Raw genomic sequence first — 57,076 nt, forward strand, 5'->3', positions numbered from 1 at the left:
TGATACGCCGCAACGCGACATTGCCGTCCAGTAACTCGATGTCCAGCTTGGCACAGTGTTGTTTGACGCGTTCAAGTGCGCGCTCACGCAGACCATGAGAATGCCACAGCCAGGCGCCGGCGGTGGCCAGCAGCATCAGGACGAAAATGTTGCCCAGGGTCAGCATGCAAGAGAGCTCCAACAGAAGGTGTTCAGCTTAACTGCGTCGGGTGATCGACAGCCATACTCCGAAAGCTTAATTTCGCTTCACTTCGTCCGGCATCGCTACTACTGTGCTTTCCCGGCCTCAGGAACCTGTCATGAAACGCTCGCCTCATCTTCTCGCCATCCAGTCCCACGTAGTGTTTGGCCACGCCGGCAACAGCGCTGCGGTGTTCCCTATGCAGCGTATCGGCATCAATGTCTGGCCGCTGAATACCGTTCAGTTCTCCAACCACACTCAGTATGGTCATTGGGCAGGCGAAGTGTTGGCGCCGCAGCAGATTCCTGCGCTGGTCGAAGGGATCGCCGCCATCGGTGAGTTGGGCAACTGCGACGCCGTGCTCTCCGGTTACCTGGGCAGCGCGGCGCAGGGACGGGCCATTCTCGACGCCGTTGCCCAGATCAAGCGTTCCAATCCTCGCGCGCTGTACTTGTGCGATCCCGTCATGGGACACCCGGAAAAAGGCTGCATCGTGCCTCAGGAGGTCAGCGATTTCCTGCTCGACGAGGCCGCTGCGGTCGCCGATTTTCTCTGCCCCAACCAGTTGGAACTGGACAGTTTTTCAGGTCGCAAGCCGAGCTCCCTGCTCGACTGCCTGAGCATGGCGCGTGCGTTGTTGGCCAGAGGCCCGAGGGCGATCGTGGTGAAACATCTGGATTACCCTGGCAAACCTGCCGATGGTTTCGAGATGCTTTTGGTCACGCAGCACGAGAGCTGGCATCTGCGCCGTCCGCTGCTTGCGTTTCCACGCCAGCCGGTGGGCGTGGGCGATCTGACGTCAGGGCTGTTCCTGTCCAGAGTGCTGTTGGGCGACGACCTGCGCACTGCCTTCGAGTACACCGCGTCTGCGGTGCATGAGGTGCTGCTGGAAACCCAGGCGTGCGGCAGTTACGAGCTTGAGCTGATCAGGGCGCAGGATCGTATCGCTCATCCGCGAGTGAAGTTTGAGGCGACTCGCCTGTAACTTCGCATGCAAGAGCGTGGCGTGCCCCGCGATCGAGGGGCACCTGCGGCAAAAAATCCGGCTCACGCGTTCGCTCGACGCCGCGTTTCTACAGTGAGCTCGCTCTGGATTTGAGTCTGACGATCAAACGCCGTCTTCTCTGATTTCGCGATAGCGCTTTTCCAGTTCCTGACGAATCTGACGACGCTGCTGCGCCTGGACGTAGCGACGCTTGTCTTCGCTGGTGGCGGGGGTCAGAGGCGGCACGCTGGCCGGTTTGCGTTGGTCATCCACGGCAACCATCGTGAAGAAGCAGCTGTTGGTGTGACGAACAGAGCGCTCGCGGATGTTCTCGGTCACAACCTTGATGCCCACTTCCATGGACGTGTTGCCGGTGTAGTTCACCGAGGCCAGGAAGGTCACCAGCTCACCTACATGGATCGGCTCACGAAAAATCACCTGATCCACCGACAGGGTCACGACGTAGCGACCGGCGTATCGGCTCGCGCATGCGTACGCAACCTCATCCAGGTACTTCAAAAGTGTGCCGCCGTGCACGTTGCCAGAGAAGTTGGCCATGTCCGGGGTCATCAATACAGTCATCGACAGCTGGGCGTTTCCGGGTTCCATAGCGTGCTCACGGTCATTTGAGTCAATTTGGCACCTCGTGTGGGTGCTCGGATGCAGATCGGGTTTATAACCGACGATATCGGGACGCCGTCAGCGGGTTCGCCGTCACGCCACTCGCCTATCTGTTTCCATATATTGCACCGGCTTTATCCGCTTTTGTGCAGTGTTAACCTGCGAAAACCCTTGGATTGGGTAATTCCTGCGCTTCTTCCGGAAATTTCTGACTTCGCTGATGATATTTCGTACAGCCGTAGTCGATCTTTCATGCAGAAGCGCGCATTTTCGCTGTCGTCACAAGGAGCCCGCGCCCATGCATGCCATCAGTTTCATTCAGGATCTGGCAGTCATCATGCTGGTCGCAGGCGTGGTGACAGTCGTCTTTCATCGGCTCAAGCAGCCCGTTGTCCTCGGTTACATCGTCGCCGGCTTCATCATCGGGCCGCATACCCCGCCGTTCGGCCTGATTCATGATGAAGACACCATCAAGACCCTCGCCGAACTCGGTGTGATTTTCCTGATGTTCTGTCTCGGACTGGAGTTCAGTCTGCGCAAGCTGTTCAAGGTCGGTGCGACAGCCTTCATCGCCGCTTTCCTCGAGATCATGCTGATGATCTGGATCGGCTACGAAATCGGCCAGTTCTTCGCGTGGAACACCATGGATTCACTGTTTCTGGGCGCGATCCTCGCCATTTCCTCGACCACGATCATCGTCAAGGCACTCAATGATCTGAAGATGAAAAACCAGCGTTTCGCGCAGCTGATTTTCGGTGTGCTGATCGTTGAGGACATTCTGGGTATCGGCATCATTGCGTTGCTGTCAGGCATCGCGGTCAGCGGTACGGTCAGCTCGGGCGAGGTGTTCTCCACCGTCGGCAAGCTTTCGCTGTTCATGATTGTGGCGCTGGTCATCGGCATTCTGGTGGTGCCACGACTCTTGGCGTATGTGGCGAAGTTCGAAAGCAACGAAATGCTGTTGGTCACGGTGCTGGGACTGTGTTTCGGTTTCTGCCTGCTCGTGGTCAAGCTTGAATACAGCATGGTGCTCGGGGCGTTCCTGATCGGCGCCATCATGGCCGAATCCAGGCAACTGGGAAAAATCGAGCATCTGGTCGAGCCGATTCGGGACATGTTCAGCGCGATCTTTTTCGTCGCCATCGGTTTGCTGATCGACCCGCAGATCCTGCTCGATTACGCCTGGCCGATCGCAGTCATCACGGTCGCGGTGGTGTTGGGCAAGATGCTGTCCTGCGGGCTCGGCGCATTTATCGCCGGTAACGATGGCAAAACCTCACTGCGCGTGGGGATGGGGCTGTCACAGATCGGCGAATTCTCTTTCATCATCGCCGCCCTGGGCATGACGCTCCAGGTCACCAGCGATTTCCTGTATCCGGTGGCGGTTGCAGTATCGGCGATCACAACTTTGCTCACGCCTTATCTGATCCGGTCCGCTGATCCGCTTTCCCACAAACTGGGCAGCATCGTGCCGACGAGAGTCGCCCGGGTTTTCGGCATGTACGGAGAGTGGCTGCGCAGCATCCAGCCACAGGGCGAGGGCGCGCTGCTGGCTTCGATGATCCGCAAAATCCTGCTGCAAGTCGGCGTGAATCTGGCACTGGTCGTGGCGATATTCTTCTGCGGGGCATTTTTTGCCGAGCGCATCGGCGAGTATTTCAGCGAGTGGGTCACCGAAATCGGACAGCAGAAAGCCTGGATCTGGGGAGCGTCATTGCTGCTGTCGTTGCCGTTTCTGATTGCGGCTTATCGCAAGCTCAAGGCGCTGTCGATGCTGCTGGCGGAGATGGGCGTGAAGCCCGAGATGGCTGGACGGCACACCGCACGGGTCAGGCGCGTGATCGCGGAGGTCATTCCACTGGTGTCGTTGCTGGTGATCTTCCTGCTGATCGCACTGCTGTCGGCGAGCATGCTGCCCACCAATGAATGGCTGCTGTTGATCGTAGTGGTGGCGGGGGTGGTGGCGGCCGTGTTGTGGCGCTGGTTCATCCGGGTGCACACGCGCATGCAGATCGCGCTGCTGGAAACACTGGGTAATCATCAGGAGCCTTCAGAGCGTTGAGCTCCGAAGGCTTGGCTGCTGCGGGACGGTTTCAGCTTTCGAGCCAGACGTCTCGCGCCCAGTGCCAGACCGATTCCCAGCTCTCTTCGGTGACGATTTCTTCCTCGCCCGACCACAGCACGACCGTGCCGTCTTCCTCGACGCAATAGTAATCTTCACCGTCCTGGCAGATCGGGATCAGCTCGCGCGGAACGCCGATGTCCCAGGCGTTCGCCGCCACATCCGGCAGATAGGTGTGCGATTGCGGGTCGGTGACGGTCACCGGCTCCAGGCTGCCGTACACCACGTCGCTGACGGTCAGGAGAAATTCTTTGAAGACAAAGGGGATGTTGATGAACAGCTGCTCTTCGATTTCGACGAGCTGATCTTCGTCCGGCAGTTCCAGCGGGACGGGAACTGGCTCATTGGCTTCACGGAGTTGTTCGATGACTTCTTCCACGACGTGGATCCTCTAACGATTTACGCGGGTTATACAGTAGCTCAAAGGCATCGCCAAATTAACCGCGGCCTCAGAAAAACAAAACCCCGAACAGTGTCGGGGTTCTGGATTAACCATGCCGCGAAGCGTTTCAGCCGTTCTGGCGGATACCGGCAACCAGCCAAGGCTGGTTCTCGCCCGGTGCGCGTTCCATGTTCCAGCTCTCGCTGAACACTTCACCCTGGTCGAAGCGGGAAGTTTTGGAGACACCCGAGAACGTCAGGGTCGCGATGGTCTTGTCAGCGCGATCATCCAGGCCGTCCAGCTGCACGGTCAGGTTGTCGATGTAGGTCGACTGGAAGCCGTCGCCCAGATCCGCACGTTCCTTTTTCAGGAACTGCAGCATTTGCGGGGTCACGAACTCGGCGATCTTGTCCATCTCGTTAGCATCCCAGTGCTGCTGCAGCGACTGGAAGTGCGTGCGAGCGGCTTCAAGGAAGCGTTCTTCGTTGAACCAGGCCGGCGCGTTGATCACAGGGCGAGCTGCCGCAGCAGGCGCAGCGCCACCGAAGATCGAAGTGTTCTGAGCCGGTTGCTCGAACGTTTCACGCTGGTAAGGCGCGCCAGCAGGTGCCATGTGCGGCTGTTGCTTGCGTCGACGTGCCGCAATGAAGCGGAAGATCACGAATGCGATGACCGCCATGATCAGGATGTCGAAGAATTGCATGCCCTGGAAACCACCGCCCATGAACATGGAGGCCAGCAGGCCACCGGCGGCGATACCGGCCAGTGGGCCCAGCCATTTGGAAGCACCGCCTGCAGCAGGCGCAGGACGACCGGCGGCATTAGGTGCGGCGGCAGGGGCAGAAGGAGCTGTCTGGCGCGCCTGGTGACTTGGCGCCGAGCCCATGCTCTTGCCACCACCGAAACGCGCGGCGTTGGCATCCAGGCTCATGGTGAGACCGATGACCAGCGCCAAAGCGATGCTTAGAAAACGTTGCATATTGGGAATTCCCGTTTGTGGATTGCACGCGCGCCATGTTGCACAGGACAAATGTGTCTGACCAGCAGCCATATGTTTCTGGCTTTTGCGTGGATCTCAACAGCGCCCGTACTACTTGGGTTGTGGGGCGATGGAGAAAGTTCTGTAGGAAAGATGGGGGCCCAATGTAGGAATGCAAGAGCGCAGGGGTTAAGGCTATTGGTTCTCCACCGTATGCAGCGGCCTCTTCCCGGCTAAAGCCGGTCCTACAACGCCGCGAGCTCTCCCCTTCCTGCTGAATCCGGCCCTACCGACGCTGCAAGCTTTTCTTCCCGGCTGAAGCCGGTCCTACAAACGCTGCGAGTTTTCCTTTTCCTGCTGAAGCCGGCCCTACAGACGCTGCGAGCTTTTCTTCCCGGCTAAAGCCGGTCCTACAGACGCTGCGAGCTTTTCGTAGGACCGGCTTTAGCCGGGAAGGCGTCGAGTGTTGCGACGTTGATCGACAGGGGCAGCCAGACAGTCTGCTCACACCTGCAACGTACCGGTCAGGATCAGACTGGTTCCAGCTTCGCGTAGCCCAGCATCAGCCATTTGCTGCCTTCGGCAAAATTCACCTGAACCCGGGCCTGTGCGCCTGAGCCCTCGAAATTGAGGATCACGCCCTCACCAAAAACCGCGTGCTGCACGCGCTGGCCCAGCGAGAACTGGCTTTGCGGGATACCTTCACCGTCGAACAGGCGGCTTGGCGCCATCGTTTTGGAGCCACCGAAAGGACGCGTCACGCTGTTAGAGAGACGCACTTCCTGAATCAGATTCGGTGGGACCTCACGTACGAATCGTGAAACCTTGTTGTAGGTTTCGCTGCCGTACAGGCGCCGGGTTTCGGCGTAGGTCAGCACCAGATGCTGCATCGCACGCGTGATGCCCACGTAGGCCAAGCGTCGCTCCTCCTCAAGACGACCCGGTTCTTCCAGGCTCATCTTGTGCGGGAACAGGCCTTCTTCCATGCCCACGAGGAACACGTACGGGAACTCAAGGCCTTTGGCGCTGTGCAGCGTCATCAGTTGAATGCTGTCTTCGTGCTCGTCCGCCTGCGTGTCGCCCGCTTCAAGCGACGCGTGACCGAGGAAAGCGGCTAATGGCGTCAGGTCTTCCTCTTCTTCGCTGTTTTCGAAGGCGCGGGCGGCGCTGACCAGTTCCTCAAGGTTTTCCACCCGTGCCTGGCCCTTCTCACCTTTTTCTTCCTGGTGATAGGTGATCAGCCCGGATTGCTCGATGACGGTCTGCGTCATCAAGTGCAGCGGCATCTCCATGACTTTGGCAGAAAGGTTTTCGATCAGCTCGATGAACGCGCCCAGCGCACTGGCGGCTCGTCCGGTGAGACCTTTGTTCGCAACCAGCTGACGCATGGCTTCCCACATCGAGACATCGGCGTGGCGGGCATGCTCGCGGATTGCCTCAACAGTTTTCTCGCCGATGCCACGGGCTGGCACGTTGATGACCCGTTCAAGCGCGGAGTCGTTGCCGCGCCCGTCGAGCAGGCGCAGGTAAGCCATGGCGTTCTTGATTTCGGCGCGTTCGAAGAATCGCTGACCGCCATAGATGCGGTACGGAATCCGCTCACGCAGCAAAGCCTCTTCCAGTACCCGCGACTGGGCGTTTGACCGATAGAGAATTGCGATATCGCTGCGCGACAGGCCTGTCTTGATGGCGCTTTCGATGGTTTCGACCACATAGCGTGCTTCATCGTGCTCGTTGAAGGCCGCGTACAGGCTGATCAATTCGCCGTCGCCGACATCGGTCCACAGCTCTTTGCCCAAGCGGCCGCTGTTATTGACGATCAGGCCGTTGGCCGCTTTGAGAATGCTCGCCGTGGAGCGGTAGTTCTGCTCCAGACGGATGACCTCGGTGTCCGGGAAGTCATCGGAATACTGATGAATGTTCTCGATCTTGGCGCCGCGCCAGCCATAAATCGACTGATCGTCATCGCCCACCACCATCAGGCTGTCGCCGCCCTTGGCCAGTAGACGCAGCCAGGCGTACTGCACGGCGTTGGTGTCCTGAAATTCGTCCACCAGCACGTGGCGGAAACGCCGCTGGTAGTGTTGCAGCAGGCCCGGATGGTCCCGCCACAAATCAAGCGCGCGCAGCAGCAGTTCGGAGAAGTCGATAACGCCGGCGCGCTGGCAGGCCGCTTCGTAGGCTTCGTAAATGCTGCGCATGGTTGCCAGGAACAGATCGCCACTGGCCTGAATGTGTTGTGGGCGAAGCCCTTCATCCTTCTGGCCGTTGATGAACCACTGCGCCTGACGCGCTGGCCAGCGCTGCTCATCCAGACCCAACTCGCGGATCACGCGTTTGACCAGACGCTGCTGATCATCGCTGTCGAGGATCTGGAAGCTCTGACTCAGTCCCGCTTCCTGCCAGTGCGCGCGCAACAGGCGATGCGCCAGACCGTGGAAGGTGCCGACCCACATTCCGGCCGGGTTGATACCCATTAACTGCTCGATGCGGTGGCGCATCTCGGCAGCGGCCTTGTTGGTGAACGTCACCGACAGGATCGAGTGCGGCGAGGCATTTTCGACCTGGATCAGCCAGGCGATACGGTGCACAAGCACGCGGGTTTTGCCGGAACCAGCGCCGGCCAGGACCAACTGACGACCCAGTGAGGCAGCTACGGCCTGACGTTGGGCATCGTTGAGGGAATTAAGCAGAAGGGAGAGATCATCGCGCATCGGCGCATTCTAGGGTGCCGGGGTGGAGTGGGCAAACTCTTACGCCGGTCGGTCGCAAAGTCAGGCCGTCACTCACACTGGAAGCGGTCTCAATCGCGGATTTGTCGCTCGAAAAAAAGGCGCGATGCGACCGTCCATACAATTTATTTTTCTGACTGTTTGGTCTCTTTGGTGGCTTGTGTATGCTCCGCTGACGCTCAAGGCCCTAATTATAAGAACTGCCATGATCTCCAGCTCCGAAGCCCCGGCCGACTCTGTGGCGACACGACGTGTCATCCGCAGACAGTTTGCTACTCAGCTTGCAGTCGAGCGCACACGCCTTCTTTACCAAGGGTCGCTGCTGCCGACTCTTTTCATGTTCATCAATGGTCTGCTGTGCGCCTGGTTGCTCTGGAGCCCGGAACGCTACGTGCTGGTCAGCGTCTGGATGGGCTGGCTGTCGGCGCTGATCTGTCTGCGGGTGTTGCAGGTGGCGGCGTTTCGCGCGGCTTCGCCGGAGCGTCAGGCACATCCGGTCTGGAAGCGCATGTTTCTGGCCGGCGCCTGCGTCAGCGGGCTTACGTTGTCGAGCGCGGCGCTGGCGCTGGTGCCTGTGGAAAACTTCATTCAGCAAGCGTGGGTGTTCGGCCTGATCGGCGCCGCGACGCTGTCTGCCAGCGTGGCATACGCTGTGAGCATCCCGGCGTTTCTGACCTTTGCCGTGCCTTGTCTGCTGCCTCCGATCATCTATCTGTTCTGGGGCGCAGAGGTACCGATGCGGGGCTGGGGCTGGCTGGGCCTTATCCTTCTGCTGGCGCTCATCGTCGTGGCCATTCAGGTCAACAGGCTGATTCAGCGCGGCCTCATCCGCCGTTTCCAAAACCTGGCGCTGATCGAGCACCTGCAGCAGGCACAGGCGAAAAGTGATGAGCTCAATCGCGAGCTGGCGCGACAGTACGAAGAGCGCACGCGATTTCTCACGCACTACGATGAACTCACCGGGTTGGCCAATCGCGCGCTGTTCAACGAGCGTCTGCGCGAGGCTAACCAGCGTGTGCGGCAGGGCGGTAAAAACCTGGCTCTGCTGCACATCAATCTTGATCGCTTCAAATTGCTCAACGACAGCCTGGGTCATGACATCGCCGATCAACTACTGCGCCTGGTCGCTCGCCGCTTGAGCGCGGAGTTGGCTGGCGCCGACACCGTCGCCCGGCTGTCTGCCGATGAATTCGCGGTGATCCTCGACAGCCACGCAAACCTGACCACGCTGGCGCGGCTGACCACACGACTGCTCAGCAAAATGCGCTCGCCGATCACGGTTTCCGGACATGATCTGGTGATCAGTGCGTCGATCGGGATCGCGCTGCTGCCTGACTCGGCACGTGACCTGGCGGCTTTGGTCAGTCAGGCGAATATGGCGATGCAATACGCCAAGCACCTGGGTGGCAACAACGTCCAGTTCTACACGGAAAGTCTTCAGGCGCGCACGCTTGAGCGTTTGCAACTGGAAATTCAGCTGCGTCGCGCGATCGAAGACGGCCAGCTCGAAGTGTTCTATCAGCCCAAGCTGGAACTGATCACTGGGCGAATGAACTCGGCTGAGGCTTTGGTGCGCTGGCGCCATCCTGCGCGCGGTATGGTGCCGCCCGGAGAGTTCATCGGGTTGGCGGAAGAAACAGGACTGATCGCCGATATCGGCGAATTCGTGCTGCGTCAGGCTTGTCGCCAGGCGTGTGAGTGGGTGCGTGACGGAATTGCGCCGATCCGGGTGTCGGTCAATCTTTCCGTGCATCAGTTGCGGCAGGGCAAGCTCGTCAGCCTTGTGCGTCAGGTGCTGGACGAAACCGGGCTGCTGCCCGAATACCTGGAGCTTGAGCTGACCGAGAGTCAGTTGCTCGACAGCGTCGAGCACATCATCACGACCTTCCAACAGTTGCGTGAGCTGGGCGTAAAACTTGCGATCGACGATTTCGGCACGGGTTATTCATCGCTGAGTTACCTCAAGCGTTTCCCGGTCGATTACGTGAAGATCGATCAGTCATTCATTCGCGGCCTGGGCGAGGGCACGGAAGACGCGGCGATCACCCGGGCAATCATCGCGATGGCACATAGTCTGGAGCTCAAAGTAGTGGCCGAGGGCGTAGAGGACTGCACCCAGCTGGACTTCCTGAAGTCCCACGGCTGCGATGAAGTGCAGGGTTATCTGATCAGTCGTCCTGTCGAAGCGGACGCGATGGGCGAGGTGTTGCGTAATCGGGTGGGCGAGGCCTGGAGTCCCGTGTAAAAAGTCCTACACTGCAAGGCGACCTGTCATTCAGGTGTGATCGGTTGCCAACGGCGAGCTCGTTTAGCTGTGCGGTTTGCAGGTCATGTAGTATAACTACAAAAAAGCTACAGCCCGGCCCATCCTTCTATTGAGTCCTGTCCTTTGAATCTGTTGCAGCACATCGCCCAGTCACGCCATCTCTTACGCAAGTCGGAGCTGAAAGTAGCAGACCATGTGCTGCTCGATCCGGCGGCCGTGATGCACAGCTCCATGGCCGATCTGGCCCACAGCGTCGGCATCAGCGAGCCCACCATCGTGCGGTTTTGCCGCGCCATAGGTTGCACCGGTTTTCAGGATCTGAAACTCAAGCTGGCCCAGAGCCTGGCCGCAGGCGCGAGCTTCGGTCAGTTCGCGATCCATGAAGATGACTCGGTTGCCGACTACAGCCTGAAGATTTTCGACACCACGCTGCACACGCTGATGGAAGTGCGTGAAAAGCTCGATCCCCATGCGTTGCAGGCTGCCGTCACGGTCATGGCGGCAGCGCATCGCGTGGAGTTCTATGGATTCGGCGCGTCGGGCGCGGTCGCTGCCGACGCTCAGCACAAGTTTTTCCGATTGCTGCTGACGGCGGCTTCCTACTCTGATCCGCACATGCAGGCGATGTCCGCAGTGACGCTCAAACCGACCGACGTTGCCGTGTGTATCTCGCAGTCGGGTCGCTCGAAGGACCTGCTGATCACGGCCAATCTGGTGCGTGAGAGTGGCGCCAACCTGATCACCCTGTGCCCGAGTCAGACACCGTTGGCCGAATTGTCGACAGTCAACCTGGCAATCGATGTGCATGAGGACACCGAAATCTACACCCCGTTGACCTCACGCATTGCCCACCTGGTGGTCATCGATGTACTGGCGATGGGCGTTGCGATGGCGCGCGGCCCGAGTCTGGTCAATCATCTCAAGAGCGTGAAGCGCAGCTTGCGCAGCCTGCGGTTGTCGCCGAAGTCGATCAAGTCCGCTGAGGATTGAGCGACCTGTTCAGCAACGATTCTGTGGGAACGAGCTTGCTCACGAAGACGCAGAGGCGAGCGCTGAAGGTGTAAATTTTCAGGCATCTTCGCAAGCAAGGTCGTTCCCACAGGCTATGGATCAATTGGCCGGTCTTCAGCGTTCACCAACTTGTCACCCGCGCGCCACCTGATCGTCACGGCTCAGGGCCACTCTGTACTCCCGCACACGCAATGGGAGACAGGATATGCCTCGGCACTACGATGACTCGCAGCAGCACAGCACCTCCAGCGCCAAGACCCGCCGTCAGCAGGAAGACCAACGCCGCATGGCGTTTCGTCGCGCGATCGAAACCTACTCCGAAGAACGCCGCTTGAATCAGGAGCTCTCTGACTACCTCGATGCCGCGTCGGCCAATTTCTGGCAGAGCGCTAGCGTTTCGGAAGGTGGCCATCAAAGCGCGCGACCAACTCGCTGATCTGCGCCCGCTCGGTGCGAATGAACGCAAGGAATGCGTGAGCCACCGGCGACAACCGCTTCTCTCGTGCCTGGACCACGCACCAGCTCCGATACAGAGGCAACTCGGCCACTGGCAACTCTTTGAGCATGCCCGTGGCCAGTTCCAGGCTCAGCGCATGCCGGGTCAGCAGCGCAATACCCAATCCCGCCACCACACACTCACGCTGCGCCTCGGCTGAGGACACCTCCAGCGAGTGTTCAAAGTGGATGCGCTTCTCCTTGAAATACTCCTCGCACGCCTTTCGCGTCCCCGAACCCGATTCGCGGATAACCAGCGTGTGACCTTCCAGGTTCTTCAACGAAGGGTTGTCCAGCTGTGCCAGCGGATGATCGGGTCTTGCGACCGCAACGATCGGGTTGTTCAGAAAAGGCAGGAATTCCAGATTCATGTCCTGTGGGACCATCGACATCACCACTAAATCATCCCGGTTATCGGACAGCCGACGGATCACTTGCGCTCGGTTGACGACTGTCAGATTGAGCATGACTTCGGGATACTGGCGCTTAAAAGCGGCGAACAGGTGGGGAACGAAGTATTTTGCACTGGACTCGATCGCCAGCTTCAGTTGGCCCTGCAATGAGCCCTGCATGTCTGAAAGCTGCATGTCGAGGTTTTCCAGCCGGCCAAAAATGTCACGGCTTGCCGTCTGCAGCGCGTCAGCGGCCTCAGTCAGGTAGAGCTTTTTACCGACGTATTCGAAAAGCGGCTGGCCGATCAATTCTTCCAGCTGCCGAATCTGCAAGCTGACGGCAGGCTGCGTCAGCGACATTTCCTCGGCGGCGCGGCTGTAGGAGCGCAAATCGCAGACTTCATTAAAGATCCGCAATTGACGCAACGTCATACGCATCAATGACTTACGCATGATTCACTCCCTCCTGCATCCTCTCGAACAGGAACTATAAGGTTTTACTTATGTTTAACCCAATTTTTACTCATTTTTATTAATTGCTGATTGGTCTTAGGGTGACTTCATCGCAGCGACGCAATATGCAGTGACGGTTGTCGCCACGAAGTGACCGGTTTCCGGTCCGTCTGCTCATCGGTCGAGGAAATGCCAGTGATAACAAAAATCCTGATCGCCAACCGCGGAGAAATTGCTGTCCGGATCGTGCGCGCTTGCGCCGAAATGGGCATCCGCTCGGTGGCGATCTATTCCGACGCGGACCGCCACGCGCTTCATGTAAAGCGCGCGGATGAGGCTTACGGCATCGGCGCTGAGCCGCTGGAGGGCTATCTCAACCCGCGCAAGCTGGTGAATCTGGCTGTCGAAACCGGCTGTGATGCGCTGCACCCGGGGTATGGTTTTCTTTCGGAAAACGCCGAACTGGCGGAGATCTGCGCCGAACGCGGGATCAAGTTCATCGGCCCCTCCGCTGAAGTGATCCGCCGCATGGGTGACAAGACCGAAGCGCGCCGCAGCATGATTAAGGCTGGCGTACCGGTCACACCCGGCACCGAAGGCAATGTGGCGGACGTCGCCGAAGCGTTGGTCGAAGGGGACCGCATCGGTTACCCGGTGATGCTCAAGGCCACTTCTGGCGGCGGTGGGCGCGGTATTCGGCGCTGCAACAGCCGCGATGAGCTCGAGCAGGCGTTCCCCAGGGTCATTTCCGAGGCGACCAAGGCATTCGGCAAAGCGGAAGTCTTCCTCGAAAAATGCATCGTCAATCCCAAGCACATCGAGGCGCAGATTCTTGGCGACAGCTTCGGCAATGTCGTGCACCTGTTCGAGCGCGACTGCTCGATTCAGCGCCGCAACCAGAAGCTCATCGAAATCGCGCCAAGCCCGCAACTGACCCCGGAGCAGCGCGCCTATATCGGCGATCTGTCGGTGCGCGCAGCCAAGGCGGTGGGCTACGAGAACGCCGGCACCGTGGAGTTTCTGCTCGCCGAGGGCGAGGTGTACTTCATGGAGATGAACACCCGCGTGCAGGTTGAGCACACGATCACCGAAGAAATCACCGGGATCGACATCGTTCGCGAACAGATCCGTATCGCCTCGGGGCTTCCACTGTCGGTCAAGCAGGAAGACATCATTCATCGCGGCTTCGCGTTGCAGTTCCGCATCAACGCTGAGGACCCCAAGAACAACTTCCTGCCCAGCTTCGGCAAGATTACCCGTTACTACGCGCCCGGCGGACCTGGCGTGCGGACCGACACGGCGATTTACACCGGCTACACGATTCCGCCGTTCTACGACTCGATGTGCCTGAAGCTGATCGTCTGGGCGTTGACCTGGGAGGAGGCGATGGACCGTGGCTTGCGTGCGCTGGATGACATGCGCCTGCAAGGCGTGAAGACCACCGCCGCCTATTACCAGGAAATCCTGCGTAACCCGGAATTTCGCAGCGGCCAGTTCAATACCAGCTTCGTCGAAAGCCACCCTGAACTGACCAATTATTCGATCAAGCGCAAACCCGAAGAGCTGGCCCTGGCCATCGCTGCCGCCATTGCCGCCCATGCAGGCCTGTGAGGAACACGTAAATGTCCAAGAAGATCTTCGTTACTGACACCATCCTGCGCGACGCCCACCAATCGCTGCTGGCCACCCGCATGCGCACCGAGGACATGCTGCCGATCTGCGAGAAGCTCGACAAAGTCGGCTACTGGTCGCTGGAGGTCTGGGGCGGCGCGACATTCGATGCGTGCGTACGTTTTCTGAAGGAAGACCCTTGGGAGCGCCTGCGTCAGCTGCGCGCCGCGCTGCCGAATACACGCCTGCAGATGCTGCTGCGGGGTCAGAACCTTTTGGGATATCGCCATTACAGCGACGATGTGGTGAAGGCGTTCGTCGCCAAGGCTGCGGTCAACGGCATCGATGTGTTCCGCATCTTCGACGCCATGAACGACGTGCGTAACTTGCGCGTCGCCATTGAGGCGGTGAAAGCGGCCGGCAAGCACGCTCAAGGCACCATCGCTTACACGACAAGCCCGGTGCATACCATCGAGGCCTTCGTTGCGCAGGCCCGGCAGATGGAAGCCATGGGCTGCGACTCCGTCGCGATCAAGGACATGGCCGGTCTGCTGACCCCCTATGCCACAGGCGAGCTGGTCAAGGCGCTGAAAGCCGAGCAGTCGCTTCCGGTCTTCATTCACTCTCACGACACGGCCGGTCTGGCTGCGATGTGCCAGCTGAAGGCTGTAGAAAACGGCGCCGACCACATTGATACAGCGATCTCCAGCTTTGCGTGGGGCACCAGCCATCCAGGCACTGAGTCGATGGTCGCCGCTCTCAAGGGCAGCGAGTTCGACACGGGGCTGGACCTGGAACTGCTGCAGGAAATCGGTCTGTATTTCTACGCCGTGCGTAAGAAATATCATCAGTTCGAAAGCGAGTTCACCGCCGTCGACACGCGCGTGCAGGTCAATCAGGTGCCGGGCGGGATGATTTCCAACCTCGCCAACCAGCTAAAAGAACAGGGCGCACTCAACCGGATGGGCGAAGTGCTGGCTGAAATCCCGCGCGTGCGCAAAGACCTCGGCTATCCGCCTCTGGTGACGCCGACTTCGCAGATCGTCGGCACCCAGGCGTTCTTCAACGTGCTTGCGGGCGAGCGTTACAAGACCATCACCAATGAAGTGAAGCTTTACCTCACCGGCGGCTACGGCAAGGCGCCGGGTCAGGTGGACGAGAAGCTGCGTCGTCAGGCCATCGGTAATGAAGAGCTGATCGACGTCCGTCCAGCGGACCTGCTGAAACCGGAAATGACCAAGTTGCGCGGCGAAATCGGCGCGCTGGCAAAATCCGAGGAAGACGTGCTGACTTATGCCATGTTCCCGGACATTGGGCGCAAGTTCCTCGAAGAGCGCGCTGCGGGCACTTTGGCGCCAGAACCGCTGTTGCCGATCCCTGAGCCTGGCACAGTCGCCAAGGCGGGCGGCGAGGGCGTGCCGACCGAGTTCGTGATTGACGTTCACGGCGAAAGCTATCGCGTCGACATCACAGGGGTGGGCGTCAAGGCCGAAGGCAAGCGTCATTTCTACCTTTCCATCGATGGCATGCCGGAAGAAGTAGTGTTCGAGCCGCTCAACGAATTTGTCGGCGGTGGCATCGGCAAGCGTGCCCAGGCAAGCAAACCGGGCCATGTCAGCACCACCATGCCTGGCAACATCGTCGAGGTGCTGGTCAAGGAAGGCGACACCGTCAGAGCAGGTCAAGCGGTGTTGATCACCGAGGCAATGAAGATGGAAACCGAAGTGCAGGCGGCGGTTGCCGGCAAGGTCGTGGCGATCCATGTCGCGAAAGGCGATCGCGTGAATCCGGGCGAAATTCTGGTCGAGATCGAAGGCTGATTCGATGCTCGAAAAATGAACAGCCTCCTGCGTCTTGACGCAGGAGGCTGAGGTTTACCTCTGGGGGAGCACTCGTGGCTCCCCTTTTTTTGCCTGTCGAACAGGCTGACTGTCAGCGCGGCTTGTAGTGCTTCTGAAACACGTGCAGCACTTCCTTGAACGACATCTTCCCCTTGCCGATCTCCACCATCTGGTCTTCAGGCAAATAGCTGAATTTCACGTAGAGCATCTTGCCTTTGGCTTTGTCCGAATGACTCAGCCCATCAATGGCTTTCTTCAGGGCTTCGAGCTGCGCGGGAGCGCCAATGATGTTGGTCCAGTCCGGTGCGGGAATCAGGCTGCCGAGGAAGCCTGCGACGGCGGACAGCAGTTCGTTGGCCGGAAACACCCCAGAGAAGCGCTGATTGGGCGCGTACGGGCTGATGCCCATGTAGAGCTTGGGCAGGGTTTTGATCTGCGATTCCAGACCGCGATGCGGGTGGGCGAGCAGGAACTCGACGACTTGCACGGCGGTACCGACGATGACCAGAGACTGGACGCCGGCTCCCGTCTCGGAAAAAAGGTAGTGATTATTCGAACCGGCGACTGCTTTTTTCAGCTGCCCCCGGTCGATGATGATGCTTCCATACTTGCCCGATTTCAGAACGGGTTCAGGAACGCGCCATGGATTTTCAGGCGCTGCGGTTGCACGGAATTGATTGAGATCTTGCATGGGATTCTTCCTTGAATGAGTAGGGACGTTCACTTCCTGTGAACATCCTTACAGTAGGCCCCGAAGCGTCTCCGCGTGGCCATCCTGCACGATTTTCGGAATTGTCCGACCTGCGTGCGAGAACAGAGGCTACGCAGATCGCAACTGCGCGAGCGTGTTGATCTGCTCGCCATCCTTGAAGTTATCCACGTCCAGCCAAGCCTTGAACGCCTTGCCTAATGCCGGCCACTCGCTGTCGATGATCGAAAACCACGCCGTATTGCGGTTTGCCCCTTTGACCACCATGTGCTGACGGAATGTGCCCTCGAAGGTAAACCCGAACCGTTGCGCAGCCTTCATCGAGCGGGCGTTATCAGCGTTGCACTTCCATTCGAGCCTGCGGTTGCCGAGCGCGAACGACTCCTTGGCCAGCAGATAAATCGCCTCCGTGCCCTTGGGTGTGCGTTGCATGGACGCGCCGAATGTCACGTGACCGATCTCGATACGGCCCTGGGTGGGGACAATCGACATCAGGCTCAGAAAACCATCGATGGTCCCGGTTTCCTGATCGATCACGGTGTAGAACCACGGATCGGTAGAGCTCTGCAGTCCGGACAGGTAATCACCAAACGCGGCGCGCTCGGCAAACGGGCCCACAGCCAGGTAATCCCACAGTTTGGCGTCTGAGCCAGGGCCCTGCAGTGCTGCCCAGAGCCCGTCGCCATGGCGCGCAGCGTCGAGCTTTTCAAGACGAATGAAACGGCCGTTCAGTGTTCGTGCGTCCGGCAATTTTGCCGATTGCCAGTGTTCAAGATTCGACATATTCAAGATTCCCGGGCCTTACAACGGTTTGCGAAACTGGATGAAACCTGGACGCTCGGCGATGCGCTCGTAGAGCTGGATGGCGGTGGCATTGCTCTCATGAGTCAGCCAGTGAACCTTGTCGGCGCCCGCTGTCTTCGCGATCGCGTACACGTATTCGATCAGCTTGCGACCGACGCCAGTGCCACGCTGCTCCGGCACCACCAGCAGATCCTGCAGATAGCACGCGTTGTGAATGCTCCAGTTCGAGCGGTGATAAATGAAGTGAACCAGGCCGACCGCCTTGCCGTCCTGCCAGGCGAGCGCCGCGTTAGTCGGTTCGCTGTTGTCCAGAAACCGCTGCCAGGTGCTTTGCGTCACGGCATCGGCCAATTTGGTTTTGTAGAACGTCAGGTACGCCTCCCACAGCGGCAGCCAGGCGTGTTTATCGGCGGCCGTCACCGGGCGGATATGTAAATCAGACACTGGATTCTCCTTGGCTCATCAATCGAGCGATTTCCCGATCATCGGGGTCTTGGCTGCCGGCCAGCCCTTGGCTTACGCCAACGATGTCTTCAGGGCTGCGGTTTTGATTGAGTTTGCGCTTGCCCTCGAGCCGCTCGATGGGAATGGCAAAGCCAACGATGCCGTTGAGCATTTTCTGAATGTAGTCGGCAGGGGCGTCGCTGACCGCCCAGGGCTCGGACCGCACCGCCTCGTGCTTGTCCGTCAGGCCGGACACGATACGCAACAGGCGCTCGGGGTCAGAAAAAACCTCTGGCCGACCATACGCATGAATCGCCACGTAATTCCAGGTAGGCACCACTTTGCCGTGCTCGGCTTTGGCGGCGTAAAAGGACGGGCTGATGTAGGCGTCCGGCCCCTGAAAAATCAGCATCGCTTCGGCACCTGAAGCGAGGGCTTTCCACTGCGGGTTCGCTTTGGCGAGATGGCCGGACACCGTGCCGTTGGGTCCTTCAGCCGCATCCAGCAATACCGGGATATGGCTGGCCTGCAGCCCGGTTTCGTCGAACGTGACCAAGGTTGCCAGGCGCGCGTTGTCGATCTGCCGATGGAGGCTGGCGAGATCCTCGTCTTTAAAATAGTTGGGCGTGTACATGATATTTCCCTTGGCGACTGACCCAATCGTAGGCAGCCTATTGGTTCGATGTAAGAGCCATTAATGGTCGATTTCATAGAGCCAATGACATGCCTGATGTGACGCCGTCTCTCACGTTCGACTTTGCTGGCATTGAGCTGGACCGGCGCCATGGACTTAGCCGTCAGCTCTATCTGGCGCTGCGCCAGCGCATTCTCGATGGTCGCTTGGGCAGCGGCACGCGGCTGCCTGCGAGCCGTGACCTCGCCGCGTCCTTGTCGATTTCGCGTAACAGCGTGATGCGCGCTTACGATCAACTGTACGCCGAGGGTTTCATCCAGGGGCGCATCGGTGATGGGACGTACGTCGCCCTGCTGCAAAAATCGGCAGCTATCGGGTGGTCGTCGCTGAAACTATCCACAAAACTGTCCACAGGGTTATCACCAAGCTTATCAACAGGTTTATCCACAAAATCCGCAGAAATGGCTGGTGATTTATCCAGTGAAGTTATCCACAGTGCCTCCATGGAGCGGTTGAAAACCCATCATCTGACCGTCCCTAAAACCGGCCTTCCTTGCGCGTTCCGAGTCGGATTGCCTGCATTCGACCTGTTTCCGTTTGACGTTTGGGGCAAGCTGCACGCGGCTTTCTGGCGCAAACCCGGGCTGAATCACCTGGGTTACGGAGACCCGGCGGGTGAGTGGCGGCTTCGCGAATTGATCGCTGTTTATTTACGAACATCTCGTGACTTGCAGTGCTCCCCTGAACAAATTGTGATCACCAGTGGTGCGCAACAGGCAATTACCCTTTGTGCACAGTTGCTGTTGAACAACGGCGATGCCGTTGCGATCGAGAATCCGGGTTACCGGGCCGCCGGCCATGCATTTGCCATGGCGGGTGCAACGTTGCGTGGCATGCCGGTGGATGTCGACGGCATGCGAAGTCCCGATGTCGACGACCGCAGTTGCAGACTTGCCTACGTCACGCCGTCCCATCAGTATCCGCTGGGTGTGACCATGAGCCTGGCGCGGCGGCTGGAATTACTGGCGTGGGCTGAGCGCACACAGGGCTGGATCGTCGAAGACGACTATGACGGTGAATACCGCTACAGCGGTGCGCCTCTGACGCCGCTGGCCGCGCTGGATCGCAACGGTCGAGTGCTCTATGTCGGCACGTTCGGCAAAGTGGCCTTTCCGGCATTGCGTCTTGGGTATCTGGTGCTGCCGCGAAATCTGGTCAAGCCTTTCAGCCAGCGGCGCGCCGTGGACATGCGCCACTCTGAGGTCGGCACGCAGATGGTCATGGCCGAATTCATCGCTGCCGGCCACTTCCAGCGGCACATCCGCCGCATGCGTCGCGCTGCCCTGAATCGTCGTGATGCATTGCTGGCCGGATGGCCGCAGGACTTGCCTGGCTGCGGCCCGATGCCCAAGCCGTTGGCGGGCCTGCATGTGTCCGTGAAGGTCAACAGCATCGAGCGCGAGCGGGAACTGATCGCCAAGGCCCAGGGTGTGGGGGTCGAGGTGTCGGCGTTGAGCGATTATTGGTTGCCCGACTCAGAAACCCCTGTGGATAACCGCGCAGGATTAGTGCTGGGATTTGCGGCGGTGCCCGAGGCGGATATCGCTTCGGCGCTGGAAAGACTTCGCAATGTCTGGCGGGATTGAGGCCCAATTGTGCTTGGCGCATTGGCTGACCCGCGATTGGCATATCGCTTAAACCCCCGCATTGACGGGCGTATACTCGCGCCCATTGCAACTTTCCTTGAGATACGTCCATGAGTCTTCCTCTTTCTGCGACGCCGGAACGCAAGTTCGGCACGCCGTTGATTGCTTTCATTTTGCTCGTCGTGGGTGGGCTGTTCCTTCAGTCCGCCGTGGGTGGCAAGCAGGTCCTGTTGCTGATCGTCGGTGCGGCACTGGGCCTGACCCTGTACCACGCGGCATTCGGTTTCACCTCGGCGTGGCGGGTGTTCATCAACGAGCGGCGGGGCGCCGGTCTGCGGGCGCAGATGGTCATGCTCGCCATTGCTGTCGTGCTGTTCTTCCCGGCCTTGGGCGCGGGCACGTTATTCGGCAACCCGGTCACCGGACTGGTCGCGCCGGCCGGCGTGTCGGTGGTGTTCGGTGCGTTCATTTTCGGCATTGGCATGCAGATGGGCGGTGGCTGCGCGTCAGGCACGTTATTTACAGTGGGTGGCGGCAACGCCCGAATGCTGGTGACCTTGCTGTTCTTCATCATCGGCTCGGTCATCGCCACTCACCACGCTGACTGGTGGTTTTCGCTGCCGTCGTTTCCGGCGACTTCCATCGTCAAAACCTTCGGCGTGTTTCCTGCGCTGATCATGAGCCTGGCGCTGTTCGCGGTGATCGCCCTGATCACCGTGAAGCTTGAAAAGCAACGCCATGGCGAGCTGGAGGCTGCCGTCACCAGTGAGCACGTCGGGTTGCGCCGTTTCCTGCGCGGTCCCTGGCCGCTGGTATGGGGGGCGATTGCGCTGGCGTTGCTGAACTACGCCACCCTGGCACTGGCAGGGCGTCCGTGGGGCATCACGTCAGCCTTTGCCCTGTGGGGCGCGAAGGTCGCGAGCGCGATGGGTGTGGACGTCGGCAGCTGGGTGTTCTGGCAGATGCCGGCAAACGCCAAGGCTCTGGCCGCCCCTGTGTGGGAGGACATCACCACGGTCATGGATATCGGCATTATGTTGGGTGCGGCAGTGGCCGCAGGTCTTGCAGGACGTTTCTCGCCAAACCTGAAAATTCCGACCCGTTCATTGATCGCGGCGGTATTGGGCGGGTTGCTGCTCGGTTATGGCTCGCGTCTGGCGTACGGCTGCAACATTGGCGCGTACTTCAGTGGTATCGCATCCGGCAGCCTGCATGGCTGGCTGTGGCTGATCGCGGCATTTGCGGGCAACGCAGTGGGCGTGCGCATTCGCCCGTTCTTCTTTGAAGGCGAGCGTCGTCCGGTTGCGCTGACGGGCTGCTGATCTCAGTTCAAGGCGCCGACTGCAGGTGCGCACTTGCCCGCGATGGCGGTGTGTCGATGACGGGTTTACTGCCTGACACACCGCAAACGCGGGCGGGCGCGCCTCCGCAAAGGAGTCGCGTTAACCTTTCAACTGGTCTTTCGCTACTTTTGCGATGTTCTCGGCTGTAAACCCGAATTTCGCTTGCAGCTTGTCGATCGGGGCGGAAGCGCCGAAGGTGTTCATGACAATCTTCGCGCCGCTCTGGCCCACGTAACGATCCCAGCCCACAGGCCCAGCCTGTTCCACCACCACGCGTGCGGTAACGCTCGGCGGGAAGACGCTGTCGCGGTAGGACTTGTCCTGATCTTCGAACAATTCCCAGCTCGGCATCGACACGACGCGGGCGGCAATCCCTTCGGCCTTGAGCTTCTCGAACGCCTCGACAGTCATGCCAACCTCGCTGCCAGTGGCGATCAAAATCACCTCCACCTTGTCCTTCACGGCATCGGCCAATACATAAGCGCCTTTTGCGACGTTCTCAGCGCTGGCATATTTCGACCGATCAAGCGTTGGCATCGGCTGGCGCGACAGGATCAGGCTGCAAGGGCGGTGTGTCTGCGCCAGCGCGACTTTCCACGCTTCGGCGGTCTCATTGGCGTCACCCGGACGCAGCGTCACCAGACCCGGCGTGGAACGCAGTTGCGTAAGGTGCTCGATAGGCTGGTGAGTGGGACCGTCCTCTCCAACGCCGATTGAGTCGTGGGTAAACACGAAGACCACCGGCAGTTCCATGATCGACGCCAGGCGGATCGGCGGCTTCATGTAATCGCTGAACACCAGGAAAGTCGAGGTGTAGGGGCGGATGTAGGAGAGCGCCAGACCGTTCGCAATCGAACCCATGGCATGCTCGCGCACACCGAAGTGCAAGTTGCGGCCGCCATAGCTGCCTGCTTCGAAGCTGCCTGCACCCTCAAAGGTGAGATTGGTTTTGGTGGACGGAGAAAGGTCCGCCGATCCTCCGATCAGCCACGGAATCTGCTGGGCGAAACCGTTGAGAACTTTGCCGCCGGACGCACGTGTGGCCTGGCCTTTTGCATCCGCTTCAAAGCTGACCGCCGTGTTACGCCATCCCTCCGGCATCTCCCCGGCACGCATCCGCTGCAGTTCATCGGCCAGGGCCGGATCATCTTTCTCGAAGCGGGCGAAGGTATCCTGCCAGGCCTTGAAGTCGCCGCCGTTGCGCTCCAGCAGTGCGTCGCGCAACACGTGACGGGCTTCTTCAGGAACCAGAAAACTGCTGTTTTCATCCCAGCCGTAGGCTTTCTTGGTCAGCTTGATTTCGTCCTCGCCCAACGGTTCGCCATGGGCGGCAGCCGTGTTGTGCTTGTTCGGCGAACCATAGCCGATGACGCTGTCGACCACGATCAGCGTGGGTGCATCGTCGGTGCGCTGGAATGTCCTGATGGCCTCGGCCAGCGCCGCGGCATCGTTGGCGTCCTTCACGTGAAGGGTTTTCCAGCCGTAACCTTCGAAGCGTTTCTGCGCATCGTCGCTGTAGGCCAGTTCGGTGTGACCTTCGATGCTGATGGTGTTGTTGTCGTAGATCCAGCAAAGGTTGGAGAGCTTCAAATGCCCCGCGATCGAAGCCGCTTCTGCGGTTACGCCTTCCATCATGTCGCCGTCCCCGCACAGGACGTAAACGTTGTAATCGAACAGCGTAGCGCCCGGTTTGTTGAAGCGTTCGCCCAACCAGCGCTCGGCCATGGCCATGCCCACGCTGTTGGCGCAGCCCTGACCCAGCGGACCGGTGGTGGTCTCGACGCCGGTGGTCATGCGGTATTCAGGGTGGCCAGGCGTTTTGGAATCCAGTTGGCGGAACAGCTTGATGTCTTCGAGACTGACCGCAGGTTTGCCGGACGGCGTGCCGTGGGCATCGATCTCCACCACTCCGGCCAAGTGCAGCAAGGAATAAAGCAGCATCGAGGCATGCCCGACAGACAGTACAAAGCGATCGCGGTTTGGCCAGTCAGGATGTTCCGGGTGATAACGCAGGAAATCTTTCCACAGCGTGTAGCCTACTGGCGCCAAGGCCATCGGAGTGCCGGGGTGACCGGAGTTGGCCTTCTGCACAGCGTCCATCGCCAGGGTACGAATCGTATTGATGGTCAACTGGTCGCGTTCGGTGTGCGCTGTAGCAGGTCGTTCGGTGGAGTGAGAGGTGGCAGACGAGCTCATTAACTTTCTCCTCGTGACGTAGGGCTTGAACATCCAGATAGGTGTTGAGCCCGATGAGGCGAGGTTCGTTCCATGAATAATCTGTCAGCTGGACAGCGAACCAACCAGTCCATTTGTTCTCGAATCCTTGGGGTTTGTGCATGTTGCCGTCCCGTAATTCAGAACCGGTATCGGGGGTGGCTTTTGCAGGAAACGATCATCAGGAAGTATCGAGCCGTGATCAGGACTTTCACCTACATCGGTTGGTCACTGTTCTGGCTTCTGATCTGGGACGTCATCGTCACCGCTGATTTCATGCTGTACCTGGAACGCAAGATCACCTTGCCCTCCATGCCTTTGACCCTGCTGGGTTCGGCGCTTGTGGTGCTGACCAGTTTTCGCAACAGCAGCGCATATAACCGGTGGTGGGAGGCGCGTACGCTTTGGGGCGCGCTGGTCAATAATTCCCGCAGCTTCGCCCGGCAGGTGCTGACGCTGATCGACGATGAGGATGAACTCAATCCGGTCAAAGCCGTACTGCTACGCAGACATGTGGCTTACGTGGAATGTTTGTCTGCGCATCTGAAAGGCAGCGAATGCGGTGAAGACATCACGGCCATGATCCCGCGCGAAGAGTACGAGCGACGCAAGCGTACCAACAACTTTCCCAACGCGATCCTCAATGAGTCCGCTGCCATCATCACTGCCGAATACAAGGCCGGCCGGCTGGATAGCATTCGCCTGGAGCGGCTTGAAGCGACGCTCGTGGAAGTCTCCAACTGCCAGGGCGGCATGGAGCGTATCGCAAATACACCGCTGCCTTACCCGTACGTGACCTTTCCGCGATTGTTCATCACGTTGTTCTGCATCATCGTGCCCATCGGCCTGGTTGAGACCTTGGGCTGGTTCACGCCTTTGGCATCGACAGTCGTAGGATTCATGCTGCTGGCCATCGAGAAAATAGGCACGGATCTGCAAAGCCCGTTCAAGGCTTCCGAGCATGAGATCCAGATGAAAGCGCTGTGTGAAAACATCTCCGGCAACCTCAACTCCATGCTGCAGGACGCCATGGAAAAGCGATAAGCCGGGATTGCGAGACGACCGTTCAGATCTGCAGGCGCTGGCCTGCGGATCTGGACGCAGATAAGTCAGCAGCCCATGCGGACAGATACGCGATTGCGCTGCTGGTTGAAATCGTACTGCGAGCCTGCGGAAAGAATCGCGATCGGTACTGCGTCTGGTTTTGAGCGCTGACGCCGTTAGCGCAGTTCACCACAGACATCCAGCTCTACCAGCCGGCGGATTTCGTCTTTGGCCAGTCCCGCGCCGAGCAGCGCGTGCAGTTTGCCGAACGCGGCTTCGCGCGTCATGCCGCCGCCGGACAACACGCCCGCTCCGCGCAGACGACTGCCGGCTTCGTAGATGTCCAGCTCCACGCCACCTTCGTGACACTGGGTAATCGCGACCACCACGATGCCTTGACGATGCGCCCGTTGCAGGCTTTCGAGGAAGTCCGGATTGTCGCTTGGCCCTGTGCCGCTGCCGAAGCATTCCAGGACCAGACCCTCGATACCGCTGTCGATCAGCGCGTCCAGCTGAGCGGCACTCATGCCGGGAAACAGCGGCAGCACCGCGACGTTTGCCAGTGTTTTCGGCTGCCGGTAGTCCAGCGCTGCGGGCAGCGCGGACACTGCCTCGCCGCCCCGGGTGCGATTCAGTGCCGCGAAGGGATTGCGCCCAAAGCTGCGAATTTTCGCGCAGCGCGTGGGCTCAAGCACTTCGCCATGAAAGTACAGGTGTACGCCCGACGTCAGGCCTTTACCCAATGCTTGCAGCGCACCGTTGACGTTCTCCCACGCATCGCTGTCAGCGACGCCGGCAGGCAACATGGACCCGGTGAACACCACTGGCGCCGTCAGGCCCAACAGCTGAAAGCTCATGGCGGCCGCACTGTAGGCCAGCGTATCGGTGCCGTGCAGGATGAGCACGGCATCGCAGCCCTGAGCGTCGACCGCATCGACGACCGCCTCGCGCAGGCGTTGCCAGTAGGCAGGCGTCATGTTGGCGCTGTCGATCAGGGGCGACATTTCGCGAAACGTCCACTGCGGCACCGTAAGCCCAGGCAACGCCGCGAGCTGTCCGGCCATGCGGGACTCGAAGCCGGAGGCCGGCGCCAGGCCATTTTCGCTGGCCTGCATGCCGATCGTCCCGCCGGTGTAGAGCACCATGACCTGCCGGGCCGCCGTGTGATTTTCGCGATTCATGCCTGTCTCCCTGGACTGACTGTCAACAGATTAAGGTGTTTCAGTGGCCGGCTTGCCGCTCGCAGCCGCAGGCGTGGCGACCGATTGAGCGTGGCCGGGCTTGGGCCAGGCTTGCAAGTCCAGATCCAGATCCGGGAACTGACTGGAATCGAAGACCGGCGTATCGATGCCTGCCTTTCGCTGTGCGTCGTAGTCCTGCAGGATACGCAAACCGACTTTGAACAGCATTGCCAGGGCGATCAGGTTAACGAACGCAAGCAACGTCATCGTGATGTCGGCGAAGGCAAACACGGTTCCAAGGTCCTCGACCGCACCCCACAGGATCAGCGCCAGCACCAGCGCGCGATAACCAATCAGCGCCTTGCGGTTTTCACCGAGCAGGAATCGCAGGCTGTTTTCGCCCAGGTAATAGTTGTAGAGGATCGAGGTGAACACGAACAACGCCAGCGCCACGCTGATGAACAGCTTGCCCCAGTCACCGACAACGGCGGCAAGCGAGTTCTGCGTCAGCGCGATGCCGTCGCCCTCGAAGCCTGGCGTGTAAAAGCCCGACAGCAGGATCAGCAAAGCGGTGCAGGTGCAGATCACGAATGTATCGAGGAAGACGCTGAACGCCTGAACCACACCTTGCGCAACCGGATGCTGAACGTCAGCCACCGCTGCGACGTTAGGCGCGCTGCCCAGGCCTGCTTCGTTGGCGAATACGCCGCGCTTGACGCCCATGACGATAGCGCTGCCGATCAGTCCGCCGAACACTTCGTCCAGCCCGAATGCACTTTTGACGATGGTCATCAGCATCTGTGGGACGTGTTCGAACTGCACGCCGATGACATAGAGCGTCACGGCGATGTAGACCAGCGTCTTGATCGGAACCAGCAGATCGGCCACCGCCGCGATACGTTTGATACCGCCGATGAAAACCAGGCCCAGCAGCACCGCCAAGCCGATACCGGCATAGCCCGGGGAAATCTTGAACGCGTCATTGAGCGAGTGGGTGACGGCATGGGATTGCAGGCCATTGAAGGCGAAACCGAATGTCACCAGCAGCAGGACAGCCATGACCATGCCCAGCCAGCGTTTGCCCAGCCCGTGCTGGATGTAATACGAAGGACCGCCGCGATACTGGCCTTCTGCGTCGCAGCGTTTATACAGCTGGCCGAGGGAACATTCGAAGAAACTGCTGGCCATGCCGACCAGTGCCGTGACCCACATCCAGAACACTGCGCCAGGGCCGCCGAGGGTGACCGCAATGCCGACGCCGGCGATGTTGCCCGCGCCGACGCGCCCGGCCAGGCTGAGCATCAGGGCCTGAAACGAGCTCAGTTGCCCCGAGCTGCTGCGCAGGCTCTCGCGAAAGACCGCGAACATGTGGAAGAAGTGGCGTAACTGAACGAAGCGCGAGCGAATTGTGAAGTATCCACCGAGCCCGACAATGAGCACGATCAGCAGTTTTCCCGAGAGGAAGTCGTTGATGACTTCAAGCATTGAATGTTCCTCGCTTTTTTAGAGGGGCCGCACTATACCGGTGCGCGTTATTGGAGTCTGTAAACCATTTCCTGCTTTGCGGGTGCACATTGCCCTTCAGGAGGCCGCAGGCAATTGTGACTCGCGTGAAGTTGAACAATTCCGGGCAAAAAAAAGGGCCTGAAGTGTCTACTTCCGGCCCTCAAAAGGGTGAGGGGTGTCTAGGCCCTCAGCCTGGTGATCGTGTTGCAGTTAAAGCGTCAGCGTCCGGAATCAGGCCTTCAGAGGTACCAGTCTGGGCGCGATCATGTTTTCGGGGCGCAGAATGTCGGCGAGCATGACGTCGTCGAGCAAGCCTTCTTCGCGCACCAGTTCCAGTACACCGCGGCCGGTTTCCAGGGCAACGCGGGCGATACGCGTGGCGTTTTCGTAGCCGATGTAAGGGTTCAGTGCGGTGACCAGGCCAATCGAGTGCTCGACCAGTTCACGGCAACGGACTTCGTTGGCGGTGATGCCGACGATGCAATGTTCGCGCAGCATGTCCATGGCACGTTGCAGCAGGCGGATCGAATCAAAAATCTTGTACGCGATCAGGGGCTCCATCACGTTCAGCTGCAGCTGGCCGCCTTCGGCTGCGACAGTGAGCGCGAGATCGTTACCCATGATTTCGAACGCGCACATGTTCACGGCTTCCGGAATCACCGGATTGACCTTGCCCGGCATGATCGAGCTGCCAGGCTGGCGCGCCGGCAGATTGATTTCATTGATACCGGTACGCGGACCGCTGGACAGCAGGCGCAGGTCGTTACAGATCTTCGAGAGCTTGACGGCTGTGCGCTTGAGCATGCCGGAGAACAGTACAAAGGCGCCCATGTCCGAAGTGGCTTCGATCAGGTCAGCCGCAGGTACCAGCGGCTGACCGCTGATGGTCGCCAGACGCTGCACTGCCAGGTGCTGATAGCCAGGGTCGGCGTTGATGCCCGTGCCGATCGCGGTACCGCCCAGGTTGACCTCGGTCAGCAGTTCAGGCGCCAAGCTGCGCAGACGGTTGAGGTCCTCGGTCAGCGTGGTAGCGAAGGCCCGGAATTCCTGGCCCAGCGTCATCGGCACGGCGTCCTGCAACTGGGTGCGGCCCATTTTCAGGACGTGGTTGAATTCCTGACCTTTGGCCGCGAATGCCTGAATGAGGCTGTCGAGGCTGGCGAGCAAGGCGTCGTGACCCAGCAGCAGACCCAGACGGATCGCCGTCGGGTAGGCATCGTTGGTCGACTGCGCCATGTTCACGTCATTGTTGGGGTGCAGGTAGTTGTATTCGCCTTTGGCATGGCCCATCGCTTCGAGCGCAATGTTGGCGATGACTTCGTTGGCGTTCATGTTGGTCGAGGTGCCAGCGCCGCCCTGAATCATGTCGACGACGAACTGCTCGTGGAAATCGCCCCGTATCAGGCGAGCACATGCTTCGCTGATTGCCGCGTGCTTCTCATTGCTCAAATGACCCAACTGATGGTTCGCATCGGCAGCCGCCTGCTTGACCATCGCCAGTGCCACGACCAGCTTTGGGTAGTGCGAGAGCGGAACGCCGGAGAGGTGAAAGTTGTTCACCGCACGCAGAGTCTGAATGCCGTAATACGCTTCAGCGGGTACTTCGAGGACGCCAAGCAGGTCTTTTTCGATGCGAAATGATGCAGCGCAGGACATGATAGAGAAAGTCTCAAGATAGGCACGGACTAAGCCGGAACGCCTTTAATACTAGGCCTGTGGACGATTGCGAACCAATGCTGTTAAGCGCTAGCCTATGCGCAAACGGCATAATGCGGATGTGACGTTCGGATTGTGACGAGCGTGTGAAGGGCGACGCGTCTCATGTTGCAAGAGCGTGGCTTGTCTTTGGGCCGCATCCCGCGATCTGGCGCTCAGCGCCAGCGGAACCTGAGAATGCGGGTTGGCAAGTCATTCTTGAGTCGCCTGATTTCGCTGCCGCTACGCGCCAGATCGCGGGGCAAGCCACGCTCCTACAATCGAAATCTAACTTGGCTCCCAATGGCGGAGAACACGATGAACCTGGAAAGCAAATGGCTGGAAGATTTCAGCGCGCTGGCCGCGACCCGCAGCTTCTCCCAGGCGGCGGAGCGGCGCTTCGTCACACAGCCGGCGTTCAGCCGACGCATTCGTAGCCTTGAGGCCGCGCTGGGGCTGACGCTGGTCAACCGGTCGCGCACGCCGATCGAGCTGACCGCGGCCGGGCAATTGTTTCTGGTCACTGCTCGCACCGTCGTTGATCAGTTGGGTGAGGTGCTGCGCCACTTGCATCATCTGGAAAGCGGGCAGGGCGAGGTCATGCAGATCGCCGCCGCACACTCACTGGCGTTGAGCTTCTTCCCGCGCTGGATCGCGCAGTTGCGTAACGAGGGATTGAACATTGCGACCCGTCTGGTCGCCACCAACGTTGGCGACGCGGTGCATGCGCTGCGCGAAGGTGGCTGCGACCTGATGCTGGCGTTCTACGACCCGGACGCTGCGTTGCAGATGGACGCCGAAATATTTCCGTCGCTGCACCTTGGCATGACCGAAATGCTGCCGGTCTGCTCGGTCGACGTCGACGGCCAACCGTTGTACGACCTGGAAAGCGAACAGAGCGTGCCACTGCTGGCCTACAGCGCGGGGGCGTTTCTGGGGCGTTCGGTCAACTTGCTGTTACGTCAGCGCGCGCTGCGCTTCACGACGGTGTACGAAACCGCCATGGCCGACAGCCTGAAGGGCATGGCGCTGCAGGGTCTGGGCATCGCGTGGGTGCCGCGACTCAGTGTCACGGCCGAGCTTGAACGTGGCGAACTGGTGATCTGCGGTGGCCCACAGTGGCACGTGCCACTGGAGATCCGCCTGTATCGCTGCGCGCTCGTGCGCAAGGCAAACGTGCGCCTGCTGTGGCGCAAGCTTGAGGGCGGCGCATCACAACCCGGCGCTTGACCTTCGAGTCAGTAAACACGCGGGATCCGGCCCTTGATGATCGGCTGACAGGAGGTCGTCAGCGTTCTGTCAAACAGCACTCTTTGCGGTATACTGCGCGGCCTTTGGCCGGTTCGACTGGTCATAATTTGTACGACAAGCCACGCCGGTCCTCCCGCGTGGCTTGTTGTTTTTAGACGCGCCTGCGGGCGCCCGATGAGAGGCACGACGATGAGCGCACTGGTTGGCGTGATCATGGGCTCCAAGTCCGATTGGTCCACCCTTAGCCACACCGCCGACATGCTGGAAAAGCTCGGCATTCCGTACGAAGTCAAAGTGGTTTCGGCTCACCGCACGCCGGATCTGCTGTTCCAGTACGCCGAAGAGGCCGAAGGCCGTGGCATCGAGGTGATCATCGCCGGTGCCGGTGGCGCCGCCCACCTGCCGGGCATGTGCGCGGCCAAGACCCACCTGCCGGTGCTGGGCGTTCCGGTTCAGTCTTCCATGCTCTCGGGCGTCGATTCGCTGCTGTCGATCGTGCAGATGCCGGCAGGCATTCCGGTTGCCACTCTGGCCATCGGCAAGGCAGGCGCAATCAACGCTGCGCTGCTCTCGGCGAGCATCCTGGGCGCCAAACACCCGCAATTCCACGCGGTGCTGAAGAAATTCCGCACTGAGCAGACAGACAGCGTTCTGGACAATCCAGACCCACGCGAGGCCTGAGGTTTTCATGAAGATCGGCGTAATCGGTGGCGGCCAGCTGGGCCGCATGTTGGCTCTGGCGGGCACACCGCTGGGAATGAACTTCGCTTTTCTCGACCCTGCGCCGGATGCTTGTGCTGCCGCACTGGGTGAGCATCTGCGTGCCGATTACGGCGATCAGGATCACTTGCGTCAGCTGGCTGACGAAGTGGATCTGGTGACCTTCGAATTCGAAAGCGTGCCGGCTGAAACGGTCGCGTTTCTGTCGCAGTTCGTGCCGGTCTATCCGAGCGCAGAAGCCCTGCGTATCGCCCGTGATCGCTGGTTCGAAAAAAGCATGTTCAAGGACCTGGGCATTCCGACGCCTGCGTTCGCCGACATCCAGTCCCAGGCGGATCTGGACGCTGCGGTGGCCAGTATCGGCCTGCCTGCCGTGCTGAAAACCCGCACGCTGGGTTACGACGGCAAAGGGCAGAAGGTCCTGCGCGAGCCGAAAGACGTGGTCGACACCTTCGCTGAGCTGGGCAGCGTGCCGTGCCTGCTCGAAGGCTTCGTGCCCTTCACCGGTGAAGTCTCGTTGATCGCCGTACGCGCGCGTGATGGCGAGACGCGTTTCTATCCGCTGGTGCACAACACCCATGACAGCGGCATCCTGCGCCTGTCCATCGCCAGCACCGATCACCCGTTGCAGGGACTGGCAGAAGACTACGCCGGCCGTGTGCTCAAGCAGCTGGACTACGTCGGCGTGCTGGCTTTCGAGTTCTTCGAAGTCGACGGTGGCCTGAAAGCCAACGAGATTGCCCCACGTGTGCATAACTCTGGGCACTGGACCACTGAAGGCGCCGAATGCAGCCAGTTCGAAAACCACCTGCGCGCCGTGGCTGGCCTGCCGCTGGGCTCGACGGCCAAGGTGGGCGAGAGCGCAATGCTCAACTTCATCGGCGAAGTGCCTGCAGTGGATAAAGTCATCGCCATCGAAGACTGTCACCTGCATCACTACGGCAAGGCGTTCAAGACAGGCCGCAAGGTCGGTCACGCGACCGTGCGCAGCAAAGACCGCGCAACCCTGGATCAACAGGTGAAGCAGGTCGAGGCGCTGATCAAGAACTGATCAGTCGCAGCAGTCCTCGTAGGAGCGCGCGTGCCCCGCGATCAGGGTGGGTCAGGCACCCACCCGTTTGACCCTTATGTCATCCCGGGCAAGCCGCGCTCCTGCAAGTCCGTGTTCATTACGTTGAACCATTCATCCCCCGCGCCCCTCTCATAGCGTGTTGCCGATAGCCGACTAGGCTTTGGCATATTCATTCAAACAGAGGGACATGGCATGGGAATCATTGGAACCATCTTCATCGGCCTGATCGTGGGTCTGCTCGCGCGTTTTCTGAAACCGGGCGACGACAGCATGGGCTGGATCATGACCATTATTCTGGGTATCGCCGGCTCTCTGGTCGCGACCTATGGTGGTCAGGCGCTGGGTATCTATCAGGCAGGCGAGGGTGCAGGCTTCCTCGGCGCGCTGGTGGGCGCAATTGTGCTGCTGGTGATCTACGGCCTGATCAGAAAGAAATGAAAATGACGCTGGCCCTCTGCGTTATTGCGGCGCGGAGGGCTAGAATGCCCGGCACATCATCCTCAGCCGAGCCTCTCAATGCGTCGCCTTCTTCTCGTTTCCCTGCTGCTGGTCTGTGGACTGGCACGCGCCGCTGAACCGCCTGAAACCGACTGGCTGGAGCTGATGCCCAAGTCGGATCAGAAAGCCCTCGAAGCCATGCCCGAAATCGACCACAACTCCCCGGAGGCTCAAGGGACGTTCGACAGCAAGGGCGGTTTGAAACAGAGCAAGGGCTTGCCTGCGGTCATGTATTCGACCAAAACCGTAGCTGCCATGAATGACAAAACCATTCGTCTGGGCGGTTATCCGGTTCCGCTGGAGACCGACGCCAAAGGCCACAGCACGCTGTTTTTTCTGGTCCCTTATCCTGGGGCCTGCATCCACGTACCGCCTCCGCCGCCAAACCAGCTGGTCCTCGTTCGTTATCCCAAAGGCCTGAAGATCGACGATATCTACACGCCGCTGTGGGTGATCGGCACCTTGAAGGTCGAGAAGGTCAGCAACGACCTGGCCGACGCCGCCTACGCGCTGGATGCATCGAAGGTGCGAGTAGTGACCGAGGCGGATTTGTAACGCTCTCTGGCAGAAGTTGCAGCTGAGGCAAACCTGTGAGAGTGAGCAAGCTCACTCCCATAAAGCTGATCATTGTCTGATCAATCGTCTGTCAACGGCTCTGCCCAGATGCTCACGCTCATCACATGCATGTCGTTGGGCTTGAGCGTCACGATGTCGCCCATGACGTTCGCGGTTTCGACACATACCATGTTCTGCCAGCCGTCAGCCTCCATGTCGCTGAAGGTCTTGGTTTTCTCGATCCACGGGTTCCATACCACCGAAGAGTTCGAACCGATGGTTTGAATCTGGATTCGGCGTTTCCACGCGGGATCGACAATCGAAATCAGGTCGGGCGTGTCTTGATAGATGCGGTCTGTTTCGCCAGTGAACGTGATGTCACCTGCCTGCACATTCTGTTTTTCCCAGCTTTCCAGCGTATTCAGGTAGCTGACGCCGTCCAGGCCTTCGATGCTGACCTGTTTGATATCGCTGATGGCGAAATAGCTGTGCAGCGCCTGGCTCAGGGTGACGTCTTCGGGGCCCGCGTTAAAGCTGACCAGGCTGACGTTCAGTGCTGCATCAAGGCGGATCTGCAGCTTCAGGCCGACGGTGTGCGGCCAGCCGGGCAGCTGCCCTTCAGCCTTGGGCTGAATGAACTCGACGATCAGTGCTTCGCCATCTTCGCCCATGCCCATCAATTCCCAATCGATCGCACGGACCTCGCCGTGGGCGTTCGCCGGTTCACTGCTCTGGCGCATGGCCTGAACGCTCTGCGGGTTGCGCTGGAAGTTGCCGAACCAAGGCCAGCAAATCGGCATACCGCCACGAATCGCCTTACCTTTGTGGAAGACTGCGCCCGGATTGGACCAGATCAGAGGCTGATCTCCATCAACCTGATAGCTGACGATGTGCGCGCCCTGCTGGGCGACAACCAGTTCGGCCTTGCCATGGCTGATTCGCCAGCAATTAAGCTCACCGAGCTGGATGGATTCGACTTGTGGCGTAGGCATAGGGGCTCTCACTCGAAGGACAGTGACTGAATCAGACTGTGCCAAGCTTGATGAGTTTAATGCCCAAAGCCAAGTGCCGCGCTGCTGAAGCGTGATCTGTCAGCGCCGCGCAGGAACCGAGCGGGTGCGGCCGCTGCCGTCGATGGCCACGAATACAAACACGGCCTCGGTGACTTTGCGCCATTCGCTGGACAGCGGATCGTCGCTCCATACCTCGACCATCATCTGGATCGAGCTGCGGCCGATTTCCAGCGTCTGCGTATAAAAGGACAATTGCGCGCCCACGGCGACCGGTACCAGAAACGCCATGCGGTCGATCGCGACGGTTGCAACGCGCCCGCCCGCGACTTTGCTGGCCATGGCCGTACCGGCCAGGTCCATCTGGGCCACCAGCCAGCCACCAAAAATGTCGCCGAAGCCGTTGGTTTCGCGTGGAAGCGCGGTGATCTGCAATGCCAGATCGCCTTGCGGGATAGGATCTTCTTGTTCGAGCTCAATCATGCCGGGGTCCCTCTGACCCATGACTCTCAAGTCTTCATTACGTTAGAAAGGGAAACTCTGCGAAAACGACTTGGTGAAAATGGCTTCGCACAATTTCCCCGAATGACGGGTGGAGTCGCGGCTGGCAAGTATATCGGCCGATGCCCCGAGACACGACCGTTGGGTTCCCATTTAGCCCCTCTCTCATTGCAATCGATGTGCACCTGCACACAATTTGCTATCGTGCCGAACCGATTTGGCACACTAAGCCTTTATTGGTACGCAATTTTGATGCCCGATTGCACAGTCGAGTCGATAAATCGCGTATGGAGCCGTTACCCGCGGCCTTTTTCGCTGTTGATCATTCGTCTCAAGAGAGCCTCAAAAGAGAAGCCATTGTCATGTCCTCTGTGTCTTCAAGTGCTGCGCAACCCTCGCGCCCACTGACCCGTAACGATTACAAAACCCTGTCGCTGTCCGCACTGGGCGGCGCGCTGGAGTTCTACGATTTCATCATTTTCGTGTTCTTCGCGGCAGTGGTGGGCAAGCTGTTCTTCCCCGCTGACATGCCGGAATGGCTGCGTTTGATGCAAACGTTTGGCATTTTTGCCGCCGGTTATCTGGCACGACCGCTGGGCGGCATCGTCATGGCGCATTTTGGCGATCTGCTGGGTCGCAAGAAAATGTTCACGCTCAGCATTTTTCTGATGGCGGTGCCGACGCTGATCATGGGCTTGCTGCCGACCTACGAACAGATCGGAATGTTCGCACCTTTGTTGCTGCTGTTGATGCGCGTCATCCAGGGTGCCGCGATCGGGGGTGAAGTGCCAGGTGCGTGGGTATTCGTTTCCGAACACGTTCCCGCACGTAACGTCGGTTACGCCTGCGGTACCCTCACTTCCGGGCTGACTGCCGGCATTCTGCTTGGTTCGCTGGTGGCCACCTGGATCAACAGCATCTATTCACCGGCTGAGGTTTCGGACTACGCATGGCGTATTCCTTTCCTGCTGGGCGGTGTATTCGGTCTGATGTCGGTTTACCTGCGCCGCTGGTTGCACGAGACGCCGGTATTCGCTGAGCTGCAACTGCGCAAACAACTGGCTGACGAAGTCCCGCTCAAGGCCGTGCTGCGTGATCATCGCGGTGCTGTGGTGTTGTCGATGGCACTGACCTGGTTGCTGTCGGCGGGCGTTGTCGTGGTCATCCTCATGACGCCGACGCTGCTGCAAACCAACTTCGGTTTCGCGCCGGCGGTCACGTTGAAGGCCAACAGTCTGGCCATCGTCCTGCTGAGCCTGGGCTGCATCGGCGCGGGCGCACTGGCGGATCGTGTTGGCGCAGGACTCGTGTTCCTGGTCGGCTCGCTTGGGCTGTTGGTCACGTCGTGGACCTTCTATCACACCGTTGGCGATCATCCAGACTTGCTCTATCCCCTCTACGCACTGACCGGCCTGTTCGTTGGCACCATCGGCGCGGTGCCATTCGTGATGGTCAAAGCCTTCCCACCAGTCGTTCGCTTTTCCGGACTGTCTTTTTCCTACAATCTGGCCTATGCAATCTTCGGCGGGCTGACCCCGATGGTGGTGCAGGGTATGAACAAAGTGAACCCGATGGCGCCCGCCTGGTATGTGGCCATTCTGTGTGCGCTGGGAATGGTGATCGGCGTGTATCTGCTGCGCAGCCGGCGGATCAACTGATGTGAAAAGCTTCGCGCCCGCGGCATGATCAAGCCGCGAGCGCGAAGCTTGCACCGTCAGACTTTGACGGCAAGTATCGTCGGTTTTCCACCGGACTCACCTGCAACCAGTATCTGGTCTGGCCTGGGTTGGACGAATCCGGTCGACGCGTTGGATATAACGTCCGCGTCGGTCAGGGTCCCGAACTTTGCCGGATTGGGCACAAAGGTCTCGTCGACACTGCCGTCCATGTTGAAACGCCCGACTACAGGTCCAGATGATGTGGGTTGTCTCCACCTCCCCAGTGCAATCACTTTTTCAGGCGTCTGCGCCGCTATGCCCGCTTGATGCCACATATCCACATAAGGCGGATCAACGAAGGCGTGAACAGCCGGCTCGCCTCCGTTAAAGCTCTCTTCCGGCGAGCCGTTGGTACCGTACAGCCCGACTAGACTTTTCCATCCCCTTTCAAGCGACGTGCCTGCTACGAGCATGACGGGAGGGGCCTCGTAGACCGAGCGAAACTCATGAAACTGACCTTCTATCTCGGTTTCGCTGACCCCGTTTGTGCCAAAACTTTTATCAAGATTGCCCTCAGTGTCGAACTTCATGATCAGCCCGCCCAGTCCAAAACCATCGGGCCGGTGAGTCGTCCCGCATGCGAGAATACCGCCGTCCTGACTTGGGGCAAGGCTTGATATCCTGATCAGTTTTTCGGGGTAATCAGGATGTCTCGGTGTCCATATACCACCTTCCTGAAAAGTGGTATCCAGTGCGCCCTTCTGCGTCAATCGTAAAATATGATAGTCAGGAGGAGACTTGTTATATTCGGCAATGCCGACAAATATACCCGATGAACACACAATGCAGGCGTTGCCATCAAAGAGTTGTGCATCAGCGGCCGCAAATGTGTCGATATCCACTTTGCCTTCAATGCCGAAGCTTGAGTCTGGCGCGCCATCGCTCAATTTTTTTGTAAGGGCATGAGCGTGATAGATATCGCCACCATCTACCCACATAGTGGATCCCCAATTGAATATATTGCCAGCCGTTGTTTCGTGAAGGCCTTTGAGGACGGTTATCTTCCCGGGCTCTTTCGTGAAATGTGCTTCGATAGACCCTGTTCCAAGGCTCCCAAATGAAGGGTCTATGTTTCCGGCGGCGTCGAACCGCGCCACGTAGGCTTCGTAGCGTCGTCCCGGAAGGTCGACGTTAAGGATATCGTAATAGGTTGCGAGGAAATAACCTGGCTTGGCGACACTGGATATTATGCATGTAGCCCAGCCATTGTCATTTCCGAGCCTTAATTTGCCTGCAGCCCCGAATGTTTGATCGTACTTGAGCGTTCCCAGTGATCCAGGAGAAGTTTGACGATCACCGGTATTGCCATAGAGATAAAATTTCGAAATCTCCTCGCGAAGTTTATTGTCCATAATGTATTTGCCTCGTATAAAGGTGCGCTTCCCTGGCACGTATTCGCTATCCACGAAAAAGTGCGGATAAGAATGTATATAACAACTTTTAGGCGAATGTCTTGGATGGGTGGTCGCCATACAGTGAGTCTGGATCAGCGAGAGCGATTACGGTAGATTAAATCGCGATTTCAGATTTATCTCTTATCGCGCTTTCAATACACCGGTTACGACGAGTAAGCACTTCACCTTAAAATTGCGAATCGGTGCGCGCGGCAAAAAATGCTGACTGAATGCCTGAATTGCCGTGTGGATGCGCGCATGCGGGTCTAGGCAGGCAGATGAATGTGCCGCTGTCCATTCCGGGAAATGAATACGCGTCTTTCTCGGTTTCATGGATCTGTCACAATTCAGACATAGAGTAGTCACATGGCCATCACCCTGGCCAGCACCCTAATCTCGCCAGGAGCAAGGCATGACACTCAAGCGTTTGATGACCGCACTGACTTTCGTCGCTGCTGGCTTTACCGCTGCGGCGGCGGTTGCTGCTGTTGATCCGGCGATCAAGGCCTACGAAAAAACCAGCGGGGTGTCGGGCAATCTTTCCAGCGTCGGCTCGGATACGCTGGCGAACCTGATGACAATGTGGGCTGAGGCCTACAAGAAAGAATACCCCACCGTGAACATCCAGATTCAGGCTGCCGGTTCCTCGACAGCGCCGCCTGCGCTGACCGAGGGCACGGCAACGCTCGGCCCGATGAGCCGCAAAATGAAAGACGGCGAGCTGTCTGCGTTCGAGCAGAAGCATGGGTACAAACCGACTGCCATTCCGGTTGCGGTTGATGCGCTTGCGGTGTTCGTCCATAAGGACAACCCGATCAAAGGGCTGACGCTGCAGCAGGTCGATGCGATCTTCTCGGCAACCCGCTTGTGCGGCGGCAAACTCGATGCGAAGACCTGGGGCGACGTGGGCGTAACGGGTGACCTTGCGGGTAAGTCCATCCAGCTGTTTGGCCGCAATTCGGTGTCCGGGACCTATGGTTATTTCAAAGAAGAAGCGCTGTGCAAGGGTGATTTCAAGCCCAACGTCAATGAGCAACCGGGCTCGGCTTCTGTCGTCAGCTCGATCAGCAGTTCGCTGAACGGCATCGGTTATTCGGGGATTGGTTATAAAACGTCCAGCGTGCGCACCGTGCCGCTGGCGAAAAAACCCGGTGGCGAGTTCGTCGAGGACAACGAAGCCAATGCGCTCAATGGCACGTATCCACTGGCGCGCTTCCTTTATGTTTACGTCAACAAGGCGCCCAATAAACCGCTTAATCCTCTTGAGGCCGAGTTCGTAAAACTGATGCTGTCCAGACAAGGTCAGGAAGTTGTCATGAAAGACGGGTACATTCCTTTACCAGCCAAGGTCGTCAGCAAGGCATTGGCTGATCTGGGGCTATAACAATGGGCTGCGCGCCGTGCAGCCAGATAACCCTGAGCGGGGTGACAGGTTCGTCCCGCATGAAACCAGAAAGGCCTTATGGAACGAGGCTTGCGAGACAATGAACAGTCCGTTGCCACACACCAGAGGCGACGGGCTTTTTTGCGTCACCACGTTGTAATGTATTTGTCATACAGAGCGACTAGGGTGTGCGCATGAATGATTTGGCCAATTCATCGATGACCGAAAAACCCCATCCCGAGCGCATTGATTTCAACGCGCCCGAGCTGCAACGCAAGCGTCGTATTCGTGCGCTCAAAGACCGTCTGACGCGCTGGTACGTGTTGGTGGGTGGTCTTGCCGTGCTGGCCGCAATCACCCTGATTTTCTTTTATCTTGCCTACGTCGTGGCGCCCCTGTTTCAAGGGGCCAGGCTGACGGTCGCGGACGCGCAAACCCCCGCGTGGTTGCAGACTGCCGGCAAGCCCATGGTTCTGGTCATCGAGGAGCAGAACCAGGTCGGCATGCGTGTATCGGACAGCGGCGAGGCACTGTTCTTCGCCCTGGAAGACGGGCATGAATTGTCCCGCGTGAGCTTGCCGGTGCCCGAGGGGGCCCGTGTCACGTCAGTCGCTCAGGATCAGCCTGGCAAACCCCTGATCGCGGTGGGCCTGTCCAACGGACAGGTGCTGGTGTTCAAACATGCCTATCCCATCACCTATCCCGGCAACAAGAAGACCATCACACCGACCATTACCTGGCCTTATGGCGACACGCCGCTGGTGCTGGATGAGGAAGGGCGGGCGCTTGAGCACGTCAACCTCAACGCCAGCGACTCGACGCTGATTCTGGCGGGTGCTACAGGCACTCAGCTGCACGTGCTGGCGCTGACGCAAGCTGAAAACCTGATGACCGGCGAAACTGCCAATGAGCAAAGCCGTATTGATCTGCCGCAACTGTCGGCCGCGGTGAAGGCCATTTTCGTCGATCCGCGGCAGCAATGGTTGTACGTGATCAACGGTCGTGCGCAGGCCGACGTCTTCGACCTCCACGACCGTACCCTTAACGGTCGTTACAAACTGCTTGAAGACGCCAACGCCGAAACCACCGCCAGCGCACAGCTCGTTGGCGGGATATCGTTGGTGATCGGCAGCTCCAAGGGCAACATCGCTCAATGGTTCATGGCCCGCGATGTCGATGGCGAGATGCGTCTTCAGCACATCCGTGACTTCAAGATGAGTGGCGCGCCGATCGCGCAGATCACTGCCGAGCAGCGCCGCAAAGGCTTCGTCGCGATGGACACCTCCGGCAAGCTCGGCGTGTTCCACAGCACGGCTCACCGCACGCTGCTGGTAGAGCCCGTCGCCAGCGGCCCTGCCGTGATCGGGATGTCGCCCCGGGCAGACCGCATCATTGCCGAAGACAGCGGCAGACTGCTGCCGATGACCCTCAAAAACCAGCACCCCGAAGTGTCCTGGAGCGCGCTCTGGGACAAGGTCTGGTACGAGAGTTACGACGAGCCGAAGTACGTCTGGCAGTCGACCGCCTCCAACAGCGACTTCGAGCCCAAGCTCAGCCTGGCGCCGTTGACATACGGCACGCTCAAGGCTGCCTTCTACGCCATGCTGCTCGCCGCGCCGCTGGCCGTCGCCGCTGCCATCTACACCGCGTATTTCATGGCCCCGGGCATGCGTCGCAAGGTCAAGCCGGTGATCGAGCTGATGGAAGCGATGCCGACCGTGATCCTGGGGTTCTTCGCCGGCTTGTTTCTCGCGCCCTACCTGGAAGGCCATCTGCCAGGCATATTCAGTCTGCTGATCTTCACCCCGATCGGCATCCTGCTGGCAGGTTTTTTGTGGACGCGCTTGCCGGATTCGATTCGCCTTCGTGTGCCTGATGGGTGGGAGAGCGCGATCCTGATTCCGGTCATTTTGCTGATCGGCTGGGTCTCGCTGGGCATGAGCTCGCACCTGGAGAACTGGTTCTTCGGCGGCGACATGCGTTCCTGGATCACCAACGATCTGGGCATCACCTACGATCAGCGCAATGCACTGGTCGTTGGCCTGGCAATGGGTTTCGCTGTCATTCCCAATATCTACTCCATCGCCGAAGATGCGGTGTTCAGCGTGCCGCGCGGTTTGACGCTGGGCTCATTGGCGCTGGGCGCAACCCCATGGCAAACCCTCACGCGCGTCGTGATCCTGACCGCCAGCCCAGGGATTTTCTCGGCGTTGATGATCGGCATGGGCCGCGCCGTGGGTGAAACGATGATCGTGCTCATGGCCACCGGCAATACGCCGATCATGGACATGAATCTTTTCGAAGGCATGCGCACGCTGGCGGCCAACGTCGCCGTCGAAATGCCGGAGTCGGAAGTGGGCGGCAGCCATTACCGCGTGCTGTTCCTGGCTGCCCTCGTGCTGCTGATGTTCACGTTTGTCATGAATACCTTGGCAGAGCTGATCCGTCAGCGCCTGCGCAAGCAGTATTCGTCTCTTTAGGGCAGGTAGGAACACATGAAAAAGACCTCCCTCAAAGGTTGGTTCAAAAGTGGCGGACCTGGCGTCTGGCTCAGCGCGGGCGCTGTTTCCGTTGCCGTGATCATGACGATCGGCCTGCTGGCGGTGATCGCCGTGCGCGGTCTGGGCCATTTCTGGCCCGCGGACGTGATCTCTGCCCAATACGATGTGCCAGGTCAGGAGCGCCACGTATTGGTCGGCGAGCTGGTCGAGTCCGAACAAGTGCCGCGCGCACGGCTTAAAGGCGCCGGGCTGCCTGTCCCGGACAAAGGGCCGGAATTCATGACCCGCGACCTGTTCAAGGTCGGCAACCGGGATATCAATGCCTCCGACTTCAGCTGGATCATCGGCGAATGGCTGACGGATCAGCGCAAACCGGCAGAGTTGATGACGCTCGAGCGTCGGGAGTGGGGCAACTTTTACGGTTACCTGGTCAACGTCAAGGAGAACGGTCAGGTCGTAGCGCAAGGTGAAGCGGCATGGCCGCAATTGCAGGAGCGCATCAAGCGCGTCGAGAAAATCTCCGATGAGCTCGATGGCCTTGAGAAATCGGACATCGGTGCGATCAACCACGGCATTGAGCGTTTGCGCCTGCGCACGCGCCAGCTTGAGCTCGACGGCAAGCTCGATGCTGCCGCTCAGGCTGACCTGGCTACCGAACGCGCCGAATACGACGCGCGTTACAAAGACATCGAAGCGCGTCTTGGCGCACTCCATGCCGACTTCAACCGCGACAGCCTGACGGCCCGCGACGCCAATGGCAAAGAGGTCGAAATTGCGCTGGGTAAAGTCGTGCACGCCTATCAGCCCAATGCGATGGGCACGTTGACCAAGCTGGGTTTCTACTTCCAGAAGCTTTGGGAATTCTTGAGCGACGACCCGCGAGAGGCGAACACCGAGGGCGGGATTTTCCCAGCGATCTTCGGCACCGTGATGATGACCCTGATCATGGCGATCATCGTCACGCCGTTTGGCGTGCTCGCGGCTGTGTATCTGCGCGAATACGCGCGTCAGGGACCGATGACGCGGCTGATCCGCATTGCCGTGAACAACCTGGCAGGCGTTCCGGCGATCGTCTATGGCGTCTTCGGACTGGGCTTTTTCGTTTACGTTCTGGGCGGCTCGCTTGACCGGCTGTTCTTCCCCGAAGCGCTGCCAGCGCCGACCTTCGGGACGCCTGGCCTGCTCTGGGCGTCGCTGACCCTCGCATTGCTGGCGGTGCCGGTGGTGATCGTCGCGACCGAAGAGGGGCTGGCGCGCATTCCGCTGACCCTGCGTGAGGGGTCGCTCGCGCTGGGTGCGACAAAGGCCGAGACGCTCTGGAAGATCGTCCTGCCGATGGCAAGTCCCGCAATGATGACCGGACTGATTCTGGCCGTGGCGCGCGCAGCGGGAGAAGTCGCGCCGCTGATGCTGGTGGGCGTGGTCAAGATGGCGCCGTCGCTGCCGGTGGACGGCAACTATCCGTATCTGCACCTCGACCAGAAGATCATGCACTTGGGTTTCCACATCTACGACGTCGGCTTTCAGAGCCCCAACGTCGAGGCTGCGCGGCCGCTGGTGTATGCCACGGCGTTGCTGCTGGTGCTGGTGATCGCATTGTTGAACCTGTCGGCGGTGACGATTCGAAACCGGCTGCGCGAGAAGTACAGAGCCCTGGACAGCTGATAAACAAGCCACGAGCGGGGAACCACGCGCGGCCAGTAAAAACGCCGCACGCCGCTTCTGCACGAACTGGCGGCTGCAGCTCGACGCTTGCGGCTACGAACGGAGTGAGACCATGCAGCAAGAACCCCACACCCACGGCATCAACATGTCTGCCTTGGGTCGAAAGCGCCAGGGGCTTGATCTGGCCAGCGAAAACGTCGCTCTGGAAGTGCCGGGCCTGAATCTTTTCTACGGGGAAAAGCAGGCGTTGTTCGACATCCAGATGAATATCCCGAAACAGCGGGTAACGTCGTTCATCGGGCCGTCGGGCTGTGGCAAGTCGACCTTGTTGCGCACCTTCAATCGCATGAACGATCTGGTGGACGGCTGCCGCGTGCAGGGCGAAATCAAGCTCTACGGGCACGACATCTATACCAAGGGCGAGGATGTGGCCGAGCTGCGTCGTCGCGTCGGCATGGTGTTCCAGAAGCCCAACCCGTTTCCCAAGACCATTTATGAAAATGTGGTCTATGGCCTGCGGATCCAGGGCATCAACAAAAAGCGCGTGCTCGATGAAGCGGTCGAGTGGGCGTTGCGTGGCGCCGCTCTGTGGGATGAGGTCAAAGACCGCCTGCACGAATCGGCGCTCGGGCTTTCCGGCGGTCAGCAGCAGCGTCTGGTGATCGCCCGCACTATCGCCGTCGAACCCGAAGTCCTGCTGCTCGATGAGCCGTGCTCCGCGCTCGACCCGATTTCGACGTTAAAAGTCGAAGAGCTGATCTACGAACTGAAATCCAAATACACCATTGTGATCGTTACCCACAACATGCAGCAGGCGGCGCGCGTGTCGGATTACACCGCGTTTCTGTACATGGGCAAGGTGGTCGAATTCGGGGACACCGATACGTTGTTCACCAATCCGACCAAAAAGCAGACTGAAGACTACATAACCGGTCGTTACGGCTAGCACGTGTTTCGTCAGCCCTGAACCACCGCGCAATCAATCGGACGGACACTCAGCATGATCAAAGACAGCCATACACATCACATCTCCCAGCAGTTCAACGCTGAACTGGAAGAAGTTCGCAGCCACCTGCTGGAAATGGGTGGTCTGGTCGAGAAACAGGTCAACGACGCGGTCACCGCGCTGATCGACGCCGACTCGGGCCTGGCCCAGCGGGTTCGCGAAGTCGACGACCGCATCAACCAGATGGAGCGCAACATCGATGAAGAATGCCTGCGCATTCTGGCTCGTCGTCAGCCCGCCGCCTCCGACCTGCGTCTGATCATCAGCATTTCCAAATCGGTGATCGATCTGGAGCGCATCGGTGATGAGTCCACCAAGATCGCCCGTCGCGCCATTCAGTTGTGTGAAGAAGGCGAGTCGCCACGCGGATATGTGGAAGTGCGCCACATCGGCGATCAGGTCCGCAGCATGGTGCGTGACGCCCTGGACTCCTTCGCCCGCTTCGACGCTGATCTGGCCCTTTCCGTTGCGCAGTACGACAAGACCATCGACCGCGAATACAAGACCGCACTGCGTGAGTTGGTCACCTACATGATGGAAGATCCACGTTCGATCTCCCGCGTGCTCAACGTCATCTGGGTGCTGCGTTCGCTTGAGCGGATCGGCGATCACGCCCGCAACATTTCCGAGCTGGTGATCTACCTGGTGCGCGGCACCGACGTGCGTCACCTGGGCCTCAAGCGCATGCAGGAAGAAGTCAAAGGCCTGTCCGCCGAAAAGCCTAATGTTCCGGACGCTCCTGACGATAAATAAGATTGCCTGATAAAAAACGCCTGGCGAACGCCGGGCTTTTTTTTGGGTAAAAAGGCCGTTTTCAAGGCAACCTAATTCCTAAGTCACCCGCGAATAAATGTCCCGGTGTCGTCAAACAGTTTGGCAGCTGGCTACCCGCCAGCGATATGCTCGCCATTTGCGGTGCACACGCCATCAGGAGCGTCGATGAGTAAAGTCAGTGTTTTGGTGGTGGATGACGCGCCGTTCATCCGCGACCTTGTCAAGAAAGGGCTGCGCAACGCTTTCCCCGGAATTCACCTCGAGGATGCAGTCAACGGCCGTAAAGCCCAGGTATTGCTGACCCGTGAGGTGTTCGACCTGGTGTTGTGCGATTGGGAAATGCCGGAAATGTCCGGGCTTGAGCTCCTGACCTGGTGCCGTCAGCAGGACAGCCTGAAAACCATGCCCTTCATCATGGTCACGAGCCGTGGCGACAAGGAAAACGTGATCCAGGCGATCCATGCCGGCGTTTCGGATTTCATCGGCAAGCCGTTCACCAACGAACAATTGCTGACCAAGGTGAAGAAAGCGTTGCACAAAGTGGGCAAGCTGGATGCGTTGATGAGCAGCGGTCCTGCGCGCGCGAACGCTGCGTTCGCCAACGACTCCCTCAGCGCCTTGACCGGCAACCGTCCAGAGGTCGTGACCGCCACGCCAACGGCGTCGGCTCCGGCTCAACCGCTGGTCAAACCGATGGCCAAACCGGCAGCACCGTCTGAGCCGACAGGACGTGGTCAAGGTCAGCTGCGGCTGTCCAGCGGCAACCAGCAATGTGTGATCAAAGCGCTGACGCTCAAGGAAGCGCTGCTGGTGGTGCGTCGCGGTGAAGTGCTGCCGCAGATTCTCGACAGCGCCGTGCTGGATCTGGAGCAGGGCGACAATGCCGAGGTCGCGCGCTTGAACGGCTACCTGCACGCCATCGCGGCGTTCGAGCAGAAACCGGACAGCGACTGGCTGCAACTGACGTTCCGCTTCGTCGACCAGGACACCCAGAAGCTCGACTACCTGTCGCGCCTGATTGCCCGCGGCACGGCGCAAAAGCATTTCGTGCCTGGCGCATAAGCTCGCCACAACCCCCTGTAGGAGCGCGCTTGCCCGCGAATGCGGCTCAACGCGAAGCGCGCTCCCACAATGGCTCCGTCTCTGCCTGACGAAGCGCATCCCCATCCTGCATAGAATTTGCAAATTGCTTCGCAGCTGACCCTGACGCGATTTCCTTGACGCTTCGTCTATTACCGATTGATACGGATGAGTCCTTTTCCATCGGCATCGCTGCTAGGCTTGCCCCCATTGTCTTCATACCAGGCCTATCCAGATGTTAGAGCGCTTGCTGGTTGTCTGTGCATTGCTGCTGGCCGCGCAGACTGCTGCAGCTGTGACCATTTACCGATTCACCGATGCCAATGGAGTGGTTTCGTTTACCGACCAACCCGTTCCTGGCGCCCAGGTGATGAAGCTGCGCGAGCGCATGGTCGAACGCATCGACAGCCAGGTCCGGCTCAACGTCAAGAAAACCAAAGGTGCCGACAACCTCTACGTGCGTAATGATCTGTTCGCGCCTGTGGAGATCGAGCTGCGCCTGTCGGGCGTGAAGAACGTTGTCGGCGTTGCTGATCAGGTGATCCGCCGAACCATTCCTGCCCGCAGCAACGAACGCCTGATCGCGCTGAGTCCGCAGATTCCAAGCAGGGCGATGGCCTACAAACCGAGTCTTCGCTCGATCATGGGCGACCCGCAGCGCAGCGTGAGTGCAAGCGGCCTGGGCTATCGCTATCCGTTGCCTTGGGTCGGCGGACCGTTCCGTATCAGCCAGGGCGCCAACGGCTCATACAGCCATGTGGGCGCCAAGAGCCGTTATGCGATCGACATCGCCATGCCCGAAGGCACGCAGATCATTGCGGCACGGGGCGGGACCGTGATCAAGACTGAAAACACCCAGTCCGGACGCGGCGCGAATCCGTCCGGCAACTTCGTGCGCATCCTGCACGACGACGGCACCATGGGCGTCTATCTGCACCTTCAACAGGGTTCGGTGAGCGTCAGGGAAGGGGAGAAAGTAACCGTCGGCACTCCGCTTGGACGGTCAGGCAATACCGGCAACAGCACCGGGCCGCATTTGCACTTCGTGGTGCAGCGCAATGTCGGGTTGGCGCTGGAATCGATTCCTTACGAATTCTCGCAGCCGGTCCAAAGCCTGCCGAACTTCGCCATTGGCGGGAATTGAATCGCAGTACCCTTGCGGTTCGCTTCTGGCCGGACTCCTGCGGCCTGCGGCCAGAATCATAAGCGACTCTGGCCAGGCTGTTGATCAATCCAGCTTCAACACCTTCGCCAGCACGATCTTCGGGCCTTTCATCTTCTTGATGATGATACGCAGGCCTTCGACTTCCATGACTTCCTCTTCCTCAGGCACGCGCTTGAGGCTGTCATAGATGAGGCCTGCAAGGGTTTCGGCCTCTACGTGGTCCAGATCGATGCCCAGCAGGCGCTCGACCTTGAACAGCGGCGTATCGCCCCGCACCAGCAGCTTGCCGGGCTGGTAGGCGAGAATCCCGCGTTCGGCCTTGCGATGCTCATCCTGAATGTCGCCCACCAGCACTTCCAGCACGTCTTCCATGGTCAGGTAGCCGATGACTTTGCCGTCCGCTTCCTCGACCAGCGCAAAGTGCGCGCCGCCTTGGCGGAACTGCTCCAGCAGCCGTGACAGCGGCATGTGCTTGGACACGCGTTCGAGCGGGCGAGTCAGCTCCGCGAGGTTGAACGATTCGGGAATGTGATCCAGCGCCGCTAGCTCCAGCAGCAGGTCCTTGATGTGCAGCAGGCCTACGAATTCGCCGCGATCGGCGTCGTACACCGGATAACGGCTGAATTTGTGCCGACGGAACAGCGCCAGAATCTCTTTGAGTGGCGCATTGAAATCCAGCGTGACGAGGTCTTCACGAGAGTTGGCCCAGTCCACGACTTCCAGCTCACCCATCTCAACGGCAGACGCCAGCACGCGCATGCCCTGATCGCTCGGGTCCTGGCCTCGGCTGGAGTGCAGGATGAGTTTGAGTTCTTCGCGGCTGTAATGATGCTCGTGATGCGGCCCGGGCTCGCCTTGACCGGCAATGCGCAGGATACCGTTGGCACTGGCGTTGAGTAGGTAGATGGCCGGATACATGACCCAGTAAAACAGATACAGCGGCACCGCAGTCCACAGCGACAACAGTTCAGGCTTGCGGATAGCCCAGGATTTGGGCGCCAGCTCACCGACCACGATGTGCAGGTAGGAAATGAGGAAGAAGGCCGTGAAGAACGACACGCCCTTGACCACTTCAGGCGTATCCACGCCCAGGGTCTCCAGAAGCGGCGCCAGCAGATGGGCGAAGGCAGGCTCACCGACCCAGCCCAGACCAAGGGAAGCCAGCGTGATACCCAGCTGACACGCCGACAGATAGGCGTCCAGCTGGCTGTGTACGGTGCGCAGGATACGGCCGCGCCAGCCGTTTTTCTCGGCGATCGACTCGACCCGAGTGGAGCGCAGTTTGACCATGGCAAACTCTGCGGCAACGAAGAAGCCGTTGAGCAGGACCAGAATCATTGCGAAGAGAATCATGCCGAAGTCGGCGAAAATTGAAGCCAGGCTAATACCAGGGGAAGGGTCCATGATGGAGTTTTGCAGGTTCCGTTTTACAGAAGGATGAAATAAACCCTCACAAATGGAGGGCATAAGCGACGCAATTTAGCCGCTATCCGTGGGCTTGCCTAGGCCTTGGTCATCTGGATCGGAGCGAAGTTGCAGATGAACACGCTGCCTTTGCCCGGAACGCTGTTGATTTCCAGCGTTGCGCGATGACGCAGCAAGACGTGCTTGACGATCGCAAGGCCCAGCCCGGTGCCGCCAGTGTTCGATGCACGGCTTGAGTCGACGCGGTAAAAGCGCTCGGTCAGGCGAGGAATGTGCTTGCTGTCGATGCCGATACCCGAGTCCTGCACGCTCAAATGCGCACCGCGTCCGTCGGCCCACCAGCGGATGCGGACCTTGCCTTCGGCGGGCGTATATTTCACCGCGTTGAAGATCAGGTTGGAGAACGCGCTGCGTAACTCCGCCTCACTGCCCTTGAGGCTGTACTCGCTCTCGAGATCCAGGGTGATCTGCTGATTCTTGCTGCCCGACAGCGCCTGGGCATCGTTCTTGATGCTCTGCAGCAGCGTCGGCACGTCGACGGGCTGGTTGTCCGATGGATAATCGGTGGCTTCCAGCTTGGCCAGCAGCAACAGGTCGTTGAGCAACGTCTGCATGCGGCCGCCTTGTTGCTGCATCTGCTGCAGCGCGCGGACCCAGCGCGGGTTCACGTCATCGACGTTATCCAGCAGGGTTTCCAGGTAACCACAGATCACCGTCAGCGGCGTTCGCAGCTCATGGGACACATTCGCGACGAAGTCTTTGCGCATCTGCTCCAGTTGATGAATGCGCGTGACATCGCGCACCAGCATCAAGTGTTCGTTATTCCCGTAGCGGGTGATGAGCATCTGAATGCGCAGGCGATCGTTGACCGGCGAAGGAATCTCCAGCGGTTCGGCGTAGTTGGCGTGTTCGAAATATTCCTTGAAACGCGGATGACGCACCAGGTTGGTCACCGGCTGGCCGCTGTCCTGAGGCGTCTTGAGCCCCAGCAGCGTCTCGGCCGCCCGATTCCACCATTCCAGATTGCCTTCGCTGTCGAGCATGATCACCGCGTCTCTCAGCGCCGCCGTGGACTCCTGCACTCGATCGATAACCGCTTGCAGGCGTCCGCGAACCCGTTGATCGCGCTTTTGCAGGTGATAAATGCTGTCGAAGACGTCGCCCCACAATCCGTAACCGTCCGGCGGCGGCTCATCGGGTTTGTGATGGCGGAGCCAGTCATGCAGGCGCAGCAACTGTTTGAGCGTCCAGGCCAGGTACAGCCCCAGATCGATCGCCAGGCACCAGCCGTAATGGCCGCTGACAAGGCCGGCCAGCAGCGAGGCCGTGACCAATAGCAGCAGGTGGCGGATCAGAGTGCCATGCCAGTTGTGGTTCAATTAACGCGTCCTTGTTTTCAGCGGTCTGAGTCGCTGCCAAATGCTTTTTCAGCTTTTGGTGGAGAAACGGTAGCCAGTACCGCGGACGGTTTGTACCAGATTTTCATAAGCGTCGCCGAGGGCTTTGCGCAGACGGCGGATATGGACATCGACCGTGCGCTCCTCGACGTATACGTTGCCGCCCCAGACCTGATCGAGCAATTGGCCGCGGGTGTAGGCGCGCTCCTGGTGGGTCATGAAGAATTGCAGCAGGCGGTATTCTGTCGGCCCCATTTCAGCAGGCTTGCCGTCGATGGTCACGCGGTGGCTGATCGGGTCCAACAGCAGGCCGCCGACTTCAATCGGCGATTCGCCATCGTTGGGGCCTGCGCGACGCAGTACCGCCTTGAGGCGCGCTACGAGTTCGCGAGGAGAGAAGGGTTTGGTGATGTAATCATCGGCGCCGACTTCAAGACCCTGGATCTTGTTGTCTTCCTCGCCCTTGGCGGTCAGCATGATGATCGGAATGTCACCGGTCAGTTCGTCGCGTTTGAGGCGGCGGGCCAGCTCGATACCGGATGTGCCCGGCAGCATCCAGTCGAGAAGAATCAGGTCAGGCTTGCGGTCGACGATGACGGCATGGGCTTGCTGCGAGTTCTCTGCCTCCATGCAGTCATAGCCGGCCATTTCCAGTGCGACGGCAATCATCTCGCGAATGGGCGCTTCGTCGTCGACGATCAGAATGCTCCTGCCAACCATGCCTCGAACCTCATGTCATTTAACTGTCTTGGGGCGCATTAGATAACGGAATTATTGCAGTCGTGTGACAGGTTAGTTCGGGCTAGGCGTATTGCTGGGTCTAGCGCTAAGCTTGTCGACTTGTCCTACAAAGAATGTCCATAAAAACGACTTACAAAAAGAGGATTGATCTATGGCTAAAATTTCTTCCGCACTGATGAGCCTGCTGGCAGCCGCGGCGCTCGCATCCTCGGGTATGGCTTTCGCTGCCGCGCCTGCCATGACCACCGGTGGCGTGCTCACCACCCATGACGGCCTGACTCTCTATACCTTCGACAAAGACACGTCCGCCGGCAAATCCGTGTGCAATGACCAATGCGCGACCAACTGGCCGCCGCTGACCGCAAGCTCGGGGGACAAGGCCGAAGGCGACTGGACCATCATCAAACGCGACGACGGCGCATCCCAGTGGGTCTACAAAGGCAAACCGCTGTACACCTTCAAGAACGACAAGGCCGCTGGTGACAAGACTGGCGACGGCAAAGGCGACGTCTGGCACGTAGCCAAACCCTGACTGATCGTGTGCTGCGTTGACCGCATGACGGTCAACGCAGCGCGTAATCGACCACAATCCCTACGAAGATCGCCAGTCCCGCCCAATGGTTGTGCAGGAAAGCCTTGAAGCACGCCTGCGGCTCCTTGTTGCGGGTCGACCAGAACTCCCACGCAAAGCACCCTGCGGCCACCAGCAGTCCGAGGAAGAAATACAGACCCAGCTCGAAGCGCGACCCGGCCAGCATCAGGCAGAACAGCGCCAGTCCCTGCAGCGTCAGGATGATGACCCGGTCGGCATCGCCGAACAGCACGGCCGTGGATTTCACGCCGATCTTCAAATCATCTTCGCGGTCAGTCATCGCGTAGTAGGTGTCATACCCCACCGTCCACAACAGATTGGCGATGTACAGAAGCCAGGCAGCGGCAGGCAGTTCGCCGGTCTGCGCAGTGAACGCCATCGGCATGCCCCATGAGAACGCAGCGCCCAGCACCACTTGAGGGTAATAGGTATAGCGCTTCATGAAGGGGTAGCAGGCCGCCAGCGCCAAACCACCGAACGACAGCCAGACGGTCGTCGAGTTGGTGAGCAGCACCAGTAGAAAGCTGAGTCCCACCAGCACCGCAAACAGCACCAAGGCCTCTTTCGAGCTGACCTTGCCGCTCACCAGAGGGCGCTGTTCGGTGCGTTTGACGTGACCATCGACCTTGCGATCGGCGAAGTCGTTGATCACGCAACCTGCAGCCCGCATCAGAAACACGCCGATGATGAAAATCAGTACGTTGCTCAGAGAGGGCGAACCCTTGCCTGCGATCCAGACCGCCCAGAGCGTCGGCCACAGCAGCAGATAGATACCGATGGGTTTGTCGACACGGGTCAACTGAATGAAATCCCAGGCGCGCGGATGCAGCCGGTTGAGGGATTTGAGCAACGACAGATACATCAACGGCGCTCCTGATTCGTCGAATCGGCGGCATCAATGGCTCGCCACACGGTTGGCAGAAAAACCTCCGCGACCAGAATGCTCAGCGCGGCGCGGGTGAAACACGAGCGGCGCCCCCACAGACCTTGATCCCGATCTGCCGACGGCAACCAGGACGCGGGGTAATGGCAAATCTGCAGCGGTCCTCGGCTGAACGCTTTGTCGCTGAACAGCAATTCACCCAGCGAACGGGTGCCCAATTCGTCCATGTGCAACCCGTCCTGCTCCAGTGCGCTGCGTGCCGCGACGCTGCGCGCGAACACCCACTGCTCGCCGTGGCCCAGCAAGTAGACCTCGCGTACCCAGCCCTCGCTGCTTTCAGGCAACCGCAGCGCCGCGCACTCGTCGGCTCGCAGGCGTTGCCATCCCTCGAACAGCGGCAGAACGCTGAAACCTTCGTTGGAAAGCCGGGTCAGCCGTCGGGTCAGGGAGTCTTCGTGGAACAGCCATTCAAGAACAACAGGCTCTGGTGTGTCGATCAGTTCGTCGCGCGAACGCCATTCAGGCAGCGCACATGCTGGTTTTTGCTGGATCACGGTCTGCAGATATTGGCGGCAATCGAGGCGGCGAGCTTAACATGATTGCGGATTCCGGCCGACGACCGGAGCACCGACCCTTTTCGCGTTGAGGCACCCTGAGTCTTCCCGAGTAAAGCCGGTCCTACAGAGCGCGCGCAGTAGGTGGCAGGAAGGACCGGCATAGCCAGCGCTCGCTGGAAAATGCACCGGCGGTGAATCGATGAAACTTGCGTCATGGCGCTGTGATCAGTAAAAGGCCTGACCCATTCGATAAACTTCGCGACGACAGCGGAGCGTCTGGGACGTCTAGCCTGAAACCAAGAGAACCGAGCGATGAAAAAGTGGCAATGCATTGTCTGTGGCCTGATTTACAACGAAGCAGACGGGTGGCCGGACGACGGTATTGCGCCCGGCACTCGCTGGGAAGATGTGCCTGAAGACTGGCTGTGCCCCGACTGCGGCGTGGGCAAAATGGACTTCGAGATGATCGAAATCGGCTGAGAAGCTGCTTTCCCCGACTGTATGGAGAAATGAATGAGCGCACCTGTCGTGATCGTCGGCACCGGCCTTGCCGGCTACAACCTGGCGCGAGAGTTTCGCAAGCTGGACAGCGAAACACCGTTGTTGCTGATCACCGCCGATGACGGCCGCTCCTACTCCAAACCCATGCTTTCGACCGGCTTCGGCAAGAACAAGGAAGCCGACGGATTGAGCATGGCCGAGCCCGGCGCGATGGCTGAGCAACTCAACGCAGAGGTGCGCACCCACACCCGCGTCAGCGGCATTGATCCGGGACACAAACGTCTGTGGATCGGCGAGGAGTCGGTGTATTACCGCGATCTGATTCTCGCCTGGGGCGCGGAAACCGTGCGCGTTCCGGTGGACGGCGATGCAGCAGACGCGATCTTCCCGATCAACGATCTGGAGGACTACGCGCGATTTCGCGCAGCCGCCGCTGGCAAACGTCGCGTGCTCATTCTGGGCGTCGGCCTGATCGGCTGTGAGTTTGCCAACGACCTCATGCTGGGCGGCTACGAAGTCGACCTCGTTGCGCCGTGTGAGCAGGTCATGCCGACGTTGCTGCACCCGGCTGCGGCAGGCGCTGTGAAGGCCGGGCTGGAAAGTCTTGGCGCGCGTTTCCATCTCGGGCCAGTGCTGACGCGGCTGGCGCGCGTTGAGGACGGTCTCGAGGCGCATCTGTCCGATGGCGAGGTGTTGCGCTGTGATCTGGTGGTTTCGGCTATCGGCTTGCGGCCCCGCACGGATCTCGCCGCTGCGGCCGGTCTGGAAATCGGACGTGGCGTTGTTGTTGATCGTCATCTCAAGACTTCCCACGCCAACATTTACGCCTTGGGCGACTGTGCCGAGGTCGATGGATTGAATCTGCTCTACGTGATGCCGTTGATGAGCTGCGCTCGCGCCTTGGCACAAACCCTTGCTGGCACCCCGACACCTGTCAAATACGGGCCGATGCCGGTGACGGTTAAAACGCCGGTCTGCCCGCTGGTCGTGTCGCCGCCGCCTAAAGGCTCGGCGGGCGAGTGGAGCGTGGAAGGTGAGGGCGCCGACATCAAGGCATTGTGCAGGGACAGCGGCGGAAATCTGCTGGGCTATGCGCTGACCGGTGCCGCCGTGATGGAGAAACTCGCACTGAACAAAGCCTTGCCCGCCTTGTTGGCATAAATAACGGTCGTTCTGTCGGATAAGCCACGTTTTAGATCAAACAAACGTGGCTCACGTACTGGCGCGGGCCTCGGCGGCATGCCATCCTCATTCCCGTCTGCCGCAACGTAGAGCCGTTGCGGCACCTGCTCGCTGCCCTTCTCCGGCAGCACGGGACATAAAAACAAAAAACCGTAAAAGAGGCTTTATATGCGTAAACCAGAACTCGCAGCCGCTATTGCTGAAAAAGCAGATCTCACCAAAGAACAAGCCAATCGTGTTCTCAATGCCGTACTCGATGAAATCACCAACGCCTTGCACAAAAAGGACAGCGTGACTCTGGTTGGCTTCGGTACCTTCCTGCAGCGTCATCGCGGCGCGCGCACCGGTAAAAACCCTCAGACGGGTGAGCCCGTCAAAATCAAGGCCAGCAACACGGTGGCATTCAAGCCTGGCAAGTTCCTGAAAGACAGCGTCAACCCCGAGACGGTGAAAAAAGCGCCTGCGTCGAAGAAAAAATAAATCGCTGGACGCCTTGCGGAAGGCGAACAGCATGAAATGGGCACGCCAATCGGATTGGGTGCCCATTTTTTATGCCTGCGATTCGGGTGTCAGCTCGCCAGCGCAGGCCGAGATAACCACCGGGGTTGAATGCTGAAGACGTGTCTAGCTCGCCATTTTGCGACCGGCCGGTTCTGCTCGTTCGTGTCACGTCCAAGCTCGTTACACTGCCGCCTGTGCGCTGTCCGCACGTGATCGCATGAGGCGTCGAACATGAAATTTCGCTTTCTACTCTGGATGCTCGGCCTGCTGATGGCTCGCGCCAGCCGCAGAAACCCGGCTTTCCAGCAACAACTGGTGGGCAAGGACCTGGTTTTCCAGTTGCAGACCACCGACGGAAAGGTTGCACGCCATTACGTGGTGCGCGACCAGCGTGTCAGCAGCCACGGCGGTACGGTTCCATCGCCGGCGTTTGCGATCTCGTTCAAGGACGCCGCTTACGGCTTCGCCACGATGCAGGCCAAAAACAAGCAACTGGCGTTCATGCAGGGCATCCAGGACAAGCACATCCAGGTCGTCGGCAATACCGGGCTGGTGATGTGGTTTCAGGGCTTGATGAAGTATTTGCAGCCGAGGAAGAAGAAGTAGGGCTTAGGGCGGCGCCAGCGGGTCACTGGTCGATTTGCGCTGGGCGCACGGCGTGTGCGGGGCAGTGTGCTCGCGAAGGGGCAAGCACATCTGACGAGGATGTCTTGCTGAGGCCGCCGCGCTCGCGAGCAGGTTTCCAACCGCCAGGCATTACTGGCGGTTGGCGTAAACGGTCAATGAAACTGAGAAGCCAGTTCGCGCAGCAGCGTCTCGGCTTCGAGCACCTTCTGCACGACATCCTGAGCTTTGTCGCGCGGCAGTTCGAGGCGCTCGAACAGTTCGTCCGGAATGCTTTCCATCGGGCCTGATCCGATCCCTTCCTTGCGCAGCATGCGCACAGCCAGGCAAACCAGGTTCGCATACTCGTAATGCTCGCCCGTGTAATGCGGATCGTGCTGGAAGCGCAGCGCGGTGGCCAGCTCTTCTGGCATGTCCCAGTTGCGCATCAGCCAGGAGCCGATCTGTTCGCGAGTAATGCCCAGCAAATGCTGCTCGACAAAACTGTGATGCAGGTGCGGGTTCACCTCGATCTGACGGCAGATCAGCGAGAAGTGAGGCGGGAACACATGCGCCAGCAGCAGGTAGCCGAAGTTGTGCAGCAGACCTGCCAGGTACGTCAGGCCGCTTTCAGGGCGCTTGGCGCGTGGCATGGCGCGGGTCAGGCCTTCGATGACCGCTGCGGTGTAGATCGACTGCTGCCAGTAAGGCGTTGCGTGCTGCGGATGGTCCTTGGGCAGCGCCAGGGTTTTGCCCAGAGCCAGACCCAGCGCCAGATTGATGACCAGATCAAAACCCAGTACGCGAACGATGGCGTCTTCAACCGAGCGAATCTTGCCGGCAGAACCGTAATAAGGCGATGCGGCCCAACTGACGACTTGGGCAGCGAGCGCCGGATCGGTTTCTACAACGCCCGTAATGTCATCGATCGTGGCGTCCGGATCGACTCGCAGCTTGATGATTTTCTGCGCCGTGTCGGCCAGTGGCGGAATCTCCACGGTCGCTTCCAGGCGCTGCTGGATGCGTCGGGCAGTGAAGTTCTGCACGGCCTTGGTGATTTCTTCGCGGTCGTCGTCAGGACGCGTCAGGTTTGGCTGCACCAGCGTGAC

General features: G+C 59.4%; 51 protein-coding genes (2 of these 51 running past the window's edge). 28 read left to right on the plus strand and 23 right to left on the minus strand.

The genetic code is table 11. The features are described 5' to 3' along the window. Positions 1-166, minus strand: the start of a protein-coding gene (locus QRN36_RS03705; RefSeq protein WP_093466412.1) for a DUF3301 domain-containing protein. The gene continues 227 nt to the left of window position 1, outside the view; the window shows 166 of its 393 coding nt (coding positions 1-166); its start codon is at positions 164-166; its stop codon lies beyond the left edge, outside the window. 133 nt (positions 167-299) lie between these two features. Here QRN36_RS03705 and pdxY point away from each other — a divergent pair, with 133 nt between their 5' ends. Continuing rightward, on the plus strand, positions 300-1,166 hold the full coding sequence (gene pdxY / locus QRN36_RS03710; RefSeq protein ID WP_285422861.1) for a pyridoxal kinase PdxY: 867 nt from the start codon (positions 300-302) through the stop codon (positions 1,164-1,166). A gap of 123 nt (positions 1,167-1,289) precedes the next feature. Here the strand turns inward: pdxY and QRN36_RS03715 are convergent, their stop codons facing one another. After that, positions 1,290-1,775 (minus strand): acyl-CoA thioesterase, encoded by a 486-nt coding sequence (locus QRN36_RS03715; RefSeq protein ID WP_093466406.1) that lies wholly within the window; start codon positions 1,773-1,775, stop codon positions 1,290-1,292. 310 nt (positions 1,776-2,085) lie between these two features. Here QRN36_RS03715 and QRN36_RS03720 point away from each other — a divergent pair, with 310 nt between their 5' ends. After that, a complete protein-coding gene (locus QRN36_RS03720; RefSeq protein WP_285422862.1) occupies positions 2,086-3,849 on the plus strand; it encodes a cation:proton antiporter in 1,764 nt (587 codons plus the stop codon). A gap of 31 nt (positions 3,850-3,880) precedes the next feature. Here the strand turns inward: QRN36_RS03720 and QRN36_RS03725 are convergent, their stop codons facing one another. From QRN36_RS03725 to uvrD, 3 genes are all read right to left on the minus strand, one after another. Continuing rightward, complete coding sequence (locus tag QRN36_RS03725; protein ID WP_093466402.1) at positions 3,881-4,288, minus strand: SMI1/KNR4 family protein; 408 nt, start codon at positions 4,286-4,288, stop codon at positions 3,881-3,883. A 130-nt stretch (positions 4,289-4,418) separates the two neighbouring features. Further along, entirely contained in the window at positions 4,419-5,270 is an 852-nt protein-coding gene (locus QRN36_RS03730; RefSeq protein ID WP_093466400.1) for a Tim44 domain-containing protein, read from the minus strand. A 530-nt stretch (positions 5,271-5,800) separates the two neighbouring features. After that, a complete protein-coding gene (gene uvrD, locus QRN36_RS03735) occupies positions 5,801-7,984 on the minus strand; it encodes a DNA helicase II (protein WP_285422863.1) in 2,184 nt (727 codons plus the stop codon). Positions 7,985-8,411: 427 nt separating this feature from the next. On the opposite strand from uvrD, the gene QRN36_RS03740 reads away from it, so the two are divergent. From QRN36_RS03740 to QRN36_RS03750, 3 genes are all read left to right on the plus strand, one after another. Beyond that, a complete protein-coding gene (locus tag QRN36_RS03740) occupies positions 8,412-10,247 on the plus strand; it encodes a putative bifunctional diguanylate cyclase/phosphodiesterase (protein ID WP_373568694.1) in 1,836 nt (611 codons plus the stop codon). Positions 10,248-10,391: 144 nt separating this feature from the next. After that, positions 10,392-11,258 (plus strand): transcriptional regulator HexR, encoded by an 867-nt coding sequence (hexR, locus tag QRN36_RS03745; RefSeq protein WP_074754821.1) that lies wholly within the window; start codon positions 10,392-10,394, stop codon positions 11,256-11,258. 226 nt (positions 11,259-11,484) lie between these two features. Continuing rightward, the gene (locus tag QRN36_RS03750; protein ID WP_285422865.1) at positions 11,485-11,715 is read left to right on the plus strand and encodes a PA3496 family putative envelope integrity protein; all 231 of its coding nucleotides are present in this window, start codon (positions 11,485-11,487) and stop codon (positions 11,713-11,715) included. Here QRN36_RS03750 and QRN36_RS03755 read toward each other — a convergent pair. Next, positions 11,669-12,619 (minus strand): LysR family transcriptional regulator, encoded by a 951-nt coding sequence (locus QRN36_RS03755; RefSeq protein WP_285422866.1) that lies wholly within the window; start codon positions 12,617-12,619, stop codon positions 11,669-11,671. The genes QRN36_RS03750 and QRN36_RS03755 overlap by 47 nt on opposite strands. A gap of 195 nt (positions 12,620-12,814) precedes the next feature. Here QRN36_RS03755 and QRN36_RS03760 point away from each other — a divergent pair, with 195 nt between their 5' ends. Continuing rightward, a complete protein-coding gene (locus QRN36_RS03760) occupies positions 12,815-14,230 on the plus strand; it encodes an acetyl-CoA carboxylase biotin carboxylase subunit (RefSeq protein ID WP_285422867.1) in 1,416 nt (471 codons plus the stop codon). A gap of 11 nt (positions 14,231-14,241) precedes the next feature. Further along, on the plus strand, positions 14,242-16,050 hold the full coding sequence (oadA, locus tag QRN36_RS03765; protein WP_285422868.1) for a sodium-extruding oxaloacetate decarboxylase subunit alpha: 1,809 nt from the start codon (positions 14,242-14,244) through the stop codon (positions 16,048-16,050). A 112-nt stretch (positions 16,051-16,162) separates the two neighbouring features. On the opposite strand, the gene QRN36_RS03770 is transcribed toward oadA, so the two are convergent. From QRN36_RS03770 to QRN36_RS03785, 4 genes are all read right to left on the minus strand, one after another. Next, positions 16,163-16,762, minus strand: a complete 600-nt coding sequence (locus tag QRN36_RS03770) for a hypothetical protein (RefSeq protein ID WP_285422869.1) — start codon at positions 16,760-16,762, stop codon at positions 16,163-16,165. Positions 16,763-16,891: 129 nt separating this feature from the next. Next, positions 16,892-17,563 carry a GNAT family N-acetyltransferase gene (locus QRN36_RS03775; RefSeq protein WP_285422870.1) on the minus strand — a complete coding sequence of 224 codons (672 nt, stop codon included), beginning with the start codon at positions 17,561-17,563 and terminating at the stop codon, positions 16,892-16,894. A gap of 18 nt (positions 17,564-17,581) precedes the next feature. After that, on the minus strand, positions 17,582-18,028 hold the full coding sequence (locus QRN36_RS03780; protein ID WP_285422871.1) for a GNAT family N-acetyltransferase: 447 nt from the start codon (positions 18,026-18,028) through the stop codon (positions 17,582-17,584). After that, the gene (locus QRN36_RS03785; protein ID WP_285422872.1) at positions 18,021-18,662 is read right to left on the minus strand and encodes an FMN-binding negative transcriptional regulator; all 642 of its coding nucleotides are present in this window, start codon (positions 18,660-18,662) and stop codon (positions 18,021-18,023) included. The genes QRN36_RS03780 and QRN36_RS03785 overlap by 8 nt, the downstream gene beginning before the upstream one ends. Before the next feature lie 89 nt (positions 18,663-18,751). On the opposite strand from QRN36_RS03785, the gene QRN36_RS03790 reads away from it, so the two are divergent. Together QRN36_RS03790 and QRN36_RS03795 are read left to right on the plus strand one after the other, a co-directional pair. After that, entirely contained in the window at positions 18,752-20,308 is a 1,557-nt protein-coding gene (locus QRN36_RS03790; RefSeq protein WP_285422873.1) for a PLP-dependent aminotransferase family protein, read from the plus strand. A gap of 110 nt (positions 20,309-20,418) precedes the next feature. Continuing rightward, complete coding sequence (locus QRN36_RS03795) at positions 20,419-21,630, plus strand: YeeE/YedE family protein (RefSeq protein ID WP_285422874.1); 1,212 nt, start codon at positions 20,419-20,421, stop codon at positions 21,628-21,630. A 120-nt stretch (positions 21,631-21,750) separates the two neighbouring features. On the opposite strand, the gene tkt is transcribed toward QRN36_RS03795, so the two are convergent. After that, a complete protein-coding gene (tkt, locus tag QRN36_RS03800) occupies positions 21,751-23,847 on the minus strand; it encodes a transketolase (protein ID WP_285422875.1) in 2,097 nt (698 codons plus the stop codon). A gap of 183 nt (positions 23,848-24,030) precedes the next feature. Here tkt and QRN36_RS03805 point away from each other — a divergent pair, with 183 nt between their 5' ends. Continuing rightward, positions 24,031-24,909 (plus strand): bestrophin family protein, encoded by an 879-nt coding sequence (locus tag QRN36_RS03805; protein WP_285422876.1) that lies wholly within the window; start codon positions 24,031-24,033, stop codon positions 24,907-24,909. A gap of 176 nt (positions 24,910-25,085) precedes the next feature. Here QRN36_RS03805 and QRN36_RS03810 read toward each other — a convergent pair whose 3' ends face one another. The 3 genes from QRN36_RS03810 to QRN36_RS03820 form a co-directional block, all read right to left on the minus strand. Next, positions 25,086-26,090 (minus strand): asparaginase, encoded by a 1,005-nt coding sequence (locus tag QRN36_RS03810; protein ID WP_285422877.1) that lies wholly within the window; start codon positions 26,088-26,090, stop codon positions 25,086-25,088. A gap of 30 nt (positions 26,091-26,120) precedes the next feature. Beyond that, positions 26,121-27,575: a sodium:alanine symporter family protein gene (locus QRN36_RS03815; RefSeq protein ID WP_285422878.1), complete on the minus strand. Its 1,455-nt coding sequence runs from the start codon at positions 27,573-27,575 to the stop codon at positions 26,121-26,123. 252 nt (positions 27,576-27,827) lie between these two features. Beyond that, positions 27,828-29,252, minus strand: coding sequence for an aspartate ammonia-lyase (locus QRN36_RS03820; protein WP_285422879.1), 1,425 nt, complete (start codon positions 29,250-29,252; stop codon positions 27,828-27,830). 357 nt (positions 29,253-29,609) lie between these two features. Here QRN36_RS03820 and QRN36_RS03825 point away from each other — a divergent pair, with 357 nt between their 5' ends. From QRN36_RS03825 to QRN36_RS03845, 5 genes are all read left to right on the plus strand, one after another. Then, positions 29,610-30,521 carry a LysR substrate-binding domain-containing protein gene (locus QRN36_RS03825; RefSeq protein WP_285422880.1) on the plus strand — a complete coding sequence of 304 codons (912 nt, stop codon included), beginning with the start codon at positions 29,610-29,612 and terminating at the stop codon, positions 30,519-30,521. 210 nt (positions 30,522-30,731) lie between these two features. Continuing rightward, positions 30,732-31,223, plus strand: a complete 492-nt coding sequence (purE, locus tag QRN36_RS03830) for a 5-(carboxyamino)imidazole ribonucleotide mutase (RefSeq protein ID WP_074754780.1) — start codon at positions 30,732-30,734, stop codon at positions 31,221-31,223. 7 nt (positions 31,224-31,230) lie between these two features. Beyond that, the gene (locus tag QRN36_RS03835; protein ID WP_285422881.1) at positions 31,231-32,313 is read left to right on the plus strand and encodes a 5-(carboxyamino)imidazole ribonucleotide synthase; all 1,083 of its coding nucleotides are present in this window, start codon (positions 31,231-31,233) and stop codon (positions 32,311-32,313) included. Positions 32,314-32,526: 213 nt separating this feature from the next. Continuing rightward, positions 32,527-32,772 carry a GlsB/YeaQ/YmgE family stress response membrane protein gene (locus tag QRN36_RS03840; protein WP_093466343.1) on the plus strand — a complete coding sequence of 82 codons (246 nt, stop codon included), beginning with the start codon at positions 32,527-32,529 and terminating at the stop codon, positions 32,770-32,772. Between the two features lie 78 nt (positions 32,773-32,850). Continuing rightward, positions 32,851-33,387, plus strand: coding sequence for a DUF3299 domain-containing protein (locus QRN36_RS03845; RefSeq protein ID WP_093466341.1), 537 nt, complete (start codon positions 32,851-32,853; stop codon positions 33,385-33,387). An 80-nt stretch (positions 33,388-33,467) separates the two neighbouring features. Here the strand turns inward: QRN36_RS03845 and QRN36_RS03850 are convergent, their stop codons facing one another. Together QRN36_RS03850 and QRN36_RS03855 are read right to left on the minus strand one after the other, a co-directional pair. Further along, on the minus strand, positions 33,468-34,379 hold the full coding sequence (locus QRN36_RS03850) for a D-hexose-6-phosphate mutarotase (RefSeq protein WP_285422882.1): 912 nt from the start codon (positions 34,377-34,379) through the stop codon (positions 33,468-33,470). Between the two features lie 99 nt (positions 34,380-34,478). Continuing rightward, on the minus strand, positions 34,479-34,880 hold the full coding sequence (locus tag QRN36_RS03855; RefSeq protein ID WP_093466337.1) for an acyl-CoA thioesterase: 402 nt from the start codon (positions 34,878-34,880) through the stop codon (positions 34,479-34,481). A gap of 380 nt (positions 34,881-35,260) precedes the next feature. Between QRN36_RS03855 and QRN36_RS03860 the strand changes: the two genes are divergently transcribed. Further along, a complete protein-coding gene (locus tag QRN36_RS03860) occupies positions 35,261-36,556 on the plus strand; it encodes an MFS transporter (RefSeq protein WP_285422883.1) in 1,296 nt (431 codons plus the stop codon). 56 nt (positions 36,557-36,612) lie between these two features. On the opposite strand, the gene QRN36_RS03865 is transcribed toward QRN36_RS03860, so the two are convergent. Further along, a complete protein-coding gene (locus tag QRN36_RS03865) occupies positions 36,613-37,968 on the minus strand; it encodes a hypothetical protein (RefSeq protein ID WP_285422884.1) in 1,356 nt (451 codons plus the stop codon). A 454-nt stretch (positions 37,969-38,422) separates the two neighbouring features. Between QRN36_RS03865 and QRN36_RS03870 the strand changes: the two genes are divergently transcribed. The 7 genes from QRN36_RS03870 to QRN36_RS03900 all read left to right on the plus strand — a co-directional run bounded on the left by QRN36_RS03870 (position 38,423) and on the right by QRN36_RS03900 (position 47,564). Continuing rightward, on the plus strand, positions 38,423-39,394 hold the full coding sequence (locus QRN36_RS03870; RefSeq protein WP_285422885.1) for a phosphate ABC transporter substrate-binding protein PstS family protein: 972 nt from the start codon (positions 38,423-38,425) through the stop codon (positions 39,392-39,394). A gap of 194 nt (positions 39,395-39,588) precedes the next feature. Beyond that, entirely contained in the window at positions 39,589-41,874 is a 2,286-nt protein-coding gene (locus QRN36_RS03875) for an ABC transporter permease subunit (protein WP_285422886.1), read from the plus strand. 15 nt (positions 41,875-41,889) lie between these two features. Then, entirely contained in the window at positions 41,890-43,560 is a 1,671-nt protein-coding gene (gene pstA, locus QRN36_RS03880) for a phosphate ABC transporter permease PstA (RefSeq protein ID WP_285422887.1), read from the plus strand. A 112-nt stretch (positions 43,561-43,672) separates the two neighbouring features. Beyond that, positions 43,673-44,506 carry a phosphate ABC transporter ATP-binding protein PstB gene (gene pstB / locus QRN36_RS03885; RefSeq protein WP_285422888.1) on the plus strand — a complete coding sequence of 278 codons (834 nt, stop codon included), beginning with the start codon at positions 43,673-43,675 and terminating at the stop codon, positions 44,504-44,506. A gap of 54 nt (positions 44,507-44,560) precedes the next feature. Beyond that, positions 44,561-45,319: a phosphate signaling complex protein PhoU gene (gene phoU, locus QRN36_RS03890; protein WP_093466324.1), complete on the plus strand. Its 759-nt coding sequence runs from the start codon at positions 44,561-44,563 to the stop codon at positions 45,317-45,319. 186 nt (positions 45,320-45,505) lie between these two features. Beyond that, entirely contained in the window at positions 45,506-46,402 is an 897-nt protein-coding gene (locus tag QRN36_RS03895; RefSeq protein WP_285422889.1) for a response regulator, read from the plus strand. 253 nt (positions 46,403-46,655) lie between these two features. Further along, positions 46,656-47,564, plus strand: coding sequence for a M23 family metallopeptidase (locus QRN36_RS03900; protein WP_285422890.1), 909 nt, complete (start codon positions 46,656-46,658; stop codon positions 47,562-47,564). 84 nt (positions 47,565-47,648) lie between these two features. On the opposite strand, the gene QRN36_RS03905 is transcribed toward QRN36_RS03900, so the two are convergent. The 3 genes from QRN36_RS03905 to phoB form a co-directional block, all read right to left on the minus strand. Then, complete coding sequence (locus QRN36_RS03905) at positions 47,649-48,989, minus strand: hemolysin family protein (RefSeq protein ID WP_285422891.1); 1,341 nt, start codon at positions 48,987-48,989, stop codon at positions 47,649-47,651. A gap of 98 nt (positions 48,990-49,087) precedes the next feature. Then, on the minus strand, positions 49,088-50,389 hold the full coding sequence (gene phoR / locus QRN36_RS03910) for a phosphate regulon sensor histidine kinase PhoR (protein WP_285422892.1): 1,302 nt from the start codon (positions 50,387-50,389) through the stop codon (positions 49,088-49,090). A gap of 48 nt (positions 50,390-50,437) precedes the next feature. Continuing rightward, on the minus strand, positions 50,438-51,127 hold the full coding sequence (gene phoB / locus QRN36_RS03915) for a phosphate regulon transcriptional regulator PhoB (protein WP_062379821.1): 690 nt from the start codon (positions 51,125-51,127) through the stop codon (positions 50,438-50,440). 172 nt (positions 51,128-51,299) lie between these two features. Between phoB and QRN36_RS03920 the strand changes: the two genes are divergently transcribed. Beyond that, positions 51,300-51,680, plus strand: coding sequence for a hypothetical protein (locus QRN36_RS03920; RefSeq protein ID WP_285422893.1), 381 nt, complete (start codon positions 51,300-51,302; stop codon positions 51,678-51,680). A 31-nt stretch (positions 51,681-51,711) separates the two neighbouring features. Here QRN36_RS03920 and ubiA read toward each other — a convergent pair whose 3' ends face one another. Next, on the minus strand, positions 51,712-52,602 hold the full coding sequence (gene ubiA / locus QRN36_RS03925; protein WP_285422894.1) for a 4-hydroxybenzoate octaprenyltransferase: 891 nt from the start codon (positions 52,600-52,602) through the stop codon (positions 51,712-51,714). Next, entirely contained in the window at positions 52,602-53,177 is a 576-nt protein-coding gene (locus QRN36_RS03930) for a chorismate lyase (protein WP_285422895.1), read from the minus strand. Before QRN36_RS03930 ends, ubiA begins: the two co-directional genes overlap by 1 nt. A 315-nt stretch (positions 53,178-53,492) precedes the next feature. Here QRN36_RS03930 and QRN36_RS03935 point away from each other — a divergent pair, with 315 nt between their 5' ends. From QRN36_RS03935 to QRN36_RS03950, 4 genes are all read left to right on the plus strand, one after another. After that, a complete protein-coding gene (locus QRN36_RS03935) occupies positions 53,493-53,660 on the plus strand; it encodes a rubredoxin (RefSeq protein ID WP_062379816.1) in 168 nt (55 codons plus the stop codon). A gap of 33 nt (positions 53,661-53,693) precedes the next feature. Continuing rightward, positions 53,694-54,842, plus strand: a complete 1,149-nt coding sequence (locus tag QRN36_RS03940) for an NAD(P)/FAD-dependent oxidoreductase (RefSeq protein ID WP_285422896.1) — start codon at positions 53,694-53,696, stop codon at positions 54,840-54,842. Positions 54,843-55,031: 189 nt separating this feature from the next. Next, the gene (locus QRN36_RS03945; RefSeq protein WP_093466301.1) at positions 55,032-55,343 is read left to right on the plus strand and encodes an HU family DNA-binding protein; all 312 of its coding nucleotides are present in this window, start codon (positions 55,032-55,034) and stop codon (positions 55,341-55,343) included. Between the two features lie 252 nt (positions 55,344-55,595). Beyond that, positions 55,596-55,970: a helicase gene (locus QRN36_RS03950; protein WP_285422897.1), complete on the plus strand. Its 375-nt coding sequence runs from the start codon at positions 55,596-55,598 to the stop codon at positions 55,968-55,970. Positions 55,971-56,143: 173 nt separating this feature from the next. Here QRN36_RS03950 and QRN36_RS03955 read toward each other — a convergent pair whose 3' ends face one another. Then, positions 56,144-57,076: the 3' portion of an HDOD domain-containing protein gene (locus QRN36_RS03955; RefSeq protein ID WP_285422898.1), read on the minus strand. The gene runs 462 nt beyond the window's last position; 933 of the gene's 1,395 nt are visible here — the last part of the coding sequence; the start codon falls outside the window, past its right edge; the stop codon is at positions 56,144-56,146.

The organism is Pseudomonas sp. efr-133-TYG-103a, assembly GCF_030209235.1.
GTDB lineage: Bacteria > Pseudomonadota > Gammaproteobacteria > Pseudomonadales > Pseudomonadaceae > Aquipseudomonas.

Coding starts and splice junctions, on each gene's coding strand:
- pdxY (WP_285422861.1), top strand. CDS start 300: ATGAAACGCTCGCCTCATCTTCTCGCCATCCAGTCCCACGTAGTGTTT.
- QRN36_RS03715 (WP_093466406.1), bottom strand. CDS start 1,775: ATGGAACCCGGAAACGCCCAGCTGTCGATGACTGTATTGATGACCCCG.
- QRN36_RS03720 (WP_285422862.1), top strand. CDS start 2,086: ATGCATGCCATCAGTTTCATTCAGGATCTGGCAGTCATCATGCTGGTC.
- QRN36_RS03730 (WP_093466400.1), bottom strand. CDS start 5,270: ATGCAACGTTTTCTAAGCATCGCTTTGGCGCTGGTCATCGGTCTCACC.
- uvrD (WP_285422863.1), bottom strand. CDS start 7,984: ATGCGCGATGATCTCTCCCTTCTGCTTAATTCCCTCAACGATGCCCAA.
- QRN36_RS03740 (WP_373568694.1), top strand. CDS start 8,412: ATGGGCTGGCTGTCGGCGCTGATCTGTCTGCGGGTGTTGCAGGTGGCG.
- QRN36_RS03750 (WP_285422865.1), top strand. CDS start 11,485: ATGCCTCGGCACTACGATGACTCGCAGCAGCACAGCACCTCCAGCGCC.
- QRN36_RS03755 (WP_285422866.1), bottom strand. CDS start 12,619: ATGCGTAAGTCATTGATGCGTATGACGTTGCGTCAATTGCGGATCTTT.
- oadA (WP_285422868.1), top strand. CDS start 14,242: ATGTCCAAGAAGATCTTCGTTACTGACACCATCCTGCGCGACGCCCAC.
- QRN36_RS03770 (WP_285422869.1), bottom strand. CDS start 16,762: ATGCAAGATCTCAATCAATTCCGTGCAACCGCAGCGCCTGAAAATCCA.
- QRN36_RS03775 (WP_285422870.1), bottom strand. CDS start 17,563: ATGTCGAATCTTGAACACTGGCAATCGGCAAAATTGCCGGACGCACGA.
- QRN36_RS03785 (WP_285422872.1), bottom strand. CDS start 18,662: ATGTACACGCCCAACTATTTTAAAGACGAGGATCTCGCCAGCCTCCAT.
- QRN36_RS03790 (WP_285422873.1), top strand. CDS start 18,752: ATGCCTGATGTGACGCCGTCTCTCACGTTCGACTTTGCTGGCATTGAG.
- QRN36_RS03795 (WP_285422874.1), top strand. CDS start 20,419: ATGAGTCTTCCTCTTTCTGCGACGCCGGAACGCAAGTTCGGCACGCCG.
- tkt (WP_285422875.1), bottom strand. CDS start 23,847: ATGAGCTCGTCTGCCACCTCTCACTCCACCGAACGACCTGCTACAGCG.
- QRN36_RS03810 (WP_285422877.1), bottom strand. CDS start 26,090: ATGAATCGCGAAAATCACACGGCGGCCCGGCAGGTCATGGTGCTCTAC.
- QRN36_RS03815 (WP_285422878.1), bottom strand. CDS start 27,575: ATGCTTGAAGTCATCAACGACTTCCTCTCGGGAAAACTGCTGATCGTG.
- QRN36_RS03820 (WP_285422879.1), bottom strand. CDS start 29,252: ATGTCCTGCGCTGCATCATTTCGCATCGAAAAAGACCTGCTTGGCGTC.
- QRN36_RS03825 (WP_285422880.1), top strand. CDS start 29,610: ATGAACCTGGAAAGCAAATGGCTGGAAGATTTCAGCGCGCTGGCCGCG.
- purE (WP_074754780.1), top strand. CDS start 30,732: ATGAGCGCACTGGTTGGCGTGATCATGGGCTCCAAGTCCGATTGGTCC.
- QRN36_RS03835 (WP_285422881.1), top strand. CDS start 31,231: ATGAAGATCGGCGTAATCGGTGGCGGCCAGCTGGGCCGCATGTTGGCT.
- QRN36_RS03840 (WP_093466343.1), top strand. CDS start 32,527: ATGGGAATCATTGGAACCATCTTCATCGGCCTGATCGTGGGTCTGCTC.
- QRN36_RS03845 (WP_093466341.1), top strand. CDS start 32,851: ATGCGTCGCCTTCTTCTCGTTTCCCTGCTGCTGGTCTGTGGACTGGCA.
- QRN36_RS03850 (WP_285422882.1), bottom strand. CDS start 34,379: ATGCCTACGCCACAAGTCGAATCCATCCAGCTCGGTGAGCTTAATTGC.
- QRN36_RS03855 (WP_093466337.1), bottom strand. CDS start 34,880: ATGATTGAGCTCGAACAAGAAGATCCTATCCCGCAAGGCGATCTGGCA.
- QRN36_RS03860 (WP_285422883.1), top strand. CDS start 35,261: ATGTCCTCTGTGTCTTCAAGTGCTGCGCAACCCTCGCGCCCACTGACC.
- QRN36_RS03865 (WP_285422884.1), bottom strand. CDS start 37,968: ATGGACAATAAACTTCGCGAGGAGATTTCGAAATTTTATCTCTATGGC.
- QRN36_RS03870 (WP_285422885.1), top strand. CDS start 38,423: ATGACACTCAAGCGTTTGATGACCGCACTGACTTTCGTCGCTGCTGGC.
- QRN36_RS03875 (WP_285422886.1), top strand. CDS start 39,589: ATGAATGATTTGGCCAATTCATCGATGACCGAAAAACCCCATCCCGAG.
- pstA (WP_285422887.1), top strand. CDS start 41,890: ATGAAAAAGACCTCCCTCAAAGGTTGGTTCAAAAGTGGCGGACCTGGC.
- pstB (WP_285422888.1), top strand. CDS start 43,673: ATGCAGCAAGAACCCCACACCCACGGCATCAACATGTCTGCCTTGGGT.
- phoU (WP_093466324.1), top strand. CDS start 44,561: ATGATCAAAGACAGCCATACACATCACATCTCCCAGCAGTTCAACGCT.
- QRN36_RS03895 (WP_285422889.1), top strand. CDS start 45,506: ATGAGTAAAGTCAGTGTTTTGGTGGTGGATGACGCGCCGTTCATCCGC.
- QRN36_RS03900 (WP_285422890.1), top strand. CDS start 46,656: ATGTTAGAGCGCTTGCTGGTTGTCTGTGCATTGCTGCTGGCCGCGCAG.
- QRN36_RS03905 (WP_285422891.1), bottom strand. CDS start 48,989: ATGGACCCTTCCCCTGGTATTAGCCTGGCTTCAATTTTCGCCGACTTC.
- phoB (WP_062379821.1), bottom strand. CDS start 51,127: ATGGTTGGCAGGAGCATTCTGATCGTCGACGACGAAGCGCCCATTCGC.
- QRN36_RS03920 (WP_285422893.1), top strand. CDS start 51,300: ATGGCTAAAATTTCTTCCGCACTGATGAGCCTGCTGGCAGCCGCGGCG.
- ubiA (WP_285422894.1), bottom strand. CDS start 52,602: ATGTATCTGTCGTTGCTCAAATCCCTCAACCGGCTGCATCCGCGCGCC.
- QRN36_RS03935 (WP_062379816.1), top strand. CDS start 53,493: ATGAAAAAGTGGCAATGCATTGTCTGTGGCCTGATTTACAACGAAGCA.
- QRN36_RS03940 (WP_285422896.1), top strand. CDS start 53,694: ATGAGCGCACCTGTCGTGATCGTCGGCACCGGCCTTGCCGGCTACAAC.
- QRN36_RS03945 (WP_093466301.1), top strand. CDS start 55,032: ATGCGTAAACCAGAACTCGCAGCCGCTATTGCTGAAAAAGCAGATCTC.
- QRN36_RS03950 (WP_285422897.1), top strand. CDS start 55,596: ATGAAATTTCGCTTTCTACTCTGGATGCTCGGCCTGCTGATGGCTCGC.